Consider the following 57357-nt stretch of genomic DNA (forward strand, 5'->3'; position numbering starts at 1 on the left):
CACATCGAGTGGACTTGGGGGTCCGCGGGGGTGGGGGATTCGGTAGCGCCGACCACTGCACCCCTGCCGTCGATGTCAAGGGACACCGAACCATCGCAGGGTTGCGGTTGTTGCTGCTGCTGCGAGCACGATGACGACGAAGGGCGCTTTCCGCCACGCGAGGATTCCGGCTACGGCGACGCCTGCTGGTAGTGCGAATCCTGCGAAGTTCTTGTCGATGAGGAGGGTGGAGGTGGCGACGATGGCTACGAAGATGACGGCGACTGCTGTGGTTGTGAGTGTGTCGATGCGCGGGGAGAGGGTGACTCGGGTTCGCAGTGCCGGGCCGGCGATGCGGAGGGCGAAGGTGCCGATGACGAGTGCGATCAGGGGGACGGTGACGTTCATGCGGGTTCTTTCGGTGCGACGGTGGCGGTGGAGAGTACGGCCGGTATCACGGCGATCAGGGCCAGGAGTACGGGTAGCCCGCTGGGTAGGAACATCGATGCGATGAGGGCGATTGCTGCTCCGATGAATGCGGCGTTGCGGGTGGCTCGGTCGCGGAGCGCTGGCATGATCAGGCCCAGCAGGATGGCCGGGAATGCGGCGTCGAGGCCGAGTGCGGCGGTGTCGTTGATTGCGCCACCTCCGAGTGTGCCGACCAGGACGCCGATGTTCCAGGTGGCGAACAGTCCGATTCCGCAGAGCCAGAACGCTGTTCGACGGCTTTTGGTATCGGCTTCGGCGACGCTGAATGCGACGGCTTCGTCGGTGATCAGGTGGGTGCCGAGTAGACGCCGCAGCGGTGGCACGTTCTCGAACACTGTGCCGATGGAGAAGCCGAGCGGCACCAGTCGGGTGTTGGCGAGTAGTGCGCTCGCCACGGCGGCGATGGGATTGCCCCCGGCGGCCAGGATGCCGACGAAGATGAATTGTGACGAGCCGGCGAAGACCACCACCGACATCACCACCGGCAGCCACAGGGGCAGTCCCGCGGCCACCGAGATGGCTCCGAAGGAGGCCCCTACCAGTGCGTCGGCCAGGCAGACCAGCGCGATATCTCGTAAATTGACTCCCTGGAGAGTTCGCCATGTCGAACGCATGGTCGTTATATTGGACGATGTTATTCTGTTCGTCAAATCAAACGAACGTACCGATGGAGTGAACGAATGGCGGATGCCGGCCCCCCGATTGCGGCGATCGCCGCCGCCCTGCAGCAGGAAAGGCGACGCGTCGGCCTCTCGCTCGCCGAAGTGGCCCGTCGCGCAGGTATTGCGAAATCGACACTCTCGCAACTCGAATCGGGAACCGGAAACCCGAGTCTGGAAACCCTGTGGGCGCTCAGCGTCACCCTGGGCGTGCCGTTCTCCCGCCTGGTCGAGCCCGCAAAGCAGTCGGTCCGGCTGATCCGTGCGGGCGACGGGCCGAGATTCGCCTCGGACCGGGCGGACTACACAGCGACGCTGCTGGCCTCGTCGCCGCCGAACGCTCGACGGGACATCTACCTGATCAGCGCCGACGTCGGCGAGCCGAGGCGCTCGGACCCGCACTCACCAGGAGTTGTAGAACACGTGGTGCTCAGCGCCGGACGCGCCTTGGTGGGGCCGATGGGCGAGGCAGTCGAACTGGCCCCGGGCGACTACGTTGCCTACCCCGGCGATGCGCCGCACATCTTCGAGGCCCTCGAGCCGAACACCATGGCAGTGATGATCACCGAACACAGCTGAGGTGCGGGGAATAGCCGGGGCCGATGCCTCGTTGGACTCTGCTGACGGCGTCCGCTCGGCAAGCCCCGGGCCTCACCCCATTTGTCGCTACGAGCGACCACTCGCCGAGAGGCGTTTGCAGCGGGCGTCGTCCCTACTCTTGTCTTCGCAGTGAAGGGACGGATCCAGTGGCAGTAAAGACATGGTTCATCACCGGCACATCCAAGGGCTTCGGACGCGAATGGGCGATCGCGGCCTTGGAACGCGGAGATCGTGTGGCAGCGACAGCCCGCAACACCGATACCTTGAAAGACCTCGTCGAGCAGTACGGCGACGCGATTGTGCCGATCGAACTGGACGTGAACGATCGCGCAGCCGACTTCGCGGCCGTACAGCACGCTCACGAGAAGCTCGGCTCACTCGACATCGTCGTCAACAACGCCGGGTACGGCCAGTTCGGCATGATCGAGGAGCTCTCCGAGGAAGATGCTCGCGCGCAGATCGAGACCAACGTCTTCGGTGCGCTGTGGGTGACGCAGGCGGCGTTGCCGTTCATGCGCGCGCAGGGCAGTGGCCACATTCTGCAGGTCTCGTCCATCGGCGGTATTTCCGCGTTCCCGAATGTCGGTGCGTACCACGCATCCAAGTGGGCACTCGAGGGTTTCAGCCAGGCTCTCGCTCAGGAGGTGGCCGACTTCGGCATCCATGTGACGCTGATCGAGCCGGGTGGGTTCTCCACCGACTGGTCCGGTCCGTCGGCGAAGAAGTCCACCGAGATCGCTGCGTACGATCCGATTCGGGACAACGCGGCGAAGCTCAGGAGCTCGAGGCAGTCGACCCCCGGTGATCCGACTGCAACACGATCGGCACTTCTGAAGGTGGTGGACGCCGAAAAGCCACCGCTACGAGTCTTTTTCGGTGATGCTCCGCTGCAGATCGCCACGAAGGACTACCAGTCTCGACTGGAGAGCTGGCGCGAATGGCAGCCCGTGGCGGTCGAAGCGCACGGCGGCTGACCGCATCATCGGGTTCGGCCTAGAGCCATCCGTTCTCGCGTGCGGTGCGGATGGCCTCGAGGCGACTGTTGGAACCCAGTGTGGTGATGGCACTGGAGAGATAGTTGCGCACGGTGCCCGGGCTGAGAAACAGGCGTTCGGCGATGGACTTGGTCGACAGTCCCTCGTCGACCAAGCGCAGTACGTCGAGTTCGCGGTCGCGCAACGGATTCGGACCGGCGCGGAGCGCCTCTGCAGCCAGCGCCGGGTCGATGACGGTGTGCTTGGAGACGACGGCTTTGATGCCGTCGAGCAGATGCAGTGCATCGGTCGACTTGAGCAGATATCCGTTGGCCCCGGCGGCGAGCGCGTCGTGCACATGGCCGCTTCCGGGTAGTGCGGTCAGCAGCAGGACCGGGGTCGCGACGCCGGCCCGACGCAGGTCGGCGGTGGCCTCGATCCCTGTCATCCCTGGCATGTCGATGTCCATCAGGATGATGTCCGGACTCAGCTCGGTTGCGGCCGGACGTACCTCGTCGCCGCGCGCAACTCGGCCGACGACCTCGATATCCGGGTCGGTGGAGAGCAATACCTCGAAGGCTTCGGCGAGCAGCGCCACGTCCTCGGCCAGCAACAGCCTGATCGCCACTTACACTCCCTTGCTCAGCGGTATTCGAGCCAGCACCACGAATTCTCCGTCAGAGCTGTAGTCCGCGGTGAGGTGCCCCCCGAGTTGGGTCACCTGATCGGTCAGGTCCGTAATTCCCGTTCCCGACTCGACCGCTCCTCGATGGGTGATGCCGTCGTTCGTGAATTCAAGGACCTGTGCCTGTGACTCGAGAGCGACGCGCACCGAGCAACGACGCGGATGCGCATGCTTGAGCATGTTGGTCGACGCCTCCCGGACGATCGCCGCGAACACCCGGTCGATGTCCTCGTCCTCCGGCGGCTCGACTGCCGAGTGGCACACGATGTCCAGCCGTGCGCACATCGCCTCGACGGTGGCGAACTCGGCCGCGAAGTCGGCCAGGATCGGTCCGGTCGTCAAGCGTCGGAGATCCGCCTGCCCGGCGCTGAGCACCTGATGCACGTGGTCCAGTTGCTCGCGGGCACGATCCGGGTCGATGCTGAACAACTGGATCGCAGCTTGATTGCGGAGCAGGGCGGTGACGAGAGTCCGCCCGATGACGTCGTGCAGATCCCGCGATATTCGGTGACGCTCGGCGTCGACCTGCAATCTGGCCACCTCCTCCCGTGATGCATGTAGTGCAATGAGTGACCGAGCGAGTTCGGAGAAGGCAATCAGAACCACGGCCAGGCCTGCGGTCCCCAACAGGATCCCGAACGCCTCGACGCCGTCGTCCCGGTCCGCGTTGACGGTGGCTGCAATGACGAGCAGACATACGGCACCGATCGTGATGGGTGCGCGACTGCCCCGCACCAACGTCGCGGCGATTGCAATGGAAATGCAGCAGGTTTCCCAGGTTTCCGACAGCGGGATGTTGAGGATTCCGAGCGGAATCGCGACCCAACCGGCAATCCTCAACTTCGGTCCGATGTAGTTGTGAGCCAGTGCGTGCTGAGCCAACGCCAGGATGGTTCCGACGGACACGACGATTGCCGCAGCCATCACGGCGACCGGTATGCCGGTGTCGATTCGACGATCGAAGATGTTGGTGAGGCCGAGGAAAGAAATGAGTGCGACGACGAGCCACGTCGCAGCGAACGCGAGCGACTCGCTCGGGTATCTGTCGCGGGAACGGGTATTGCCGGTCGGCGCTGTCACTGAAACCGCTTTCTCGAGAATCGACTCACCTTATCCATCGATGGGTCGTCCCGCAGGCTCGATTCCTCGGTGATGCGAGGGCGTCGAGTGGCCGTATCAGCGCAGCAGGGCGGGTCGGTCAGAGACACCAACCGTTGACCGACACGGCACTCATGGCAGCGACGATGTCGATGGAGTCGGAGGTCTTGTCGATGGTGAGATCGTGCAGTTCGGCGATGTTCATGATCGGGTCCCTCGTTCGTGTGGATGTGACACCGGAAATATTGCCGAAGTGGGCCCCGTGATCGGCAGTACCTGCGATCACGTGTTCTGCGTGACGCTGTGGCTACCGAGAACATGACACCCGTCATGCCGAAAACCCGCAGCTCGACGCGAATGCGGTCACCGGATCCTGTGCCAGAGCGATCAGTGCCCCAGCGGCTCCGGTCGCGAGATCCGTTGTGTAACGGGCATTCTGGTCACCCTTGAAAGCGAGACTGCCATCGACGCTGCCGACGGACCAGCACAGCCGTCGGGTCAGCTCGGGCAGGTACGGATGCGCCCCGTCGGAGATCGCGTGTGCGGCGACGGCCAACCCGGCTCGGCCCTCGTACAACCCGCCGAATGCCACGATCGGTGTCGCTGCTGCGGCGGCGAGTCCGGCAACCGCGTCGGCGTCGAGTTCGATCCCGCACAGCTTCGCGGCCACTGCGAGGCCGCCGCTGCCGCGTCCGAGGTACGGCAGCAGCACCGTGTCCTGGCGGCCGTAGAGTCCATCGGACCGCCGCTCGCACGTCTGCAGGTCCCAGTCGAGTGCCGTGGTTGCGGCGGTCGAGGTATCGCCGCCCAGCAGCAGCCCGAGAGCATGTGCGGCGCAGGCGACTCCAGCGCCGCCGAACCCGATGCCGGGGATGTGGCCGACCGGGCGGGTGCGCGTTCTCGGCAGGGACTCGGTGAGGGCAAGCGCCCGGTCGCGGAGATCCTCTCGTCCGGTCGCACGAGCGATGTGGGCGTACGCGAGAGCGATTCCGGCGGTGCCGTTGCGCCACCAGGGCCCTGCTGGCTCGGGGCGACCGTCGTCCAGACGCTCCAGTACTTGCTCGGCCGACGCATGATCTCCGAGTGCGGCAAGCGCCCAGGCAATTCCATGCCCGCCGTCACCGAACCCGGACGGCAGTGGCGGCGCAGCGAGTGCTGCTTTCGCCAGCCACGTCGCTCCGGCGTCGAGCAGGGCTCGATCCGCACCGCAGCGGTGCAGTTCGACGAGCACACCTGCCGTGCCCCACAGCAACGACAATCCGGCACCCGGTACGTGAAATCGGCGGTGGTCCACCGGGAACAGGGAATCCGGCGCGTCGAATGTGGCTGTCCGTCGGATTCCGTCGACGATTGCGGTCCCTGTCGGTCCAGGGAGCCGATTCGAATGCGGAGCCAACTCGAGATCGGCCCTGGCACTCGCGAGCATGTCCGCGCGCACGGCCGCCGACACCGCGTTCGCTGCAGCCGGGTGCAGCAGGGCGTCGGCGATGTTGTCCACGGCTGCCAGGTCGCCCGCCGGCGTGGGAGGTCCACCGTTCGAGTAGCCGGCTGCCGCGATCCCGCGGGAACACGCGACGCCGTCGATCGAACACGACTCGAAATCGATCAGCGTCGCCGAACCGTGTTCTTGTATCACGACATTGGCCGGGTGAACGTCGCCGTGTGCAACACCTGCGGTGTGCATGACGGCCAAGGCGCGGCGGACCGCGTCGAGTACGTCGTCGATCCACCGGGCGTACCCCGAGGCCTGCACGTCGATGCCAGGGATGACGGCCGGATGACGGCGCGCTTGGTGATGAACCAGCGTGGCCACCCCGACGTCCTCCATGGCGAGGAAATCGCTGGGGCCGATGGTTCCGTACCAGATCGGCTGGGGTGCAACACCGAGTCCTGAGAGTCGTTGCAGCGCATCATGTTCGTGAGCCAGCCGGACCGGTGCCGCGATACGGTCGAGATCGAGCCCAGCTCGATGCCGAGCTTCCTTGACGATGACTGCGCGACCGTCCTCCCACGTCCCGCGGTAGACACCACCGGCGTTGGTGCGGTGGATCAGCCGCGCGTCTCGCAACGGGAGCGTGGCTGCGGTGAGGGTTCTGCGATAGTCGTCGACCACCGCATCGGCGTAGGGATGCGATCGGCAGTGGTCCCCGCTACCGCGTCGATCCTGCTCGAGCTCCCCATCGCACCGCATCGCGGGTACGACGCCGTCATCGGTCACCATCCACTCGCCCGAGAACGCGCCGTAGCGCAGGTAGACGGGCGAGGTCCCGATTCTGGGCTCACCGACGATATCCGGTCCTTCGATGCCGCTGAGTGCCTCGACCAGGCCGGAGCAGAGATCCTCCAGGGTGTCCGGCTCGGGATAACACACCACGACCTTGCCGCTGTGGGCCGTGGGAGCGAACTTCATCTGCAGCGCATGGGCCAGCCCCGACGAGCGCAGGTGTTTGAAGGCGACGCCGTGATCGACGCACACCCGTGCCGTGTGCTCGACCGCGCTGGCCGCGTGGTCGGGATGCGCCGAGATGTGAACCTTCCACCCGGAGGGCGACAGCGGGCTTGCCGGTCGATGCGACCGCCACGGCCCGCTGTCGCTCGAGATCCACCCGTCGGGGACTGCCGGATCGGAGAAAGGGCCCCTCAACCAGGGCGAACCCTCCGCCCAGGGCGGCGCGAAGTACTGCGCGTGGCCCAGTGCGAAGAATCCCCAATCGACCCCCATGCGGTCATCGTTACCCGTGCGGAAGAGTTTCGCAACAGCAACAGGGCCAGTTGGTCGGTATCAGGCAGCGGTGCGAACCTCGGCCCTGGCCAGTGCAAGGGCAGGCACCAGCGTCACGGCGGCAGCACCGACGAGCCACCAGCTGGTCTGCGCAAACGCGCCGGAGACCAGGCCGCCGTGCTCGGTCGCGGCGTGCGCGAGGACGAACGAGACGACAGCCGCTGCCAGCGCCCCGCCGATGCGTTGCAGCAGGTTGAGCTGAGCGGCCGCGTCGGCGATCGAGTCGGCCGGGCTCGACTGGTATGCCTTGGTCATCACCGCGACGACGGCGAGGCCGATCCCTGCTCCGCGAACGACGAGCAGCCCACACAGCAACGGATACGACGTGTCGTCGGACAGCGTGACGAGCGGGACGGTGGCGAGGAACGTAGCGACGATCCCGAGGATCATCGTGCGCCCGGCTCCCCAGCGACGCATCAGCCGCGGGCACAGAATTCCCGAGATCACCACGCCCAGTCCGGCGGTGGAGAGCAGGAGCCCCGTCGTGACGCTGGATTCGCCGCGCGCTGCCGAGAAATAGAGGGGGATGACGACCATCGGTGCGTAGAGCAGAAATCCGAGCAGGAAGACGTTGACCGAGGCACGCGCGAAGATGCGGTGTCGCATCAGACCGAGATCGAGCAGGGGGTGTTCGGTTCGATTTTCTCGCAGCACGAACAGTGTCAGGGCGAGCGCACTGATCAGTGCGAGTGCGAGGACCCGTACCCACCTGAGCGAATCGTTCTGCGACAGAGCGGAGATGGCCGACACGGCGCAGACTGTGGCCGTGGCACCGGTGAGCAATCCGAGGACGTCGAGCGGGCGAGGGTGTCCGGTGGGTTTCGGCCCCGCGATGAACGCTCCGGCGCACGCGATGGCGGCACACACGGGGACGTTGAGCCAGAACACTGCCGGCCATCCGCCTGCGTCGATGAGCAGTCCACCGACCGTCGGTCCCAGTAGCGGCCCGATGAGTTGAATGCTGCCGTTGAGCGCCTGCACTCGCGCGAATTGCTCGCGGGAGACATCTCGCGCAACCATGACGGTGGCCAGCGGAATGATGATTCCGGCGGCGGCGCCCGAGAGCGCACGCGAGGCGACCAGCAGCTCGAGAGACGGGCTGATCGCACACAGCGCAGATCCCGTCCCGAACAACGCGATGGCACCGATGTACGCCCGGCCTGCGCCGATGCGGGCAGCCAACCACCCGGCCAGCGGCATCGTCGCGACGAGTGCCAGCAAGTACCCGGTGACGATCCACTGCACCTTGTCGATGGTGCCGAACCGCTCGGTCACCGAGTGCAGCGCGACGTTGACGACGGTGGTGTCCAGCGTCGCCAGCAGGGTTCCGGCCAGTGCGCAGGCAATGGTCATCCGGGCACGGGGGGTGGGCTCGATCTCCGCCGGTGCGGTAGGCGAGTGGTCGATGTCGACGGTACGGGTGGTCATCGGATACTTCCTCGATCGGCGGGGCCGCCGCCCGGAAGGGCCGCGGCGTTCGCAGCTCCTCCGAGGGCGACCGAGGCGGAGTTCAGCAGATTCAGGCACAGTGCGGGGTCGTCGTCGCGTCGGCAGCCGAGGGTCAGCACGGTCGCCCGAGAGGTCGTGACGGCACTGACGAACATCGAGGCGTGCGGCACGACCATCGGCAGTGTGCTGATCGTCAGCGGCTCGAAGGACGCGGTGCTGAAACGCCTTTCGTCGATGACGCCATGATCGGAGATGATCGCGGTGACGGGATGTCCACCGTCGGAGTCGGTGCCGAGAGCAGAGTCGAGTGACCGGGCGAAGCCGTTGGACGCGCGGTAGTCGCTGCGGTAGGGATCGAGTTCTCGGCCGCGCATCAGGGCCATCAGCACGGCGCTCTGTGCCGACCGAGCGTCGGTGTCGCGGGTGATCGAGAGTGCGACGGGCGAGGAGAGGTTTGCCGTCGACCGGATGCCGGGCGAGTGTCTGCGCAGATCGACCGGAATCGACACGCTACCGGTGTCCGAGCGCAGCGACCCGGCTACTGCTGCAACGATATGTCCGACAACGGGTTCGGTGACGGGTGGCAGTTCTGCTCGATACCAGCACGCGGTCGTCTCGGTGCTGACTCCGCTGCGACGAAGCGGGGATGGCCTGGGTTCCGGCGTCGGCGTCGGCGCGCTCCGCTTGCCGAATTTCGGTGCCCGACGCGCGAGGTCGATGTCGGCGTCTTCCGAGGGGAAACCGTGGGCCTGCTCGCCTCGTAGCTCGCGGAACACATCGGCGAGCCAGGCGGTGAAACCGTGTCCATCGGTCACTGCGTGATCGACGACGGCGGCTATGCGGGTACGTGGGCGGGCCGCGTCGGCCGGATCGGAATGCCCGACGGCGAGGCGAACGACGGGGCCCTCGGTGACGTCTATCGGATCGTGAAACAACGCTGCATCGCAGTGCAATCGGTCGATGGGTAGGTGAGCGACCACCGGTGCGGGCCCACCCCCGTGCCAGGTCGCGCCGCGGCGTCGCACCGACAGTCCAGGCGCTGCCGAGGACGCCGCTGCGACGGCGGCGTCGAACGCTGCGGGCTCGATCGATCCCATGCCGTCGACCACCAGTCGAATCAGGGTGTTCGCGCCGAGCGTGCGTGCGTTGACATAGGTCCGCTCGACACGCGAGAGCTTGCGCCGGTACCGCCGGTCCACTGCTGCAGTTGCGGAGCTCACGCTGCCTCCTTCAGGACGTTCGAATCTTCGGCAGTGCTGTAGCGCAACGGCATCGGTTCGGTGGTGACGACGGCCACTGCACTTCCGTCGGGCTGCACCGCCGTGTGGACCCAGTAGCCGGCGTGTATGGGCCGCCATCCGGGTGCCGCGTCGGGCAGCCGCACTCCGTGGAATGTCTCCTTGGTCAGATGTGAGGCCTTGATGAGCGCCTCGCATTCGGCGAACTGGGCGATGGTGCACGGACCGGGTAGTGCGACCAGTTCCCCGAGCCACGCGAGCGCCAACGGGCGTGGGCGACAATCCTGCAGGTCGACTCCCACCGGGGCACTCGGGTGCAATGCGACGACGGCATCGGCAGCGCAATGCGCCACCGAGGCGTGCAGTCCGCGATCGGCTACGGTCCACCGACGCAAGGCGTCCGTGCGGATCGACCGCCGATCCGGTGCTACGCCGTCACGGCACTGCACCGCTGCCGCGATCAACCCTTTACCGTGCAAACGCACCGGATACCCGGCTCGATCTCGTGGAAGTGAGCGGCGTCGGGTGGAGATCAGGTCGATGGCGTCCGGCGTGCTCACGACAGCCTCCGAGCAACGGCTGCGGCGTAGCTGCCGCCGTATGCCTGCGCCGACACCAACACTCGGGACGGTCCCTCGCTCGCAGACAGGGCACTGACCAGACCGATTGCGGATGCGGAACCGAACGTCTCACCGGTGGTGTTCTTGAATCGGTGCTGCGTTGCCTCGGCCAGACCCGTCGCCGACAGGGCCGACCGTTCGGCGCGGTCGAGCAAGGCGCTACCGACTGCCGACGGAACCACGAGGTCGATATCGGTGGCCTCGATTCCGGCCTGCCGCAACGCGGTCGACATCGCCGCGCCCCACCGTGCTCCGTCGGGGTCGATGCGGCCGACTCCGCCGGTGTCGCCCGCCGCACCGAACCCTTCGAGCTCAGCCACCGGCCGAACCCCGCGCGCTGTCGCTGATTCCTCGGACTCGACCAGGAAGGCCGCGCATCCTTCGCTGAGCACCATGCCGTCACCACTGCCGGCTTCTTCGACGCCGCGATATCCGGGGAACCCGGCCACGGTGCGAGCGGCCATCTCGGGAAACTCGTCCGCGAGGACGACGAGAATGCGTCGTGCTGCGCCACGCTCGATGACTCGGTTGGCGAGGTGCAGTGCGGCGATTGCGCTTGTTCCCCCGGTCGAGATCGTGGCCGTGTAGCCGCGAAAACGGTTGAGCATGGCCAGGTGTCCGGCTGCGGCATTGACGACGGTGTTGGGGAACACGAGGGCGTTCGCCCCTGCTGCTCCGTGCTCGACGATGCCGCGGTGAAAGTCCGATACCGCTGTCGTCGGTCCGTACCCGGTCGCGAAGATCACCCCGGTCTCCTCGGCCTCGGCGCGAGTGAGTTTGCCGAACGTCTTCAGAAGCTCGTTGGTGGCGGCCGCGGCGAGGACACTCAGCGGGTCCATTCGGCGCAGTTTGGCCGGATTGATGCCCTTGGACAACCCGCGAATATTGGCCTTGCCGAACAACATCGACTTGCCGTCGGATTCCTGCGTCGGGTCGCACGGTCCACTCTCGCCCGAGCCGATGCGCTCGATGCCGAACAACGGCGTTCCCGACGCCACCGCGGTCACCGTCTCCTCGGTGGAGGTGGCGGTGCCCGCGATCGCGGACATCCCGGTGATGACGGCTCGTGCACCGACTCGCCGCGCCGCAACCGACTCGTCGCGTGCCTGTCCGGCGCGGGTGATGACGAGTGAGGCATTGTTGCCGCCGAAGGCGAACGAATTCGACAGCACCACATCGGTCTGTGCGCTGCGCCCGACGTCCGGGACGATGTCGAGTCCCGTTGCCGATTCGAGCCCGCGAGTGTTCACGGTCGGCGGCTGAAGGTCGGTGGCGATGGCCAGGATGCAGCACACCGCCTCGACGGCTCCGGCCGCGCCGAGGGTGTGCCCGATCATCGATTTCGTCGTGCTGGCAGGCGGGGCAGCCTTACCGAACACGGCCCGAATTGCCTTGGGCTCCACCACATCGTTGGTCGGTGTTCCGGTCCCGTGCAGATTGACGTAGTCGATATCGTCCGCGTGCAGTCCCGCCGTACGAAGCGCCTCGGTGATCGAGCGGGCCGCTCCCTCGCCGGTGGGGTCGGGTGCGGTCTGGTGATAGCCGTCGAGCGTCAGACCGTACCCGGCTACTTCGGCGATGACGCGGGCTCCGCGATCGGCCGCCTCCCCGGTGCGTTCGAGGATCATGAAGCCCGCACCCTCGCCGAGCGATATTCCCGTGGACGCAGCCATGGGTGAGCACGGCTGCGGATCGAGCGCACCGAGGCAGGTGAATCCGTGTGCCGACAGGGACGCGAGGGGGTCGACTCCACCGCAGAGCACGACGTCGACCTCGTCGTTCCACAGCAGCTCGGCGGCGTAGCCGACGGCGACGGCACTGGCGGCGCAGGCATTCGATGTCACGATGCGGGGTCCGGAGATGCCGAATTCGCCTGCGATCCAGTCGGCAACGCAGTGCAACTGCGAGTTGGCCACGGCCGTGTGGTCGAAACCGGAGGTCTCCACGAAACGGCGATGCTCGGCCTCGAGGGTCGGCATGGCCCCCAGGCTGCTGCCGACGACCACGGCGACGCGACGATCCGATCGCGCCGGGTCGAAGTCGGCACCGGCGAAGGCCTCGCGGATCGCGCGTTCGGCGAGGGCGTAGCACCGGTCCAGGTCCTGACGTAGCGGCGCTCGAACCATGCCGGCCCATTCGGTCCGCAGTTGGGAGGTGTCGAACAGGGTGTTGATTCGGATGCCGGACCGGCCGTTCGAGATGGCATCCCAGCATTCTTCGGTGGTGTCACCTGCGGCCGTGATGAGCCCGACGCCGGTGACGGCGATTTCCTGACGTGTCATGTCATCTCCTCGAGGTTCGGCGATCTCTCGGCGATCAGGCCGATGCGCCTGCGCTCGAGCGCGAGAGCACTCGGGGCAGGGTGACGGTGACGGCGGAGATCTCGTCGACCGAGACCTCGAGGGCCGGGACGACGAACGGGTCGTCGAGCAGTGCGAAGGCGAGTTCCTCGGTGGCATTGCCCGCCGCTGCGGTCCAGACGACGGTGCCGATGCGCTCGCCGTCTGCGTGCACCGGAGCGCCCGCGGTGACCGGGCTGCCGGGGGCGGTGACGATCGGGGTCAGCTTGGGCGAGGTGGCGGTGGGGCGGACGAGCTCGTCCGAGCCCAGAAATTCACCGATGCGTTCCCAGTCGACAATCCACGACAGATCTGCCTCGGCCACGGTCATTGCACCGAATCCGTGGTCGTAGTATGGCATTCCGGCCTCGGCCCGAACCCGAGCCAATCCCTCGCCGCTGACGATGCCGCCGTCGACGGCTGCGGCCAGTTCCTCGAAACGTGCCAGATCAGCCGGCCCGTCGGTGGTGAGCAGCAGGTAGCCGTACTCGCCTGTGGTTCCCACCCGAGCCAGTCGGCTGGCGCCGTCGGCGGAGTCGCACTCGACGTCGACCACAGAGTGCAGCAGCAGGTCCTCGATATCACCGTCGACGAAGTGCTCGGCGACGCGCGGTGCCAGCGGGCCCTCGACCGCGATCGCCGACCAGCCCTCGGGTGCGACCGAGACGGTGACGCCCGCAGGCACCTCCAGCTCGTCGACGTAGGCGCTGATCTCGGCGGCGGTGGTGGGGGTCCGCGGGATCAGCCAGGTGTCCTCATCGCCCTCGACCTGCAGTACCAAGGCGAACGGAGATCCGTCGCTGCGCAGCGCGAGTGCTTCGCGGGTGGTGTCCGGATCGGCGAAATCCGATGACTTGGACAGGAAGGTGTCTAGCAGCTCGAGCCGATCGTCGCCTTCGAGATGAATCAGCGGCGAGGTGATCGGGTAGACGGCTGCAGCTTCACGGATGATGCGGTAATCGTTGGTGTTCATGGTTGTTGGCCTTTCGTTACGGCGGTTGGATGGGTGAGACTTTTCTGGCCGGCGAGAGGATCTAGCCGGCGAGGGAGAGGGTCGACACGGTGTCGGTGCAGTCGAATTCCCACAGGGCGGGGAGATCGGCTGCGGCGGTGACGCATCCGACGAGAAGTCCGGACGAGGTTGCGCGAACGAGAATTTCCGGGTGATGACCGGTGATGTTGCTGATCCGCAGAGTGACACCCGCTGCGGTGGGGACCGAGAGCTCGTCGGTCCAGACTTCGAACCGGCGGTCGACGTCGAGCATGGTCTCGGGGCCGGCTCCGTCGCGGACTCCGATCCGAGCGCCGCGAGCGAGGGTCGGTGTGGACCAGACGACCACGTCGCCGTGGCCACCGCCCTCGACCTCGACGGCGAGGATTTCGTGAACGGAATCGGTGTGGTGACGTGCCGACCACCGAACGAGGCCGCCGTGGCCTTCGAGCCATTCGCTGTTCCGGGTCCAGCTTGTCGATTGCGCTGCGCCCCAGCCTATTCCATGATCACGATCGGCGCGACCCGGTTCGGGGGTCACCCACAGGCCACCTGATCGAGCAGGATTGGGGCCGATCGCCGATGTTCTCGGCCAGGGGGTGGACAACACGCGGTGGCCGTCCCGACGCCACCGCGCCAGGACACCGCGGTCCACGTCCAGCGCAAGTGCGGAGTTCGGAACCGTCTCGACCGGTTTCGCGGACTCGATGTGCTCCGAGATAGGTTGGCGCACAGTGTGGTGCGGCGTGAGATCGACAGTGACATCGACGGTCTGCGTGCCCGGTCCCACTCGATGTGCGAGCAGCGTGCCGGTCACCAGTCCGCCCGCCTGCATTCCGGAGCATCCCAGGCGAACTCCGCGCGAGGCGTCCTCCCAGATCAATCCGGTGGTCGAGTCGATCGGCACTGCCGCCGAGGGCATCTCGGAGCAATCACGCAGATCCACCCCGGATGCGGTCGAGACCGGTCCGTCACCGATATCGACGGTGCCGTGCCGAAGACCGACCGTGTCGTACAGCTCGCCCGTCCACTGGGGCGGACGATCACCGGCGACGTCGAGGGAGTACGTGCGCCGCACTCCACCGAGACCGATCTCGAACTCGGCACGCAGTGAGACGTCCTCGCTGTGTTCGATTACCACGATGGCATCTCCCACGGTGTGCACATCGAGTACGCGAGGTTGCGAGTCACGCCAACCCGAGAGTCGATCCTCGTGCAGATTCGGCAGGGTCGCGGTCAGCAGTGGGCCCACGACGTCGGCTCGGTCGTCGAACACTCGTAAGAGACCGTCACGGGTGTCGACCGTCGCCCTGATCGATCCGACAGCCAGTTCGACGAACTGGGGCCCGACCGGCTGCTGGTGCCCCCGAATCGGAAGGGCCAGTGCGTGATCGATGCCGTTCGGATCGGTAAGGACCGCCCGATCGACGACGTTGTGCAGGGGATCAACGACGGCCTCGACCGAGTACCCGCCGAACCGCAGTCGATATCGCACGACGGGCTTTCCGTCCTCGATCTCGAGGTCCTCGCTCAGGTCCGCACCGCGGGGAGCGGTCACCGAACCGAAGGACGTGATCGCTCGCAGCGCCGCCCGGGCGGTGTCGTCGAGGTGGGGCGCGACGGCACGCAGGACGAGTGGCACATGGTTGACGAGCTCGACGTTGCCGTCGGCCCCCGCGGTCGTGTGCCGCAGGCAGACGCTGCCGACGCGGCGGTAGAGCGAGAACGCCGTGGTGTTGGCAGGGTTCACGGTCAACCGCAGGACGTCGTAGCCGGCGTCGAACACCGCTTCGAGGGAGGCGGCGAAGAGCCGGCCGGTGGCCGTACCGCCGCGTCGCCCGGGTGCCAGGTAGAACATGTCGGCGATGACCTCGCGGGGCGCGGTGGTTCGTCGACCGGACGTGCGGAACAATCCGAGCGTGCCGTAGAGCTCGGGGACCTCGCCCGAGGTGTCCTCTGCCACGAAAAAAGCTACTGTGCGGCGTAATTGGAGTTCTCGAAGGACATCCTCGGCGGTGATACCACCGGTGACACGGTTGGGTGAGTCCGCACGGGCGGTGAGCAGGGTGGCCACCTGATCCGCATCACTCGGGGTGAACGGCCTGATGGTGGTGTGCGACCCGGTACTCATCTCACCCCCGCCCCTCGGTCACCACGAGTGAGCCCGCGGCCACCGCTTTCCCGTCCACGGAGGCCGTGACCTCCACCGAGCGCAGTCCGCCCAGCCGGGCACCGAGTCGTGCGCCCAGCTCGAGCATGTCGCCGGGCACGACGAGGCGGTTGAACTTCATGTTGCGGATCGAACCGAGATATCCGACGCCGTCGGCCGGGTTCTGTGCACCGGTGGTGGTCTCGAGGGCTTCCGCGACGTAGACGACGGCAACCAGCTGAGCCATGGCCTCGACGATCATCACGCCCGGCATGATCGAGTGCCCGGGGTAGTGGCCTGCGAAATAGGGCTCGTTCACCGACACGGCCTTGATGCCGCGGCCGGACTTGCCGGGCACGACGTCGAAGGCCCGGTCGATCATCAACATCGGCCACCGATGCGGCAGCATGCGCGAGATGTCGTCGATGCCGAAACTCAGTGTTCCGGTCTTGTGGATCGAGGGCTCGCTGGACGTGGAATCGATTGTGGGTGCACTCATCACTGCGTCCGATCGACGATGTGATCGACCATCGCGTTGATGGAACCGAAGGCCTTGGTGTCGTCGTCGGTGATGTCGACCTCGAACTCGGCGGCCACGGCCACGACGAGCTCGAGGGTGTCCAACGAGTCGAGTTCGATGCCGCGGCCGAAGAGGGGTTGGTTGTCCGACACCAGCTCCGGTGAGGTCTGCAGACCCAGGCGGTCGATGATGAGTTCCTTGAGTCGATTGTTCAGAGCGAGGCGTTCGGTGGCTGCGGCGCGAGTGGAGGTAGGGGTTGCGGTGGTCATGACGTTCCTTCCGGTTGTGTGTGGTGTTCGAGGGGATCTGTGGGGGTCTGGCTCAGGCGGCGATCATTCCGCCGTCCACGGTGAGGACCTTGCCGGTGATGTAGGACGAGGTGGGCATGCCGAGAAAGACGACTGCCTGTGCCACCTCTGCAGCAGTACCGAAGCGCTGCAGGGGAATTGCGTCGCGAGCGATCTCACGCATGGCCTTCGGGACCGCGCGGACCATATCGGTCTCGATGAACCCGGGGGCCACGACGTTGACGCGAATGCCTCGGTTGGCGACCTCGGCCGCGAGTGACTTGGCCATCGAGATGATGCCGCCCTTGCTGGCGGCGTAGTTGCCCTGCCCGGCCCTGCCTGCAACGCCACTGGTGGAGCTGATCATCACGATCGCTCCGCCGGTGGAGAACATCAGTTTCGTGGACTCGCGAGCCGTCAGGAATGTGCCGGTCAGGTTGGTGGCGATGACCGAGCTCCATTTGCGGGCGCTCATCGTCGCGAAGTGTCCGTCGGCGGTGATCCCGGAATTGAGTACCGCGACGTCGAGTCGGCCGAAGCGAGAGCGGATCTCGCGGAACATCGCCAGGACGGCCTCCTCGTCGGCGACGTCGGCAGCGATGATGGTGGCGTCGCGGCCGCGTTCGCGGACCGACTGGGCCACCTTCTCGGCGTCGACGGAACTGCTGCGGTAGTTGATGATCACGTCGCATCCGGCCTCGGCGAGTGCGATCGCCACGGCAGCTCCGATGCCGCGCGATCCTCCCGTCACGAGTGCGACGGGCGGACGATCGGCCACTGGGGTGTCGGTCATGAGCGTGCTCCTGTCGAGTCGATGATGGTTCCCGCCACGACGTGTTCGGGCGGGTCGAAGCCGGGGACTTCGGTTCCCAGGCCGAGGCTGCTCGACCTGTCGAGAACCAGCGCGGCGACGGCGAGGTCGAGAATGCCGAGGCCGAACGGAGAGAACACGACTCCCGCCGGGTCCGGCAGGTAGGTGCCGGCTCGCAGAATCGAGCCGAGGGTTCCCTGTACGAACGACAGATCGGGTTGCTGTCGTGCGGCCAACGAGATCGAGGTGTTCTCCCGATTGACGTGCTCGACGTCGTCGACGACGTTGCGTGCGGCCAGAATCGACGCCGTGGTGAGGTCTCGTAGCGAGACGTGCAGCAGCACCTGCCCTGCGGGTCTTCCGGACGAGGGCAGGGTCAGCCAGGGTGCCGGTGCGGTGGTGGTGACGGCGACGGTGTCCGCACCCTCGACCACCCGCTCGGCGCGGTCGACGATCGTCGGTGTCAGCTGGGGGAATTCGCGGGCGATGACGTCGCCGAACTGCCGTGCGCGCTGAGGGTCGTGGTCGAACAGCAGGGCCGTGCGCGACTCGGGGTGGGCGACCCGGAGGAATCGGACCTGCTCGAGCGCGATGGTCCCGCACCCGATCACTCCGATCACCGTGACGGGGTTGCCTGCTCGAAGGGTCATGCTGGCCAGTGCCGCCGAGGCCGCCGTGCGCCAGGCGTTGATCCTGCTGCCCTCCACGATTGCGCGCGGGTAGCCGGTATCGAGGCCCGACAGCAGCACCAGAGACGAGGCACGTTGGCGGCCGGTGTCGACGTTGTGCGGAAACGACGACACCCATTTGACGCCTGCGAGTGGGTGGTCGCCCCCGAGGTAGGCAGGCAACGCGATGAAGCGCGTGCTCGGTTGATCGATCGGCCGCACGAAGGCCGAGAACGGCAGATCGGACTGCCCCAGATCATGTGCGATGTAAGCGGATTGGACGGCGCGCAGCACGGCCACCTCGGAGTCGACCAGTGCCCGGTGCACATCGTCGGCGGTCAGCAGTTTCATCGTCGAAGCAACTCCTCGAGTCGGGTGGATGCGGCATGGACTGCCGGCAGTCCGATGTGGTTGTGGACCCACACGTCGTCGTAGATCGAATGCAGGTATCGGTCCCCGCCGTCGGGAAGGATCGTCACGACGGTGCTGCCGACGGGTACCTGAGGCAGATACGCAGCGATGGCTGCGATCACAGCACCCGAGGATCCGCCGGCGAGAATCGCTTCCCGCTCGGCGAGCAGACGGCACGCTGCCACGCACTCGGCGTCGGTCACGAACAGCGCGTCGTCGGCCAGATCGTCACGAAAGTGGCCGGGAACGATGGTGGACCCGTGCCCAGGCAGGGTGCGGCCGTAGTCCGGGGCGGGCGGTGCCATCGAGCCGAAAATGGCACTGCCACAGGCGTCGACGGCGACGATGCGGGTGTGAGCTCCGCTGCTGCGAAGATGATCGGCGATTCCGCGTAGCGAGCCACACGATCCCGCCGCGATGAACAGCAGGTCCGGTTCACCTGTGGCGTCGAGGATTTCGCGTGCCGTCCGCCGATGTGCGGCAGCACCACTGGGATTGCTGTACTGGTCGAGGCACAGCGCGCCGGGTATCGAGGCGAGCAATTCCTGGACGCGCCGTAGCCTGGTCGGTAAGAACTCGCCGGTGGCGGGATCACGGTCGGTGACGATGTCGACCTGCGCGCCGAGCGCCCGCATGATCGCCAGGTTGGTGTGCGAGGCCTTCGGATCGGTCACCACATGGAGACCGAGTCGGTGATACGCGCACACCAGCGCCAGCGCGACACCCAGGTTGCCCGAACTCGATTCGACGATGGTGGTGACGCCCGGAACCGCGCGGCCCTCGGCCAAGGCGGCTTCGACCATCTCACGTGCCGGTCGATCCTTGGTGCTGCCACCGGGATTGACTCGCTCGACCTTCGCGAGCACCGTCGAACCCGCGGTGCGGAACAGCCGGTCCAGTCGAACGATGGGGGTGGAGCCGATGGCGGCGACGATGCCGTCGTGCACAGGGCTGATCGGATGTCGGGTTGCGGTGCCGTCCAGAATTACGGTCATGATGGCTCTCCGATTCTCGGGGGAGATGTGGCCGGCAGCATCTGCAGGCGAATCTCGCTGACGTAACGGCGCCCGGCGGCATCGGCGAGCCATGAATTCCTCGGTTCGGGCAGGCACTCGGTGACGACGATCGGACCGAGCCGGTCCGGCTGTATCCGTCCCTGCGCTCGCCGAACCTGGTGGACGAACGCGGCGACGAGCGTCGGGCTGTCGAGGTCGAGATACAGCGGCTTGGTTTCACCTGGCACCTTCGCGTACACCCGATCGGGCAGGCGCAGGCTTTCTCGCCACCGAGTCACTGCCTGAAAGTCCTGCCAAGCAGCTGTTTTGGTGGGTAGGTCGAGTTCGGTGCAGGGGCTGCGCCAGGTCTGCCGAAACACCACGGTGTTGTCGACCTCGAGCCGAGGGGTGTGGGGACCGGCGAGGCCCGCTTTGAATCCGTCTGCTGCGACGATCGACAGCGGTACCGCGAAGGCTTCGGCGAGCGTGAAGCGGCGGCCGTCGGGCAGCACCGCGAACGTGCGGCCCTCGGTGCGCTCGAAACGAATGTCCGACGCTGCCACCACCGAGCGCGGTTCGCGGGCAGCAGCATTGGTGAAGCCGATCGACGTCTCCTCGTGACCGCACGTGGTGGGAACGAAGCGACCGGTGTTCCGCTCCCATGTCGAGGGCAGCAGCGGGACGAGCCTGCGGATCCCGGAGACGGCGTTGATGGTGTCCCTGAAGTCGTCGGCGTCGCCGAGGTTCCACGTGAACACAGGCACATCGAGTGAGACCAGGGCGGCGTGCATCTCGCCGAGAATTGCGGTCGACTCGCCGGCCGACAGCGCCTCGGCATTCGCCGCTACGAATTGCAGATCCGGGCTGTGCGGTAGGTCTACCGCGGTGCCGGTCAGATCCGAGAACCTCGCCCGTGATGCCAGTTCCGCTGAGTTGCGGTGTATGACAGCACCACCGCGCTCGTGTGGTTCGAGATCGATCACCTCCGACCAGCGATCGGCGAGGTCGCGGCGGGCTCGATCGACGCCGTTCCCGTCACCCCAGAACACCGTCATGGTGCGAGGCCAGACCTCGGCAAGAGTGATCGAGGAGAGGTCTCCGCGAGCCGCGCGGTCGATGATCGCGTCGATCTCGGCGACGACGTAGTGGGCGAGCCGGTCGGTGAACCACCGCGACGCGTCGGCGATCAGCGCCAGGGCGTCGGCATGTGGCGCCAGTGCAGCGCTGCCGATGGTCATGGTCACATCGCGCGAGGAGTCCTCGAAGCAGATGCTGCGGGCGGCATACGACTTGGCTTCGCCGCGTTGCGCTTTGACCTCGGTGATGCGCTCGAAGTCGGCCGACAGCGCAGTCAGGGCCGCATCGAGCGTACCCGGTGTCTCCGCCTCCGAGACTGCCCGCAGGCCACCGTCGATGTCCGCGAGATCACGGAGGCACCGGGCTGCCACGGAGGCGTCGGCGATGGGAAGTACGCGAGTGGCGAGAATGCGATGAGCGTCGGCGGTCGTCGGAATGCGGGCATCCCAGTTCAGCACTTTCCGGCGAACGAGTCTGGCTACGGTTGCTTCCACCGCCGACGCGTCGAGTGCCAGGGCCTGAGCGATCCGCTCGATGGTGTCGTGCCCGTCGCACCGAAGCACGATGCGCAGATCGTCCCCGGCCAGCCGAATGCGTCTCGACCCCGTCCTGGCCTGCGACCTGTTCGGGTCGACCGCGACATCCGGACGCAGATACGGCGGGAACCAGCGCCGGATCTGTTCGTCGCGGGACCAGGCGGCACCGATGGCCGCGGCGGCCCAGGCCTCGAGGAAGGTGCGGCGTTCACGGATCAGCTGCGGTCCGTGCCGAAAATCGCCGTGCGGCTCTTCGAGAAGTTCCACCCACGCTCCGGGACCGAAATAGCCGATGGTCTCGGCCTTTCCGCAATAGCGCTGCCAGTACAGGGCAATCGAGCGTAGGCGCTGGCGTCGCTTCGACGGCGATCCACAGAACGGGCTGGAGATCTGACGCCACGCGCCGCGGTTCTGCCAGACCAGTGCGGTGACGAAGTCCGTGCGTTCGACCAGGCCGGTGAGCCGCGCTTCCTCGTCCTCGCGTGAAGCGATGAACTCCGCTTCGGTGCTCGCGGACGGTCCACCGAACACCTCGAGGCCGTCGGCGGAGAACCCGGCGCTGCGCAGATTGGCGGTTCGCCACAGATTCCAATCGGTCGTACCGAGGGCGAGAGTTCGGCTGAAGGGCGGGTCGGCCAGCACGGCGGCTGCAGTGGCAGGCGGCAGCTCGGTGGCGGTCACGAGGCTGCCCTCGATACCTGCGGTGTGTTCGGCGTATCCGCTGCGGTGACGCCCGCCGCGAACCTGCTCACCGCGTCGACCACCGAGCCGTCCGGAACGTGGGAGAAGCTGAGGCGAATGCCGTCGGCGTGCTCGTTCGCGAGTGAGAAGTGAGTACCACCGACGACGCTGACGCCCTGTGCGGCTGCCTGTTCGACGACCGGCGTCGTCGACTGTCCGTCGCGCCGACGCAACCAGATGTAGAACCCACCGCGGGGGGATTGCCATTGCCATTCGCCGCGATCGAGACGGGCGGAGAGTTCGGTGTCCATCAGGGCGGCGCGGCGCGCGTAGGCGGTGCGGAAGGCGTCCACCAGATCGTGCCAGCCGTGCTTGGCGTAGTAACGACCGATGGCGGCCTGGGACAGAGGCGCGGGCGAGAGGGTGGTGATCTCGGCGACGGTGCGCAGCTCGTCGGCCAGTGCCGCTGGTGATTCGATCCAGCCGCAGCGCAGTCCGGGAGCGAGGATCTTCGAGAATGTCCCCAGGTGGATCACGCGTTCGGGTGCGAGACTGCGCAGTGTCGGAGCGGTGGCGGCATCGATCGTGACTCCCGGAAAGCTCAGCAGCGCATAGGGGTCGTCCTCGATGACGGTCAACCCGGCCGAGGCCGCCGCCTCGACGATCTCTCCGCGTCGAGTGGCCGACAACGATCGGCCGGTCGGGTTGTGAAACGTCGGGTTGGTGTAGAGCAGTACCGGAGTTCGACCCTGATCTCTCAGATCGGCGGCGGCGGCACGGATGGACTCGGGACTGGGTCCATCGCCGTCGGATTCGACTGCGGTGGTGTGCAATCCGGCAGTACGAAAGGCTGCGGCCGCGCCCGGATAGATGGGGGTCTCGCACAGCACTGTTGCACCGCCTCCGGCGAATGCCAGTGCAATGGTGAGCAATCCGTTCTGTGAACCACCGGTCGGGATGAGCTGCGCCGGGTCGGTCTGTGCTCCGCGGAACTCCATCGCACCCGCGATTGCTGCGGCCAGTGCGTCGGGTACTCGGTAGGTGGAGTACTGCAGCAGGGTTCGACCGCCGAGTCGCAGCATGCTGCGCATGGCATCGCTGAGGTCGCTGCTGGGAAACAGTTGTGGATCGGGAAGTCCACCTGCGAGATTGATGGTGTCTGCCACGGTGTCGAACAGTCGCGGTAGCGCCGAGTGGTTCGGCTGTGTCGGTGGCGGTGTAGTGGTGAGCATGGTGAATCCGTCCTCGAAGAGTCGGGTACGAAGCACGTCTGCAGCTACGCTGCTGCGAGGTTCGATACGGTGTCGAACAGGACGTCCGGGCTCAGTGCAGCTCCGGCGGTGAGGGATTGCTCGTCGAACTCGACTCCGAAGGCATCCTCGATCGCGACGAGAATGTTCACCACTCCGAGGGAGTCGATCGAGGACTGTGAGAACGGGCGGTCGGGCATCTCGACCGACTCGGGGGCGAGGGCGGCGAGAACGGAATCAAACTGCGAGCGCTGCATTGTGGTCTCCTGGAAGGATCGTCGGGGCGGTGTCGATCTCGGCGCGGAGTGCACGTCGATCGGGTTTTCCGTTGGCGGTGAGGGGAATTCGGGAGCGGTGAATCACGTCGCTGGGATGCCGAACCGGATCGAGCTCGGCTCGTAGTTGCCGGCGGACCCAGGTTGGATCGGCGGCCCCGGTGACCACCAGACGCAACGCACCGTCCTCGGCGAGAAAAGCAACGGCCTCGTCCACGGAGTCGAGAGATTCGGCGCAGGATTCGATTTCGAGCAGTGAGATGCGGACTCCGTTGCGTTTGACGACGTCGTCGTCGCGTCCCACGAAATAGAGACGCCCGCCGTCGTCGAGAAAGCCGCGGTCACCGGTGTGCAACTCCATACCTCGGGGACCGGCTCGAAACCTCTTCTGGGCGTTCATGGGAACGTTCCAGTACCCGGCCATGACCGTGGCACCGGACACGACTATTTCACCGGTCGTTCCCGCAGGCACGGGCCATCCAGCTGCCGAGACGATGCGGATGTCGTCGCCGGCGATGGGGTAGCCGACGGAATCGGGGTGATCGTCGAATTCCTCGGGCGGCAGTATCGAGATGCGTTTGCATTCGGTCATGCCGTACATGGAGGCGTAGCGCGATCCCGGGAACGATGTCAGCAGCGCCCGAGCGAGTTCGGGTGCCAGCCGGGCACCGGTGTTGGTGAACAGGCGGACGGTGGTGATCGTGGTGTTGCGACGGGCGACTATGCGCAGAATCTGAGCCAGGGCGGGCACCAGAGGAATGACGGTGACCGAGCGGCGTTCGACCAAGTCGAGTATCCGTAGATCCTGGATGCCTTCGGCAATCACCACCGAAGCACCGACCGCGAAGGTCAGAAACACCTGGTAAAGGCCATAATCGAACGACAGTGGAAGTCGGCACAACACGACGTCCTCGCGACGGTATGCCAGGCCGGCTCCGATGGCACCGACTGCGGCAGAGACTGCACCGTGTGGACACACCACACCCTTCGGATTGCCGGTGGTTCCCGAGGTGTAGATCAGCAGTGCGATGTCCTCGGCCCGAACTGCCGTGGTCGTGGGTGCGGCGGACCGGTAGTTGTCGATCGCGGAAGTGACGTCGTCGACGGCGACCACCTGCACCGGGCTGCCGGTGTGACGATCGGGATGGTCGGTGACGACGATCCGGCAGCCGCTGTCGCGAACGATATGGGCTGCCTGACTCGCCGTGAGTTCGTTGTTGATCGGTACGAACACCGCTCCTGCACAGACGGTTCCGAACAGCAGCTCGACGAATGCGGCACTGGACCGACCGTGGTGCACGACGCGGTCTCCGGGGCGGATGCCGTTGTCGACCAACCATGCCGTCACGCGGGCAACGCGCTCTCGTAGCGATCCGTACGTCAATTCGTTGTCGCCATCGATGACGGCCGGGTCCGATTCGCGGCCCTGAGAAAGGAGTTCAGGCAGCAGCATCGGACCGGCCGCCCTTCACCTTGATGGACAGCTTCGCGAACTCGCGCGGCGAACTGATGCGCACTACGGTGGCGGCCGGCAATGTACGGGAGGCGATTCCGGCCAGAACGTCGGCCGGCGGCAAGCAGATCGCGCTGGTGATGTCGGCAGCACGGAAAGCCCCCAGGCACAGATCCCATCGCACCGGTGCGGTGATCTGCGCGATCAGACGCTCACCCAGCTGCGTTGCGTCCCGCACGACAGTGCCGTCTGCGTTGGACACGATATCGATGCCGGCATCACGCATGGGGACGGTGGCGATGGCCTCGGCGAACGGGGCGGTGGCCGACCGCATGGCAGGGCTGTGGAAGGCCCCTGCCACCTGCAGGCGGCGTACTGCGGTTCCGGCGGGCGGTGCGGTGAGGAACGACTCGATCGCGTCGATCGGTCCGGCGGCAACCACTTGCCCCGGTCCGTTGTGATTGGCGACGGTCAGCCCCGCCGATTCTATTGCGGTAGTGACGAGTTCGGGATCGCCGCCGAGCACGGCCGTCATCGATCCGGAAGTGGCGGCACAGGCCGCGGCCATCGCCCGGCCTCGTACGGCGGCCAGGTACACCGCGTCGGCCGGATCGAGTGCGCCTGCCAGCGCCGCCGCGGCCAGTTCTCCGACCGAATGCCCTGCCACTGTGGAGCAGACCAGGCCGGCGTCGGCGAGGGCGTCGAGCACCGGAAGCCCGGCGAGGAGTGCGGCGGTGACGAGTAGCGGTTGGGCGTTCTCGGTTCGGGCGATCTCGTCCTTGCCCGCGGTGGTTCCGAGTCCGATCAGGTCGATGTCGGCACGCTCGGACCAGTTCTGTATCAGTCTGCGTCGGTCGGGGTCTTTGAGCCACGGTGTCAGAATCCGTGGGGTCTGTGCTCCTTGTCCGGGAGCGAGAAGGGTGATCATGGCGGTCCTCGTGCTCGTAGATTTCGGGCAGGTGTGTGCACGCGGCGGCCGTGGTGGCCGATGCGTTGGGTGCGTCGGGAGGAGGGAAAGTGCACGTGAGTCACTGTCGGCCGGTGGCCCCGGCGAATCGGCGGATGGCGGCGAACGAGAATCCGGCGAACCAGGCTGCGACGTTGATGAGCGCACCTGCGAGCGAGGCGTGGGACCCGTCGAGGTTGTAGCCGTCCGTCAGTGCATAGCGGGCCAACGTCGCCACCCCGTACAGGGGTGTGACCTGTGCGATTGCGAGCATTCCGCCCGAGAGTGGGATGAAGATGTTGCCCAGGAAGGCGAGCCCGGTCATCACTACGCCGGGAACGTGGGTGACCACCTCGGGTGGCAGCAGCATGCCCAAGACCAGGCCGAGGGCGGAGAAGATGGCCGATCCGATCCAGGCCACCAGGAGACCGGTGATCCAGACGATCGCGTCGGCGCGGGCCCCGGTGAGTGCTCCCAGAATGCCGACGACGATGACCGGGATCGCCGCATACACCTGGCACGCGATGATGCGTGAGGCGACGTAGCCGCCGGCACCCAAGGGAGACAATCGAATTGTCCGCAGCCAGCCGTTGGCTTTCTCGTTCGAGATGCCTGCCGCGCGGGAAATGGTGCCGATCGACGCGCCGTAGACGGCGATACCGATCATCATCCAGGCCTGAAAGTTGCCGTGCGGCAGATTCACTCCCGCGCTGGGCTCGACGACGTCGAACAGTGCGAGGTAGAGCACTGCGGGAAGAGCGACGGTGAAGATCAGGTTCTGTGGGGTGATCTGCCTGCGGACGTCGTGCAGTACGAAGGTGGGGTGCAGTCCGCGGCGCGGGCGCAGTGAGGTCGTGGTTGTCATCGGATGTCCTCAGTTCTGGTCGGTACGGTCGGTCAGCGCGGAGAATGCTTCGTCGAGTGAGGCCGAGACGACGGCGATATCGGTCGCGGAGCTCGTCGTGCTCAGCGCGCGCACTACGGTGTCGGTGTCGGTGCAGACGAAGCGGAACCGGCCACTGGCCAACTCTTGTAACCGCGAACCAGTCTGTGTAGCAACAGCTTCGGCTTCACTTCTCGGGAGGTTGGCGTCGACGGTCCGATTGGAGACGGTGGCCTTGATCTGGGCTACGGTGCCGTCTGCGACGAGAGCACCGTCGACGATGACAACGATGCGATCCGCGAAGTTCTGTGCCTCTTCGAGGTAGTGGGTTGCAAACATGACGGTGGTGCCGTTGGCCGCCTGGGCGCGCATTGCCTGCCAGAAGTGTTTGCGGGCAGTGACATCCATGCCTGCGGTCGGCTCGTCCAGCAGGAGGAGTTCAGGGTTGGACAGCAGTGCCAAGGCGAACCGCACCTTCTGCTGTTCGCCTCCCGAGCACTTCGATACGCGTCGATTCGTCAGATCGCCGAGTCCGGCGCGGGTGATGGCAGCGGCGGGGTCGGCTCCGATGTACAGCGAACCCATCATGTCCACGAGTGCGCCGACGGTGACGTCCGGTAGCAGTCCGCCGGACTGGAGTACCGCGGCGCTGCGTCCTGTCGAAGCTGCGGTCAGCGGATCGGTTCCGAGAACCTCGATGGTGCCGCCGTCCGGCTCGGTGAGCCCGAGGATCATGTCGATCGTGGTGCTCTTGCCTGCGCCGTTCGGTCCGAGGAACGCTACGACCTGCCCGCGCGGGATCGACAGATTCAGCTCGCGAACGGCGCGGAACTTCGACCCCGTGGAGTCGCTGAACGACTTGTGGACACCGGTGGCGTGCACCGCGAGTGCAGTCTCGGTACTCACCGCCTCGGTGCGAGTTGAACTCTGGGTGGTCATCTGCATTTCCCTTCGCTGTTTCGTCAGTGGTTCTTCGGCCGTGTTCCTTGGCGACACATCAGACTCTTCACCCAGGAGAAACCCCAGGTCAACGCGAAATGAGACGTCGTTTCCGACGTCATGACGAACTGCTGACAACTGTCATGTGCAACTACGGACCAGATGTCACGTAAGTGGGTCGATGCTGGGATCTATCGTGGCGGGATGGAGTTCGGATTCGAGGCGGGTTCGTACGCGGTCCGTGAGGTCGACGGTGGTGACAGCCCCGAGGACTTCCTGCCGGTGTTCAACAGCAACCCCGGGTTTCTCGACGCGAGTACGTTGCACACCGGAGTCACCGCCTTCACCGAGGAAGAGGTGGAGAAGTTCCTCTGGCACAACACGGCGATGGAGAATTCACACTGCTTGGTGATTCGCTCGGCCGAACGAGTGGTGGGTGTGATGGCGTTGTTGGTTCCGCATCCGCGCGAGGGGCAACCGTGGGTGGGGAGTCTGATCGTCGACGCCGAGGAAGGCCATGAGCGGGTGGCGAATCCGGTGCTGGCGGAACTCGAGCGCAGTCTTGCGGCACAGGGGTGGACTGATGTGTTCGTGGGTCCGATGGTGAGCATGGTCGAGAGCATCGGATGGTGGCGTTCCCGCGGTTACGAGTCCATTGAACGGCGTCTGGACAACGACAAGCGAGAGGTCGATGTTCACCGAAAAATGCTGCGTGGGTTCAGTTTCCCGGATCGAGCGCGGTGATATTCGCGGATGTCCGGGTATCGGTGTCGGCGGTCTCGTCGAAATAGCGACGGAAGAGCATCCGCATCGATTCGATGACCTCGATGTGCTGCTGAAGAATGACGTCCAGAGAGCGATCGGTGCCGGTGACGAGACGCCCGAACCGGGCCTGCAGGTCCTGTGCGGACTTCATGTCGCCCCAACTCTTCGTCTCGGTCAGTGCGCGTGCGTCAGCCTGCATTTTCGATAGGTGTGCCAGGTAGGTGACGCAGGCTGCGTCGCACCGCGCGGCGACGTCGGCGGGAATGGTGATGGTGCCGGCGTCGGCTCGAGCGTTGAGGTCTTGCCAATGTGTGATGAGGTTCGGCTGGGCGTCGGTCACGGTTCGGTATCTCTCGATCGGTGGGAACTAGCTGGGAAGTTCGGAATCAAGGGCGGCGACTACCGTGCTGAGTTCTGTACAAGGGTCATACGAAGGTTGTTGGACGAGTGCGCTCGTAATCAGGGTTGCCCTGATCAATTCGGGCCCGGCGGTGAACGCGACGCCGCAGTCGCGAGACGCGTCCGCAGACAGTTGCTGATAGCGAAGTGCATCGCGGGTCCCCACCCGTACAGGCTGGAGTCGATCGAAATAGCTGGGATCGTCGACGAAGTCGAGAGACTCGAATCCGACGAAAATTCGAAGGAAATATTCGTCGTCGGGCGGGCTGCTCTCCCAGCCGCAGATCTTGAATCCGTTCTGGTCGCGTCCGAAGATTCCCGACTCCTTGGTGCTGGCGTTCAATCCCGCTCGCTCGATGGCCTCGTCGGGGATGGTGCAGGGATCCCAGGGCGTTGTCGGGGCTGCGGCAGAAGTGGGAGTCGAGGTGTCATCGGCCAGTGCATCGCCGTCGACGGCCGTCGAGCATCCCAGCACCAGGAGTAGTCCACATCCGATTGGCACCCATCGGCCTGTACGACGCATCTGCTCGGTCCCATCTTCAGAGTTCACTGAAGGGTTGGACGCAGCGGCATGGTTGATGGTTCCACTGGACGGGCTCGAACTCGGGTGCTCACCGAGCGGTGCACGAATCCGGCATCGTTGATACCCCCGGGGGTACCGTGCTACGGTTCGGCCACCTACCCGATCTGTAAGGACACGATGTGAGTTACACCGATATTCGAACCGACGAGAGTTCGGCCGACAGTTCGCCGCCGGACATCACCGGCGGGCCGTTGGCGCGGTTCGGCGCGCGCATGGCCGGCAATTTCAAGTGGGTGGTGACCGCGTGGCTGGTGGTGATCATCGGACTGGGTGCGTTCGCGCCGTCGGTGTTCGGGTCTCTCGCCGGTGCTGGTTGGCAGGCCAACGGATCGGAGTCGGTCCAGGTCCGCGAGCTGGCTCAGGAGCATTTCGGCGGGAACTCCTCGGCGGCGATCCAGGTGGTCGTGCATTCGGACACCGAGCAGGTGTCGGATCCAGCCGTCCAGGCCGTCATTTCCGAGGTCACCGACATTCTGGCCGGCGACCCGCGGATCTCCGAGGTGATCGCCCCGCAGCCGGGAATGTCGATCAGTCCCGACGGGCGCACGGGAATCATCATCGGTGGGGCGAACGGGACCACCGACGAGATGGTCAAGGCGGTCGACGATCTCAAGGGCGAGCTGACCGACGCCTCCACGGACTCGATCGAGGTCTACCCGACCGGAGCGTCGGCGCTGTGGAGTGATTTCAACAAGGCCAACCACGACGCGATGATCAAGGCCGAAATCATCTCCTGGCCGGTCACATTGGCGATCATGGTGCTCGCTTTCGGTTCCCTCGTCGCCGCCGGACTACCGCTGCTGCTGACCCTGGCGGGCCTGGTCGCATCCGCGGGCGCTCTGGTGCTGCTGAACGAGGTCACACCGATCTCGGTGTGGGCGATGAACTTTGCGCTGATGTTCGCCCTGGCTCTGGGTATCGACTACGCACTGTTCCTCGTCGTGCGATTTCGCGAGGCCCTCCGTAAGACCATCGACGCCGGCCAGATGGATGCTCGGCGTGCGGTGGCCGAAACGATGGACACCGCAGGCAAAGCCGTTGCCCTGTCCGGTCTGACTGTGCTGATCAGCCTCTCTGCCGTGCTGCTGGTACCGGCCCCGGCGGTGCGCACGATGGCCGTGGGCATCATGCTCGCGGTGATCTTCGTTCTTGCTGCCACCCTCACGTTGCTGCCCGCGGTGCTGGGCAAGCTCGGCCCCAAGGTCAATGCTGCTTCCCTGCCTTTCGCGAAGCGGCAGGAGCATCGCTCGCCGAAGTTCGCCTCCTGGGGACAGGTGCTGCACAAGTATCCGTGGCCGTTCGCCATCGGCGCACTGCTGATTCTGGTGGCGCTGACGCTCCCGGTGTTCGGCCTCAAGGTCGCCATGCCGTCGATTTCGGTGGTGCCCGAGGACGCCCCGGTGCGGCAGGGCTACGAACTGGTGCAGGCGCAGATGGGTGAGGGTGCCCCGGGCATGCTGCAGATCATCGCTCCGGCTTCCGAAGCAGAGCAGACCGCGCAGATCGCCGCGAGCGTGGACGGCGTGTCGATGGTGACCCCGCCGATGCCCGCGATGGACGGATCCGATTACGTCATGCTGCAGGCCATTCCGGACGTCGACCCGTCCGACCCGGCACTCGCGACCACTCTCGACACACTGCGTGCCGAGCTGCCCGAGGGCGCGATCGTCGGCGGTGCACCCGCCGAGAACCTGGACCTGCAGACGGCGTTGAACGACTATCTGCCCATCGTGGTGTCGGTCATTCTGGTGCTCGGATTCCTGTTGCTGCTGATCGCGCTGCAGGCACCGCTGATCGCCCTGCTCGGCACTGTGGTGAGTTTGCTGTCGACCGGAGCGGCGTTCGGTGTCGCGAAGCTGATCTTCCAGGACGGGCATGGCGCGTCGCTGCTCGGTTTCACCCCGCAGGGCTTCCTGAACGGCTGGGGCCCGGTGTTCTTCTTCGCGATGATCTTCGCGATTGCGATGGACTACACGGTGTTTCTGCTGTCGAGCGTCAAGGAGCACTACGAGAACACCGATGATCCGCACGGGTCGCAGGTCGACGGGATGGCGCACTCGGGACGGGTGATCTTCGCGGCGGCAGCGGTGATGGTCGCGGTGTTCTTCTCGTTCGCGCTCGCCCAGCCGCTGCCTCCCAAGGAGATGGGAATCATTCTGGGTGTGGCCGTACTGTTGGACGCGATTTTGATCAGATTGGTCCTGCTGCCGGTACTCCTGCGCCTGACCGGTCACGCCGCGTGGTGGTCCCCCGCGTGGCTGCGTGCGGTGTTGCCGAAGATCGGCTTCTCGCACGGCTGAAACTCGGACAGCTGAGACTCGGACGGTGGTGGGCGAGCGCGGTGTGCTCGAGCCTTCACCGTCCGTTACCCCAGGGGGTAACCTGGGGTTACTCGAACGAAGGATTGATGGACATGACCGGTGATACCGAAAGCATCGCATTGGTATTGAACCGCCTACGGCGTGCGCAGGGCCAGCTGTCAGGCGTGATCGCCATGATCGAAAGTGGCCGTGACTGCAAGGACGTCGTCACCCAGCTGGCTGCGGTGTCGAAGGCGCTCGACCGGGCCGGGTTCAAGATCGTCGCCACAGGGCTCCGCGAGTGCATCACGGGAGCGGAAACAGGCGAGAAGATGAGTGAAGCGGAGCTCGAGAAGCTGTTTCTCGCCCTCGCCTGAGGTCGGCGCAGCAGTCGGCCGGAATCAGGTCAGCGGGGTCCGTGCGGGTGGGTGAACACCGCACGGGCCCATAGCGCTGTGGACAGCACGGCTGCCGCGGCACCCAGATACAGCCCTATCGACGGCCCCGTGTACGCCGCATCCGGAGCCAGTGATTGCCGCGACCAGATCGCGAGCACACCGAACACCATGGTGACGCCGTTGCCCGCTAGTGCCAAGCCGGCCCAGCGGAACCTTCGAACGGCGCGGGCAGTTGCCGCCACCGTCACGGTGAACGTCATGCTGAAGGCCACGAACAGGGTCGGGAGTGCTCCTGCGGATTCGTTCTCGGCACGTGAGGTCCTGAACAGCACGTCGTATCCGTGTGCAGAACCGGTGAGGGGCAAGAGGAACCCCAGAGATGCGATGGCAATCGCAGCGATGAGCACTGGTGTACTTCTGCCGAACTCGATCTCGGGCACCACGCGGCGTTCGATGGCGTCGAACACCGCGCGGTAGCGACCCAGTTCGTCGTCGTCGCTGTTCTTACGCACTTCGGTACCGTAGCGCGCCGCGATCGGCGTCGGGGATGCCCGTGGCCCCCCGGCTGCTACTTGCTCGAGAACATCCGTGAGAAGAACCCTGGTGACTTCGGTTCGCCGGCGTGCCCCGCGCATCTATCGGAGGCGGGCACGCCCCGCATCACCTGCTGCACGTGTTGACCGCAACCGGCCCACGTCGTCTTTCCACACTTCTTGCACTCGACCGCTCTGCACATGCCTTCTCCTTCGTCCTGACAACCTGACCCTCACTATACCCTAAGGGGTATCTGTGGAATCCGGTCGAATCGGGGCGAGGCCGTGCTGCGGGCTTTGTAGCTAGCTGGGGGAGTTCTCACCGTCGAGCGCCGCGATCGCCGCCTGCAGCAGCGCAGTGGCTTCATCGGCAACGTCGGCGAGACCCGGTGCCGCGGACAGTCCGACCATCAGCTGCGGGTTCATTGCTTCGACGATCGTGTCACTTCCGTCGGAGCGGACGACGACATTGCAGGGAAGGAGTAGGCCCACCTGGCGATCGGTGTCGATCGCGGCCTTGGCCAGCCGCGGATTGCAGGCACCGAGGATGACGTAGCGTTCGATGTCGGCATCGATCTTCGCCTTCAGAGTGGACTGCATGTCGATCTCGGTGAGTATGCCGAATCCCTGTTCGGACAGTGCCTTTCGAGTCGATTCGACGGTGTCCTCGAAAGTGGAGTTCACCCGTGTGCTGATTGCCAGTTCGGTCATGATGTTGTGCTCCTGCAGTTGTCGACAGTAGGCCCGGCCACGAACGCGATCGACTCGCCGGTGGTGGCCCCGTGCGTGAGGACCAGCATGTGAGGCCCTCAGGGAAGAGGATACCCGCATGGGTATCAGAGGCCATGGGGTGATGAGCATCGACAGAACGCAGCGGCCCGAATCGACACGGGACCGCTCTACGCCTGCGAACGCGCTGACAGACCTGCGACACTTTGGCATGGTGGAACGATGCAGCGGCGCGTGGGCGAGAGTTGGTCCGTAGGGCCGGTCTCAGGGGCAACCCCTGGGTGCATCACGAGAATCGATCACTGCGTCCGAAGCAGCTCTGCACGCTTCGCGTGCTCGACTGCTCCGAGGACGAAAGATTTCGGTCGCCCCGCGCCGCTGCATGTCACGCCGCACGTCATGGCGTTCCACCCCGCGCAGGTCCTGACATGACAGAGCGCGAGTTGACGCCGAGGGCGGCGGCAATTCTCGCGCGGCTGGCCGTCGATGCCGACTGGACCCGATCCGGTCTCGACGAGGCATTTGCGCGGCTGATTCCGGCGAAGGCGACGCGGCTGGCGGATCGCGTCATGAATTTGTATCCGAGTCCGCCGTTCGATGAAGCCTCGATTTTCGTTCTGTTGCGCGATCTTCCGTTCCTCGCCGAGCCCTCGATCTCCTCGGAAATACCGACGCATTTCGGTGGCAAACCCTGGCGATTCGAGGTACCGCGCTACGAAACGACCGGGGACCTTGCACGATCGCTCGACTTGACGATTTCCGAGATCGAATGGTTCGCCGACCTGCACGGCAGGCTCCGATCCGCGCCGTACCCGTTGCAGCACTACCGGTCCGCGCGACTCGACAAGCGCCAGGGTATTCGGCTGCTGGAGGTGCCGAAACCGCGGTTGCGTGAGATTCAGCGAAAGATACTGCGTCGCATTCTCGATCGAATCCCACCCCATCCGGCTGCTCATGGATTTCGGAAAGCGAGAAGTCCGCGTACGTTCGCGCTGCCACACTCCGGCCGCGCTGTGGTGGTCTCCATGGATCTTCGACGCTTCTTTCCGTCCATCGGGTTCGACCGCGTGGTTGCGATCTTCGAGGCAGTGGGCTACCCAGGGACGGTGGCGGCGCACCTCGCTGCGCTGTGCACGACGGTCACCCCGGCGGTCGAATTGATCGGGATGGACCGTCCCACCGCGTCGAGGCTTCGCGCGACCCACCTGCCGCAGGGCGCTCCCACCTCGCCCGCACTGGCCAATCTGGTTGCGCGGCAGCTCGATATCCGTGCATCGGGTTTGGCCCGGTCGGTCGGTGCCCACTACACCCGCTACGCCGACGATCTGGCATTTTCTGCCGCTGCGGATCTCGACGTCGACAGACTGTTGTGGGTGATGTCCCAGATCGCGTACGACGAAGGGTTCGCCGTTCATCCCGGCAAGACCCGGGTCGGACGCGCGCACCAGCGTCAGCAGCTGACCGGTCTCGTCGTCAACTCGTCGCCCGCAGCGCCCCGAGAGGAATACGACAATCTCAGGGCTCTGCTGAACAACTGCATCAGGGCCGGAGTATCGGGGCAGAACCGCCGCGGCGCGGATGACTTTCGCGCTCATGTCTACGGGCGAATTGCGAGGATCGGGGAGACGAACGAGGCGCGTCGAACGAAGCTGCTGAACATGGCAGCTCGGGTGGACTGGCCGACGCCGGTGTTCGAGCCACGGAATTCGGGTAGTAGAACAGCGCACACCCCAGCGACAGAGGAGGATCGATGAACGACCTGACGTTCACCATCGGACACGAGGAACTGGTGATTCGCCAGCGATGGGAAGTCGTCAGCATCATCAACGACATTCTCATCGCGGTGTGGTTCATCATCGGCAGCATCCTGTTCTTCCACGAGAGCACCACCATCGCCGGTACCTGGCTGTTCCTGCTCGGAAGTATCGAACTGCTCATCCGTCCGATGATCCGGCTCGCCCGACGCGTCCACCTGACCAGAATCAGACGCACGCCCACCGCCGCCGACAGCGACCAGGACTGCTGACCGATTACTGGACTCCGCTCAGAGCGTGGTCAGTCGTAGCAGCACTCCGGTCTGAGGGAACAGCACCGGGAGCGCGACGCCTGCCCGAGCCAACGCAGCGCCCGACAGCTCGAGAACCCCGCCGTCCGCGATCCACGGCGGCGGTGCGATTCCGTTGCCCGGATCACTCAGCGCATGAACGAACTCGACCCGATAGCGGGTGTTCGGATTCAGGCCCGGGAGCCGGACCCGATCCGTTCGATCCTCGGGAGAGGTATCCATCCGAACCACCGCGTAGGCGGCCTCGGATGCGTCTGCTGCGACGACGCCGTGAACCCATACGCTCGGGTCGGGATGGTCGGCCCGAACGAGATCGCCGGTATGCAACAAGCCGCGCAACTCCTTGTACAGCGCTGTCCAGGACGTCAGGTACTCGTGTTCCTCGGACGAGAGCTCGGTGACGTCCATTTCCAGGCCCGCGTGACCGAACAGTGCAGTCAGACAGCGGAATTGAAGTGTCGACCAGCGTCCGGAGGTATGTGCGATCCGAGGTCCGACGTGCGATCCGATCAGCTCCGGCGGAATCAGCTGCGTCGTCCACCGTTGCAGCCGTTGACGTTCGAGCGGATCGTTGGTGTCCGAGGCCCATACCCGGTCGGTGTGTTCGAGAACCTCCAGGTCGATGCGGGCACCCCCGGATGCGCAGGACTCGAACTCGACCTCTGGATGCCGCGACCGTAGCTCGTCGAGCAGCCGGTAGAACGCCGCGGTCTGATCGTGCACCGCGGCGTGTCCAGTGGAATCGACGGCGAGCATCAGGTCTCGGTTGTGATCCCACTTCACGTAGTCCGGTCGCTGCGTGCCGAGCACCTGATCGATGGACGACAGCAGGTAATCGAACACCTCGGTGCGGGTGAGGTCCAACACGTGCTGGTGACGCCACTCCAACGGAAGCCGATTAGGTGCCGCGAGCAGCCAATCAGGATGAGCCCGAGCGGTATCGGAGTCGAGGTTGATCATCTCGGGCTCGAACCACAGCCCGGGGCTCATGCCGAGATCACGGACGTGGTCGAACAGCGGGGCCAGACCGTCCGGCCATACCCCCTCGTCTACCTGCCAGTCGCCGAGGCCCGCCCGGTCGTCGCGTCGATGACGAAACCAACCGTCGTCGAGCACGAATCTCTCGACGCCCACACGAGCAGCGACGTCCGCGATACCGCGAAGCCGGGCGAGATCGTGATCGAAGTAGACGCCCTCCCACACGTTGAGGACCACGGGTCGAGCAGAGCTGGGGTGAGCTGGGCGAGATCGCATCCAACGGTGCAGGGATCGAGCGGAACCATCCAACCCGGCGGGGGAGTACACGAAATGCACCCAGGGGGTCGAATACGTCTGGTCGGTACCCAACGTGACCTCACCCGGCGCGAGAAGTTCCCCGCCTCCCAGGACGGCCGAGGCTTGACCGGCCCGTTCGGGCAGACGCTCGGCCAGGTGCAGGTGATCACCACTCCATGCGACGTGCGCGCCCCAGACCTCGCCGTCGCGGAAGCCGAATCCCTCGCTTCCTGCGGTGAGAACCAGAGTGGAATCGTGTCCGGTGCGGCCACGACGCGAGGCGCGCACCACCGCCCCCAGATCGAACCGTCGGCGCTGCGGGGTGCGTTCGCGGCAGTGACGACCGGTCAGATCGAGCAGTTCGGTTGCCGTGTCCGGCAACGGCATCAGGGTGACGACGCCGTCGACGGAGAGGGCGGAGTCTGCGGTGTTGCCGAGGTGTTGACGCACCCGCAGTGACCCACCGACCTCGAGTGACAGCTCGATCGACCATCGGATTCCCAACTCGGGATCAGCAGCGTCGATGGTGCACCCGAACTCGCTGCTGTCGATCGATGTGCCCGTCCATCGTGGATACTGCGCCGAACCGTCGCGATGTAGCGCGAGAGCTGGGGTGCCCTGCCAGGCGTCGTCGCCGCCGGGTGCGAGCGTGAACCACCGCGGTACGTCGACACTCGAGTGCGGAACCGCTGGTACGGCCGCGCGCCGGAGTTCGGCGAGATCGCGGTCGGAGAGTTCACCGAGATCGGAGCCCCAGTACAGCACGGCCGGAACAGCGGTGGAGGAGGACCCGAGAATCACCATGACGCCGTCGCGTCGCAGCACCACGAAGCTCACTTGTTGGCACCCATCGTCAGACCTGAGACGAAATGTCGCTGCAGCGCAACGAATACCAACACCGTCGGAAGGGCGACCAGTACCGAGCCCGCCGCCAGCAGGTTGGTGTCGGTGAAGAAGCTGCCCTGCAGATTCTGGAGTGCCGTCGTCACCGGAAGTTTGTCGCCGCTGACCATCAGGGCCAGAGCCCAGAAGAAGTCGTTGTAGATCCACGTCACCATGAGTGTGGCGAGGGCGGCGAGCGCGGGCCGACAGAGTGGCATGACGACCTGCCAGTACTGGCGAAACAATCCGGCTCCGTCGACGGTTGCTGCTTCGAGCAATTCGTGCGGCACGGTCTTCATGTAGTTGCTGAGGACGAACACGCAGAACCCCGTCTGGAATGCGACGTGCACGATGATCAGGCCCCAGTAGCTGTCGTACAACGAGCCCGAGGAACTCATCCAGTACGGAACCGGAATTGCGTTGTACAGCCGGAACAACGGGGTCAACAGCGTCTGCTGCGGCAGCAGGTTGCCGGCGATGAACACCGCCAGCATGAAGATGTTGAACTTCCAGCTGAATCGCGCCAGGATGAACGCCGCCATCGAGCCGAAGAACAGGATGAGCAGCACCGAGGGGACGGTGATGATCATCGAGTTGAGGAAGTAGTGCGGGATACCGCCGATCTGCCACGAGTCGATGTAGTTGTCGAATGTGAATCCGCCCACCGACAGGTAGCCGTTGAGCAGCACGAAATCGTAGCTGCGGAACGAGTTGTACACCGCCCACGCCAGGGGGAACAGCCAGGCCAACGCCATGACGGTCAGCAGCACGTAGATCGCGATCTGTGCGGTGCTCGCGCGTCGACGATTGGCGACGGCCGCGCGGTTGCGGGTCGACGGGTCGCGTTCGGGAGGCGCTGTGCGCGTGAGTGAAGTGGTCATCAGTCTTTGCTCCGAAGAACGATGGCGAGGTACAGGGCGATGAAGACGAGCGAGATGCCGAGCATGATGGTGGCCAGCGCAGAACCGAATCCGACTCGGCTCGCCTCACCGACCACGTTCGCCGTCACGAGGGCCGAGATCAGCTCGAGTCCGTTGCGGCCCTTGTTGATCACCCACACGAGGTCGAATGCGCGTAGCGCCTCGATGACGGTGATGACGATGATCAGTAGGTTGGTGTTCTTCATCAGCGGGAAGATGACGCTGAAGAACGTCCGAATCGGTCCGGCACCGTCCATCACCGCGGCCTCACGGACGGACGGGTCGATGGCCTTGAGGCCGGCCAAGTACAACAGCATGATGTAGCCGGTGTGCCGCCAACCTGCCGCGACCATGACGGCCCAGATGTTGATGTCGGGATCGCCGAGCCAGTCGACGTCCGTGCCGAGCAGGCTGTTGAGGACGCCGCCCTCGGTGGAGTAGATGAGCTGCCAGATGAACCCGATGAGGGCCATCGACAGCACCACGGGCACGTAGAAGATGCTCTGGTAGAGCCGAGATCCCTTGAGATTCTTGTCCAACAGGATCGCGAGCAGGATGCCGATGACGGTGGGGACGAGGAACAGGAAGACGAGCCAGAGCACGTTGTTCTGGAGTGCCTGCTGGAAGGGAGGATATGCCTGTACCGCGTCGGCGTAGTTCTGCGTACCGATCCACTCGATGCTCGAGGTGCCTCCGATTCCGTCCCAGCGCGCGAACGAGAGGATCACCGTGAAGACGGTGGGAATCCAGACGAGACCGACGACGATCATCGCGGGAACGCCGAGCATCAAGGCGATGGTCCACTTCTCGCGAACACTGCGCCGAATCTTCGGCGACTTGACCCGTTCCGGTGCGGTCATGGCATTACCTGATCTCGAAGTCGAGGGAATGATGGAGGTCGAATCACACTGCGCACAATCATGTTCCGAACACCGCCGACTTCTGACGCTCGATGCTGCGAACCAGGCCGTCGACATCGTTCGGGTTGCCGATGAACTGCTGCAGGGCCGGGATCATGACGATCGACGCGAAATCGGGTCGCGTGTCGCGGTCGAAGAACTGCGTGATGTCTTCGGCGTTCTGCACGAGGTTCGCCGATTTACGAACCAGTGCAGGGAAATTCGACAGGTCGGCGTCGCGGTGTGCGGGGATGGCCTGCGGATCCTGCATAGCATAGGCGACTGCGGGCTCGGGGCCGGTGAGGAAGGTCAGCAGCTGCTCGGCAGCGGGACGGTTGCGCGGATCGGCGCGCATCATGAAGCCGTCCATCGGCGCTTCGACCGTGGAACTGCCGATGGCGGAGTCGAGTTCGGGGAAAGGGAAGAAGTCGAGGTCCTCGCGTTCGGCCCCGGCGGGGAAGCTCTGTGCGACGAACATGCCGGCGACCAGAGACCCGACGCTCTTGTTGAGCAAGGCTGTTTGCGCATCGGCGATCTTGCGGCCGAGCGGTTGCGGTTGATGGAACGGCAGAAGCTCGCGCCAGGTATCGAACACCGTGCGGACGCGATTGTCGGTCCAACTCACATCACCGGCCAGCAGGGTGCGGTGGAAGTCGACACCGTTGAGGCGCAGGTTCAGGTAGTCGAACGTCCCCATCGGGGGCCATCCGTCGCGGGCTCCGAAGCCGATCGGGGTGATGCCGTCGGCCTGCATCTGCTTGTTCAGCGCAACCCACTGGTCGTAGGTCTTGGGTGGTTCGTAACCGCGCTCGGCCCACAGGCTCGGCCGATAGAACACTGCCCAGGGGTAGTAGAAGAACGGGATCAGGTATTGGTTGCCGTCGGATCCGGTCGAGTTCTTCCTGAAGCTCTCGCTGTAGCCGGCGCCGTTGCTCGCCCACACATTCGAGATGTCCTCCACCAGACCCTTGTCCGCGAAGTACTTCATTCGGTAGCCGCCCATCCACGTGAACACGTCGTCGGGTGTCCCCTGGAGGTAGTTGTTGACGTTCTCCTGGAACGACGTCGAATCGACGGTGTTGACGCGGATGTCGCCGCCGGTCTGTTGCCGATACATGGCGACGACGTCCTCGACTCCGACTTTGGAGTTCTTGTCCGACAGTCGCGAGCCGAGCGTGACCGTGTTGGGATCGAGACTGCTCGAGCACGCCGAGAGCATGCCGCCTGCGGTGACTGCCCCCGCGGCGACGAGCGCTGACCTGAGGAAGTCGCGTCGAGACGGCTGCCACGTGCGCGGCCACTCGTGTGGGTTCATGGGAGTCCTTCGACGGAAAATATCGATAACGATCAGAAATGAACATCCATGGTGTTCGTTGGGCGATCGATTCTGACCGTTCGGGGTGATGCAGGTTACAGAAGCATGACTCGAGCAGGACTGTCAAGCCCTTCGAGGGCTCTCCACCTGCGAGAGTATGAAAATGTTCATTTATGTTGACATCTGAGTGACGCTCGTTCATATTGTGAGCATGGACACAGCACGACGCAGCACCTGGCCGACCCGGGGAATCTCCTTCGGGGGCGATTACAACCCCGAACAGTGGTCCGAGGACGTATGGCATCGCGATGTCGAGCTGATGCACGAGGCGGGCGTCGACTTCGTCACCGTGGGTGTCTTCTCCTGGGCCCGGCTGCAGCCGACGGCCACGACCTGGGATTTCGAGTGGCTCGACCGCGTCATGGATCTGATGCACCAGGGCGAGATCCGCGTCGACCTGGCCACGGCCACCGCCTCGCCCCCGCCGTGGTTGGCCACCGCCTACCCGCAGATGCGTCCCGTGGACGAACGCGGGTACCGCTACGCCATCGGCAGCCGTCAGACCTGGAGCCCCAGTTCCTCTGTGTACCGAGAACATTCACTGACTCTCGTCGAGAAGATGGCGCACCGTTACGGGGGGCACCCGGCGTTGGCGATGTGGCATGTCTCCAACGAACTCGGCTGCCACAACGCCCTGTGCTATTCCGAAGACAGTGCCCGCGCATTCCGGAAATGGCTCAGCACCAAGTACATCGACCTCGAGGCCCTCAACACCGCGTGGGGCACCGACTTCTGGAGCCAGCGCTACAGCGACTGGGCCGAGATCGTTCCCCCCTCGGTGAGCACCACCTTCGGTAACCCCACCCACCAGCTCGACTGGCGACGCTTCTGCTCCGACGCACTGCTCGAGCAGTACCGCGCAGAGAAGGCCGTGCTGAACAGCATCACCCCCGCGATTCCCGTGACCACGAACTTCATGGTGGGTATGGGTCAGGGCCCCGCGCTCGCCGGCAACATGGACTACGCGTCCTGGGCTCCCGAGCAGGACATCGTCTCCACCGACCACTACCTCGTCGGACCCGAAACCGGCGACGCTGCAGCACATCACAAGCTCTCGTTCTCGGCCGACCTCACCCGCGGCGTGGCAGGCCGTCGGCCATGGTTGTTGATGGAGCACTCCACCAGTGCCGTCAACTGGCAGCACATCAACCGCGCCAAGGTTCCCGGTGAGATGATGCGTAACTCCCTGGCACACATGGCCCGCGGAGCAGACGGCATCGCCTACTTCCAGTTCCGGGCCTCCAAGGCGGGCGCAGAGAAGTTCCATTCGGCACTGGTCCCGCACGCAGGTGAGGACTCCGCCCGCTGGCGTGAGGTCGTCGAACTCGGCGCGGCTCTGCGTCGCATGGCGCCGGTAGCGGGCAGCACCGTCGATGCTCGGGTCGCCGTGCTCTTCGACTGGGCCTCCCAGTGGGCGTGCGAGCAGGAGGGCCATCCGTCGATGGTGATGCAGCCCATGGAGATTGCTCGACGCGCACATCGTGGATTCACCTCAGCAGGTGTGACGTGTGATGTGGTCCCGTCGTCCACGGACCTGGACGGCTACGACGCGATCGTCGTTCCGGCCCTGTACCTGTGCAGCGACGAGACAGCCACACGGATTGCCGATGCCGCCGAAGCAGGTGCGCAGGTGCTCGTCACTGCGTTCTCGGGAATCGCCGACGAGGACGATCACGTGCGACTCGGCGGCTACCCGGGTGCCTTCCGCGAGATGCTCGGGGTCCGAGTCGAGGAGTTCTTTCCGCTCGCCGACGGCGAATCCCTCACTCTCGACGACGAGACCCTCGGCGAGATATGGAGCGAATACCTCACCGCATCCGAGGACGTCGATGTACTGGCACGGCACACCCAGGGGCATCTGCGCGGCGTTCCCGCGCTGACCACACGCCCTGTCGGCTCAGGAGCCGCCTGGTACGTGGCCACCGTCCCCGACGCGGCCGGCTGGGACGGGCTGGCCGACAAGCTCTGCGCTGCAGCCGGTATCGACTCTCGCCGCGATCTCGGATCCGATGTGGAGATCGTGCGACGATCGGCAGGGGACAAGTCCTGGCTTTTCGTACTCAATCACGGGAGCGACAAGATCAGCGTGCCTGCCACAGGTACCGACCTGGTCGGCGGAGTACAGGTCGACGGTGAGCTGATCGTGGCCGCGGGCGGTAGCGCAGTGATTGCCGAGACCCGCTGATGCTCGCCCATCAGCGTCAACAGAAGATCCTCGACCAGGTGACGGCCTCGGGGGCAGTCAAGGTGGCAGACCTCGGTGCAGTGCTGTCGGTGTCGGACATGACCATCCGACGCGATATCAACGAACTCGTCGCTCGCGGCCTCGTCGAGCGAGTACACGGCGGCGTCACGCTCCCACGATCGGCCAGTGTGTTCGAGCCGGGCTTCTCCGCCAAATCGGAACTCGATCGCGACGCCAAGTCCGCAATCGCCAAAGCCGCGGCGCGTTTCGTTCGGCCGGGAACATCCATCGGTATTTCCGGAGGCACGACCACGCATGCGCTGGCTCAGGAACTGCTCGACGTCCCGGACATCACCGTCGTGACCAACTCGCTCCCCGTTGCCGAGGTCTTTCACACCGGCGGCAGGACGGATCAAACCGTGTTGCTCACCGGCGGGGAACGCACACCCTCCTACGCACTGGTCGGACCGCTCACGGTCAGCGCATTGCAGAGCATCCACCTGGACATGTTGTTCCTCGGAACGCACGGGGTGGACATCGAATCGGGGCTCACCTGCCCCAATCTCATGGAGGCACAAACCAATCAGGCACTGGTGGCGTCCTCCCGGCGCGTCATCGTGCTGGCCGATCACACCAAGTGGGGTGTTCGTGCGCTCGCGAACACCATTCCGCTCTCTCGCGTCGACGTGTTCGTCACCGATGCCGGCCTCGATCCTGGCGTTCAGGACGCGTTGTCCGAGGTTGTCGACGACGTGGTGATCGCCCGAGACCCTGTCGACACGAACGAGGAACGAGTATTCGATGACCGCGCGTGAAGCCACGACGCACCGATTGCGCAAGACGTCGACCACTCTGGCCGACGGCCGCGAACTGATCTACTACGACGACACCGAACCGTACGTCTGTGGCGACGCCACCCGCGAACTCGTCGACACACGGGCGCTTTCGCCGGCTCTGTCGCAATCGCAGATGCGGTTCGACGTCCTCACCGGTGAGTGGATCGTCATCGCCGCTCAGCGGATGGATCGGACGTTCCTCCCACCGGCCGATGCGTCGCCGCTGGCACCGAGCCGTCCCGGCCGTCCGGCTACCGAGATCCCGGCGGCGGACTACGACGTGGTGGTGTTCGAGAACAGATTCCCCTCGCTCGCTGAAAGTGCCGCGCAACAACGTCTTCCGGCCGAGGTGGACGGCGAGGCACTCTGGCCGATTGCACCTGGCACGGGCCGCTGCGAGGTGATTTGCTTCGCCAGTGATCCCGATGCGTCCTTCGTCTCGCTGGAGCTGTCCCGAGTACGCACCATCATCGATGTCTGGGCCGATCGCACCGCCGAACTCTCGGCGATGCCCGGGGTGCAGCAAGTGTTCTGCTTCGAGAATCGCGGCAAGGAGATCGGCGTCACACTGACCCATCCACACGGCCAGATCTACGCATACCCCTATCTCCCACCGCGCACGGACGCGTTGATACGTCAGTCTCGCAAGCACTTCGAGCGAACGGGGCGAGTGCTGTTGGCCGATGTACTCGCTGCCGAACTGCGTTCGGGGCGACGCATCGTCCTCGATACCGAGCACTGGGTGGCGTACGTCCCGGCGGCCTCTCGTTGGCCGGTCGAGGTTCATCTCGCCCCGCGCCGCGACGTCGCGGACCTCACCGAGTTGAACAATGCAGAACGTGACGAGTTGGCCGTGGTCTACCGAAAGTTGCTGCGCGGAGTCGACGCGTTCTTCGAAGGCGTCGACGAGGTGCCGTACATCTCCGCGTGGCACCAGGCTCCGGTGGCAGCGGACCGTGAGCTGGGCAGGCTTCATCTGCAACTGTTTTCGATGATGCGGTCACCGGGCCGGATGAAGTTCCTGGCCGGATCCGAATCGGCGATGGGCGCATGGGTCAACGACACCACGCCGGAGCGGATCGCCGATCGACTGCGCGAGGTACTCCGATGACCTGGCTCGATGTGGTCGCCGAGGACGATCTCGCAGACGGGGCGGCAGCGCTGTTTCGCAGCGCGTTCGGCGGTGAACCGGACGGCGTCTGGATTGCCCCGGGCCGAGTCAACCTGATCGGTGAACACATCGATTACGCAGGCGGACTCGTGTTGCCGTTCGCGTTGCCGTACGCCACTGCGGTCGCTGTACGTCGCCGCGAGGACACGGTGATGCGCGCCGTATCGACGCGCACCGACGAGTCGTGGACGGGTCAGCTCGAGGAGATCGGCCCGGGAACGCCCTCGGGATGGGCCGCATACGTGGCAGGCGTGGCCTGGGCACTGCAGGAGCACAGGATTGGCGGGGTCGATGTTGCGGTGCACTCCTCGGTGCCGGTGGGCTCGGGCCTGTCGAGTTCGGCGGCCCTGGAATGCTCGTTCGCGCTGGCGCTCAGCGACTTGTTCGGCCTGGCGGTCGATCGAAACGTACTGATCGACGCCAGCATTCGGGCAGAGAACGAGATTGCCGGGGCGTCGACCGGTGGCATGGACCAGAACATCGCGATGTCGGCGCGGGCCGGGCATGCGCTGCTACTGGACTGCCTCGACGGTTCGACGCGTCAGATCCCCATCGACCTCGCAGCTTCCGGAACCAGTCTGTTGGTGATCGATACCAACGCGCCGCATCGGCTCGTCGACGGCCAGTACGGTGCCCGTCGTGCGGCGCTCGATACCGCGTGCTCCGAACTGGGGGTAGCTACGCTGCGAGGCCTCCCTCTCGAGGAGGCGGTCTCGGGGCTCGTCGACGACACACTGATCGCGCGAGTTCGCCACGTCATCAGTGAGATTCGGAGGGTCGAGCTGGCGGTCGATCTGCTCGACGGTGGTGCCGCAGGTGCCGAACTGGGTGAGTTGATGACCGCGTCGCATCATTCGTTGCGGGACGACTACGAGGTCAGCTCGCCGGAACTGGACAGTGCCGTCGACGCGGCACTGCGCACAGGCGCGTACGGAGCCCGCATGACCGGCGGCGGATTCGGAGGCTCGGCGATCGCGTTGGTGCCCTCGGATCTCGTTCGGACGGTAGCCGACGAGATCACTTCCAGTGCAACGCGATCCGGATTGCCTGCGCCGACCTTTCTCATCGCCGAGCCCGCCGGCTCCGCGCACCGATTCTTCTAACTCTACAAAGGAGCACTCCCATGGCACAGGTCAGTTACGAAGGGGCCACCAAGCTCTACCCGGGTTCGGACGTCGCGGCGGTCGAATCACTGGATCTCGAAATCGAAGACGGTGAATTTCTCGTGCTCGTCGGGCCGTCCGGCTGCGGAAAGTCCACCTCGTTGCGCATGCTCGCCGGGTTGGAGGACGTCGACTACGGTGCCATCAAGATCGGCGACCGCGATGTCACCTCGCTGGCACCCAAGGAACGAGACATCGCCATGGTGTTCCAGAACTACGCGCTGTACCCGCACATGACCGTCGCCAAGAATATGGGCTTCGCTCTGCAGATCGCCGGTATGGACAAGTCCGAGGTGGGTCGACGCGTCGAGGAGGCGGCGAAGATTCTGGACCTGACCGAATACCTCGACCGTAAGCCCAAGGCGCTGTCCGGTGGGCAACGGCAGCGTGTCGCCATGGGTCGCGCGATCGTGCGAGACCCGCAGGTGTTCCTCATGGACGAACCGCTGTCGAACCTCGATGCGAAGCTGCGTGTCCAGACACGTGCGCAGATCTCGCAGCTGCAGCGCAGGCTCGGCACCACCACCGTGTACGTCACTCACGATCAGGTCGAGGCCATGACGATGGGGGATCGCGTGGCCATCATGAAAGCCGGCGTGCTGCAACAATGCGCCAGTCCGAAGGAACTCTACGAGCGTCCGGTCAATGCCTTCGTCGCCGGATTCATCGGTTCGCCCGCCATGAACCTGTTCGAGGTCGACGTGGTTGCAGGCGCTGCCAGAATCGGTTCGCTGTCGGTACCCATCGAGCGGTCGATTGCCGACCGGATCGATGGCAGCCGCGTGACCATGGGCGTGCGACCCGAAGCGTGGACGGTCTCCGATTCGGGTACCGACGTGCGTGTCGATGTGGTCGAGGAACTCGGCGCAGATTGCTACATATACGCCCGAATGGTCGAGGATGCCTCGACCAGCGGGACGGCCGGAGCGCAGATCGTCGCTCGAATCCCCGATATCGCGACTCCCTCGCACGGCGACGTCCTCCGCATCGCGCCGCGCGCCGACACCGTGCACTACTTCTCGACCTCGACAGGATCGAACCTGTGTTCGCAAGCCTGAATCGATAGATTCTCAACGGCTGTTGCGATAGTCTCCCCTCGGAAAAGGTGCGATTCGTCCGAATTGCACCGTCGAATTCTCGGGGGGGAGTTGAAGTTGAAGAATCAGTGGTTGCGTGCTGCCGTGTTGTCAGCGTTGACGATCGCGGTCTGTCCGATGGCGCCTGCATCGGCCGAGCCTGCGCCGAGTCCCGCACCGGCTACGGTCATGGGGTCCATCGACGACGGTCCCGGTAGCTTCAGCGTCTATCGCACCGTCGACAGCGGCCAACGCCCCACCGGGGCAGACAATGCCGCGTGCAACGAGTACTTCGGGTCACCACGCTCGCTGACCGTGGTCGAGCGCCTCGATGCGCGGATGTACACCTTCGCCAACAATCCCTCGACGGGCTTCCTCACCGATCCGACCGCGCAGAACGTCGGGCCGATCTACGTGTGCGACGGCCCGACGATCGACGGGCAGGCCTTCCTCGATCAGTGGGGCGTGCTCACTGCGCCGGGACTGGGCAGGCTCGCGATGAGCGGCCCCTGCGGGCTCGAGTTCATGATCGGCTCACCCGGACGCGCGGCCGTCGATTGCGTGCTTCGAGTGCAGCCCAATGGTTCCGGGGTCACCGACGGAGTGGCAACCAGCAACTCGGTCGCCAATCCCCTTCGTCTGCCGGACGGACGCACCGGTTCACTGTGGACTCTGTACACATTGGGCGAGGGAACTGCCCCGGTCGCTGATCCGGCGCCCGGAACTCCGCAGCCGACCGGTTCGGTGAAGTACAGCGTCGGACGCGAGGTCAACTCGGTCTCGAAGGGCGCAACCCCTGCGTGCCCAGGTGGAGTGCGCACGACCGAGATCCACGCAGTGTCGGTGGATCCGGCCACCGGCGCAGCCTCGACCGAGCCGTCCGAGGACATCGCCGCAACGGCGTCGATCTGCTACCAGAACCCGTCGTCCCCGGACTTCAGCGCGTCGATGAGCATCACGAGTTTCGGTGTCGCCCCGGCACTGACCGCGACCTCTATCGGGCAATGCCGTCGGACCGATCTGGCCGTAGGTCCGGGCACCGTCCAGCAGTCCTGCGGCTTCACCCTGCCGCCGCAGTTCGATCGGGGCTTGACCGGTGGCCAGGTGACGCTCAATGGACTCGTTCCGACGAACGATCCAGCAGGATCGGCCAATTCGGCAATCTGGACCACCTCGTTCCTCGGCTCCATCACTCCTCGATGATTCGGCGCGGCGCCGGGATCGTCCTTCTGGCGTCGACGGTGATCTGCCTCTCGGGCGCGGTGGTGACCGCGCCCGAGGTGGCCGCCGAACCACCGCCGACGAACGTTCCTCTCGAATACGGGCAGACCAGGGACATTGCCGTCGTTCCGCTGCCCGGTCAGCCGGAGGGAATGGCCGTCGATCCTGGCGACGGCAGCATCTGGTCGGGATCGAACCGGCCCAATTCATCGGCAGACGTGTGGCATTGGGATTCCGAGGGACGTCTACTCCAGACGTACACGCTGGAGAATCACGTACCTGCCGAACACGGTGTCAACGGAATCACACTCGACGGTGACGGCCGGGTGTACGCCCTCGACTACTCGGGTGCCAGGGCCGTGCGGATAGATCCATCGACCGGAGAGCAAACGGTGTACGCCACCTTCGCCGATCTCCCGGCATGTGCGGCTGCCGCGGGTGCGCCTTGCGAACCCTCGCCCGTCGATCGACCCGCGTGGCCGAACTGGGCGACGTTCGCCCCCGACGGAACCATGTACGTCAGCGATCTGAACCAGGCCACCATCTGGAAAGTGCCTGCCGGTGGTGGTGCAGCTGAAATCTGGTATCAGAATCAAGATTTCGCGTCTGTGTACAGCGTCAACGGAATGCAGTTCGACGCCGCGGGCCGGCTCAACTTCGTGGTGACCGTGTCGCTCTCACCGGACATCACCACCATCGGGAGAGGTGTCGTATACCGAATCGAGCTCGACTCCAACGGTTCACCTGGCCGACTGGAGCGCGTGGCTGTGGTCGCACAAGGAGACGGCCTGGCCATCGGAACGAGTGGGCGTATCTATCTGCCGATCTCGAACCCGATCATCAATTCGATCCAGGTGGTAGACCCGAACACGGGATCGATCGTGGGCGAGCTACCGACCCTGGTCGATCGAGTCAACCGTTCGATTCCGTACTCCACTCCCGCCTCGGTCGCGTTTAGCGGAACATCCCTGATCGTGTCCAACCACGGACTCCTGGCCATCGACCCGCACCAGTGGGCGATCCTGGAACTCGGCGTCGGTGAAACGGGATTGCCGCTGCACTATCCGGTGGGCCTCGAGTAAGGGACGGTGTGGTCGCGGCTGCGCGGCCAATAGAATCGGGTGCAGTCGACCGCGCTGAGCGCGGTCGACTGCACCCGATTTTCGTTCGCTTGACCCTCACACAGTGTGAGACGGAATTCTCGGAGGGGTCATGTTCAGTATCGGAGAGTTCGCATCCATCGGTCGAGTGTCGGTTCGGATGCTTCGGCATTACGACGAGATCGGACTGTTGACGCCGGCACGGGTGGATCGGTTCACCGGATACCGGTCGTACGAAGGCACGCAGTTCGAGGACCTGGGCCGCATTCTGATGTTCAAGGACCTCGGCTTCCGGCTCGACGAAGTGAAGGCGATCATCCACGCTCAGGTAGGTGAAGATCAGCTGCGTGAGATGCTCGCCGCCAAACGCGATGACCTCGCTCGTAGGCTCGATCTCGATGCCGCCCGCCTACGTCGACTCGATGCGCGACTCTCACACACCGAAGGGAATTTCATGATCACCGTGGACACCAAGTCGCTGCCGACCGATCGCATTGCTTTCGTCACCGAGACTGCCGCCGGTTTCGGACCAGAGAACATCGGGCCGGTCATCGGACCCATGTACGCGCGACTCGCCCAAGCCCTCGCCGGGCACGGCGTCGAGTTCGGCCCGTCGTCGATCGCCATGTACGAGGCCATCGACGACGGAGATGGCACCGGGGTCACCGTGCACGCCGCGTTCGAGGTAGGACCGAACGTGACCGCCGCCGAGGGATACGACGTCCGAGAACTGCCACCGGTCGACCTTGCGGCGACCACTGTTCACCACGGTTCGATGGCGACGATCGGTGAGACCTGGCAGCAGTTCATGGCCTGGATCGACAGCAGTGGTTACGAGCTCGCAGGGGTCTGCCGCGAGTACTACCTGGTATCCGAGCCGGAGCCGCAGGAGAACTGGGTCACCGAGCTGCAGCAGCCGGTGGTGCGGCGTCAGGAAGCCTGAGCCAGTTCCACGAGGGTGGTGCACTGGCAGCCTCCGGTGACCTCCTCGCATTCGAGGATCAGGAAGTGCCGTACGTACTCGAGGTCCACGCAGTCCGGCTCCGTGCACTCCGCACCGCCGACCGCGTGGATCACGAGTGTGCCGTGGCAAGTATCGAAGTCAGCGGACATGCGAAACCCTTTCTCTCGTCTTCTACATCCTTGATATCACCGGGCTCCGACAAGTTCGGGAGTAGACGGGCGTGTTCGACGCCTGAGCTGGCAAACAACGATGACCGTCACGGCGGGGATCCAAGCGTATCCCAGGGCGGTCCGTACGACGGACTGGTCACCCAGCCATGCGCCGACCGTCACCAGCGCAGCGGCCCAGACCCCGGCCGCGAGGAGACTGAGTACGGCATATTCACGCTGACGCAGCGAGGTGGACGCGAGCAGTCGAGGTGTGATGGTGCGGATACCACCGACAAGGTGTCCGGCCACCGCTACCGCGCGGGGCCGTCTCTCCACCGACGCTGTGACACCGAGGACCACCTGCATCATCGAGCGCCCGATCGCGGCCTCGACGCGGGCGGAACCGAGAATCGTGTTGGTGCGGCGGCCGCGCCACAGGGCCCACTGTGCCCCGATGCTCGACGCCACGGCGGCGGTGACGACGGCAGGCAGCCACGGTACGACGCCGATGGACGTCAACACCCCCAGTGCTATCGGCACGTTGTTTCCCGGGGTGAAAAGACCGAGCGGAGAGCCGGATTCGAACGCCAGCAGTACGGCAACACCGACGAAGACCACCCACACCGGTATGACGGACAGTCGATCGACGTCGAGAAGGTCGAGGTTCATGCCTGTCGAATCTTCCCGCTCGCCTCTTGAGAAGCACCACGACCGACCCACCGGTGAGCAGTATGGCTGGCCCTACCCTCGGGCGGTGGGTTCACAGTGGGGACACTGCGAGGACACCGCACTTAGGCTGATCCGCATGAACGAGGCACTACCGATTCCCCTGAATCCGCTCAGGGCGTGGATATCGCCGCACTGGTGGCTGGCCGTGGCGTCGTTGCTGGCGTCGATGCTGGCGGGGCTCGGTGGGTGGTTCATCCTGGGGCTGCTGGTACTGGCTGTGTGCGCACTTCCGTTCGCGCTCAGTGGGGTCCTGGTATTCGCGCTCACGATCGTGCTGCTTCGGTGGATGGATATGGCGGCCCGGGCGGGTATCGGCTTCACCAGCGGCATCGTCATCGCGGGCCCTACCGAGACTGTCTACCCCACCCGCTGGCGAACCTTCGTCTGGTGTGTTCGCGATGTAGGGCTGTGGAAATCGTTGTGTTACTGGATGGTTCGCATACCCTTCTCGGCGGTCCTTCTGTTCCTCCTACCTGCGCTGTTCCTGGCCCTTCCGGTTCTTGTCTCAGCACCGATAGCCTGGATCGTTCTCGATCCCGTCGGCAGCCAATTCGAGATCGGTGATCGAGTGGGATTTTTGCCCGTCTTGGCGGTCGGGATCGTAGCGCTGGTGATGCTTGTCGCCGGGCTTCCACCGCTGTTGACGGCAGTGGCAAAGCTCGACTGGTGGTGTGCTGCTGCGCTACTCGGGCAGTCCTCGTCCAGGATGCGGGTGGACGAGTTGACGGCGAGTCGGGCGCGGGTGGTCGACGCCGCGGATGCCGAGCGGCGCCGGATCGAACGTGACCTGCATGATGGGGCTCAACAGCGATTGGTCTCGGTGGCCATGTCCGTGGGTCAGGCGAAGTCGCGGATCTCGTCGAGCGACGACGCAGTGTTGAAGGGCCTGCTCGATGACGCCCACCGCGAGGCCAAGAACGCCATCGGCGAGATCCGAACTCTCACCCGCGGTTTGCATCCGCCGATTCTGACCGACCGCGGACTCGATGCCGCACTGTCCTCTGTCGCGGCGCTGTGCGCGGTCCCGGTGACCATCGAGATCGATCCGGCATCGACCGGAGAGCGACGCGCGAGCGCCACCGTCGAGTCGACCGTCTACTTCGTCGTCTCGGAGGCACTGACCAACGTGAGCAAACATGCGAAGGCCGGCCACGTCCGAGTCGCCGTCACCAGGGACGATTGCGCTGTTCGGGTGACGGTGGACGACGACGGATGCGGCGGTGCGCAGGTGCCTGCGCACGGAGGGCTGGCCGGTCTGCAAGACAGGCTCAGCGGAATCGACGGCACCCTGTCGGTTGATTCGCCGGTCGGCGGCCCGACGCGTCTCGAGGTGATCATCCCGTGCGAGTGATCATTGCCGATGATTCGGTTCTGTTGCGAGAGGGCGTTGCTCGACTGTTGGTCGACAGCGGAGCCGACGTGATCGACAAGGTGGGTGACGCATCGGAGCTACTCGCGTCGATGTCCGCCGCCGAGCCGGTCCCTGATGTGTGTGTCATCGACGTACGTATGCCGCCGACCTACCTGGACGAGGGCCTCCGCGCAGCGCTGGTCATACGGCAACGATGGCCCGAGGTAGGAGTTCTGGTGCTGTCCCAGTACGTGGAGGAGCGGTACGCGGCGGAGCTGATCCGGCAGAGCACGGACGGCGTCGGGTATCTGTTGAAGGATCGCGTGGCCGATGTGGACGAGTTCGCCGATGCGGTCCGCACGGTGGCAGACGGTGGAACCGTCATCGATCCCGAGGTGGTGCAACAGATTCTGGCCCGTGCACCACGATCGGATCCGCTCGATTCGTTGACTCCTCGGGAACGAGAGGTGTTGACGGCCATGGCCGAAGGCAAGTCCAATGCCGGAATCGCGGCGGCACTGGTGGTCGGTCAGGCTGCCGTCGAGAAGCACATCGGGAACATCTTCGCCAAGCTCGGCCTACTCGGAGACAGTGCCGACCACCGTCGTGTCATGGCCGTACTACGATATCTGGGAGCTATCCAGTGACAAAAGCATTGTGGCGCATCATTGTTGCGACTGTCGTTGCCGTAGTCGTCGTCGGCGTCGCCGGAGCTGCAACCACGGTGGCGATTGCATACGGCTTCACCACGCCGAAGGTGCAGTCCTTCCACTACGCTGCCGACAGGACTGTCGCAGCTGAAAATCTCTCGTTCTCAACGAGGTTCGCACAGTTGACGGTGTCGACGAGTCCCGACGCGGATCTGCATGTGCAGGCCGGTGGAGAGTATCGAGGGGACACTCCGACCGTCGAGATCAGCGACGATGGATCGACTATCGCAGTGGAATGTTCCGGCTCGAATCGAGGGTGGTGTGATCTCGATGTCGAGCTACGCATACCTGCCGGATCGACACTCGGCATCGACGGGTTAGCGGGGGAGGTCCTGCTCGCCGACGTCGATGCCGACACCACGGTGACGACCTCGACCGGGTCGGTGCTCGCTCGCGGGCTGAGCGGAACACTGAGTGTGACAACTCGGTTCGGCGACATCGACATCTCCGACGCTGCCTTGTCCGAGGTCGAGGTGAACACGATCTTCGGACAAGTTGTCGTGGACTCTCGCGTGCCGCCCGACTCGATGCGCATACAGAACACGAGGGGGGACAGCACGATCACGCTTCCCGGTGCCGAGTCCTACGACGTCGCGGCGGAGTCGGAGAAGGGGGACGTCGAGATCGAGGTGATCGACGATCCGCGTTCGCCGAGATCGGTGTCCGCCACCAGCGAAGAGGGGCGGATCTCGGTCGGACGCCGGTAGTGCTCGGTGACTGCGCGGACGGTGACTGCGCGGTCGGGGATGGACGGGGGCTGCGAGAGTTGTGGCGTTGGGGTCGTACTGCCGGGTCGCACCGAGCGGGAAGCGTGCGAGTCAGGGACGGGGCAGCCGTCGATGTAGCGGGTTGGAGGTTGTTCGGCTCGAGGATCGGCCGCTGTGCGGAATGGACGAGACCACGGTAGGTGCATCGGCGGTGGCTCGCGATGCATCGTGCGCCTTCATTGCGGCACTGTTCCCCCGGCCCAGGGCAGGGGAGGAGATTTTCCGTGCGGCTGCCCCTCCGCATTCGGGGCACGGCACCTCGGAGGGCACGTCGGACATGGGAAATATCTGGTCGACGGGTGCGCATCGCCCGGCGCAACGAAAGCTGTAGGTCGGCACGTGTTCGAGAGTAGCGCGATCAGCGGTGTTACGGCACAACGTCATACAAGATCAACCGTCATACAAGATTTACCTGCCAGAACCGACCGCTAGGACCACATCGGTGCAATGATCAAGACAGGAGAATTCAGCGCAACCGGAGGTGCCGCGTGCCAGAACTGCTGTTTCCGCTCGACTCGACCAAGAGTTTCACCGAACAGGACATCGTCGGCCACAACCGATGGCACCCTGACATCCCGGCGGCGGTCACGGTCAAACCTGGCACGTCCTTTCGAGCGCACTGTCGCGAATGGTTCGACGGGGCCATCCACAACGACGATTCCGCCGAGGACATTCTCAACGCGCCTCTGAACAACGTGCACACGTTGTCCGGGCCGTTCCACATCGAGGGGGCTGAGCCCGGCGACCTGCTGATCGTCGACATTCTCGACGTCGGTCCGATCCCGCAGGAGGACTCGGGCCCGCTGGCGGGTCAGGGCTGGGGCTACACGGGCATCTTCGCCAAGCAGAACGGCGGCGGATTCCTCACCGATCGATTCCCCGACGCGTACAAGGCGATCTGGGACTCTTCCGGGCAGACGACGACCTCTCGCCACGTACCGCATGTGAAGTACACCGGCATCACTCATCCCGGGCTCATGGGTACCGCGCCGTCGGCACAGTTGTTGGCGAAGTGGAACGCCCGCGAAGGTGCGCTGATTGCCACGGATCCGAATCGGGTTCCACCACTGGCGCTGGCCCCCGAACTCGACGGGGCAATTCTGGGGTCGCTGAGCGGTGACGAATTCTCTCGCGTCGCCGGCGAAGCCGCGCGGACGGCACCGCCCCGGGAGAACGGCGGCAACCAGGACATCAAGAACCTCACCAAAGGTACTCGCGTGTTCTATCCGGTGTTCGTGCCGGGCGCGAAGTTGTCGTTCGGCGATCTGCACTTCTCGCAAGGAGACGGTGAGATCACGTTCTGCGGGGCCATCGAAATGGGCGGCTTCATGGATCTGCACGTCGACCTGATCAAGGGCGGCATGGAGACGTACGGGGTGAGTGAAAACGCAATCTTCATGCCCGGCAACACCGCCCCGCAATACTCGGAATGGATTGCGTTCTCGGGTATCTCGGTAACTGTCGACGGCGAGCAGAAGTACCTGGACTCCGACCTGTCGTATCAGAATGCCTGCATGCACGCGATCGACTACCTCACCAAATTCGGATACAGCCCCGAGCAGGCATACCTGCTGCTAGGGTCTGCACCGATCGAAGGCCGCCTCTCCGGTGTGGTGGACATTCCCAATTCCTGTGCCACCGTATATATCCCGACGGCGATCTTCGACTTTCCGATAGCGCCGTCAGCCAGCGGACCGTTCCAGATCGATCCGGGAATGGGAGCTCCTCGGGCGCAGTTCTGATCGATTCGTCTTGATATGACGCAACAGCCTCGCTGGTCGAGACTTTCGGCCCGGGTGGCTAGTCTTTCGCGTCGTGGCCCGCGGTGATGATTTGTTCGACGCGGACCGGCTGGGACTCGACGTCGCTGAGCGCGAGAACGTCCGCGACAGTCTCCGTGCTACCACCGAGATAGGCACACGGGAAATCGAAGTGCTGGGCCACGCACCAGGTGTGGTCTGCAGGCCACCACAGGTTCGGCGACAGTCCCTCGAGCGTGTCGGTTGCACGAGAGACCTGCCCTCTCAGCAGGAAGTAGTTGTAGCCGGCAATGTTCGCGGTCGGTGCCTTGCCCCGAATGTCGTCGAGGGCGGTATTGCCCTCCCAGACAGCGAAATAGCAATCGCCCGGTGTTGTGGTCTTCCGGACGAGAATTTCGAGGATGGCCGATAGCTGATCAAGCCAAGGCACACTAGGTCTTTCGGGCACCGGGCGGTGTGTGTTGGGCCGAGCGGGATAGAGGATGCGGGCATAGGCGTCGAACACGGTGGGGACCAGCGAGCCCACAGTCGTCGTGGGAACGACGTCCAGGCCGTCCACCACCCAGCGTGCTGCCGAGACGTCCTGCTGCAGTTCGCAGTCCGACCATTGTTGTCGGTGCGTGCTCAATGGCTCTCCCAGGGTTGTGCTTCGCTGTGATCGTCCCAGGCGGTATCTACGCGAGGATCGCCGATGGTGGCGAAGTGGGGACCGACGTCGTTGGCGATGTGCCAGGCACGGCCTGCCTGCCAGACGAACGAAGGAACCTGCAGCGTCGTGTGGCCCGTACATTCGAGCCAGTCGGCGGGCGACGGATCACAGCACGGTCTCGTGGTCATGGCGTGTCCCTCGGTGTTGCAGTCATTGTCCGAAAGTCATCCGTAGTTTCTCGTTGATCAGTACGTTCAGCCGCCTACGGAAGTGCCGGATGGTCGACGCGTCCGGAAGTGGGTCTGCGGCGAACAACGTCCAGCGTAGGTCGGTTCCGTAGCCCCTGTCCGAGGGCAGATCGAAGCAAATCAAGACGTCAGGTCGTGTTGGCCACAATGAGGTCCAATGCACCAGGCGGGGTGCGTGCACGTCGCCGACGGTCGGCAGTTGCTCGTCGTTCAGCAACATCAGCCATGGTCGGACGGTCGGACGAGCCGGCTGGGAAAGCGACTCGAAAACAATATGTGGCGGCGCAGGCTGGTTCCTTTTCCTCGAGCCGATCTGGTGCATCGGTACGACGCTACCGACGTCCGGAGGGGGCGAGGCAACTCATCTTGGT

56 protein-coding genes are annotated in these 57357 nt (G+C 65.0%); 19 read left to right on the forward strand and 37 right to left on the reverse strand.

Annotation, left to right across the window (positions count from 1 at the left end; genetic code table 11):
- Positions 1-75 precede the first annotated feature (75 nt).
- Both J1M87_RS27215 and J1M87_RS27220 read right to left on the reverse strand, forming a co-directional pair.
- On the reverse strand, positions 76-387 hold the full coding sequence (locus tag J1M87_RS27215) for an AzlD domain-containing protein (protein WP_206492767.1): 312 nt from the start codon (positions 385-387) through the stop codon (positions 76-78).
- Positions 384-1082, reverse strand: a complete 699-nt coding sequence (locus tag J1M87_RS27220; RefSeq protein ID WP_206492768.1) for an AzlC family ABC transporter permease — start codon at positions 1080-1082, stop codon at positions 384-386. The genes J1M87_RS27215 and J1M87_RS27220 overlap by 4 nt, the downstream gene beginning before the upstream one ends.
- A gap of 66 nt (positions 1083-1148) precedes the next feature.
- Between J1M87_RS27220 and J1M87_RS27225 the strand changes: the two genes are divergently transcribed.
- Together J1M87_RS27225 and J1M87_RS27230 are read left to right on the forward strand one after the other, a co-directional pair.
- Complete coding sequence (locus J1M87_RS27225; protein WP_206492769.1) at positions 1149-1706, forward strand: helix-turn-helix domain-containing protein; 558 nt, start codon at positions 1149-1151, stop codon at positions 1704-1706.
- Positions 1707-1873: 167 nt separating this feature from the next.
- The gene (locus J1M87_RS27230) at positions 1874-2701 is read left to right on the forward strand and encodes an SDR family oxidoreductase (protein WP_206492770.1); all 828 of its coding nucleotides are present in this window, start codon (positions 1874-1876) and stop codon (positions 2699-2701) included.
- 19 nt (positions 2702-2720) lie between these two features.
- Here J1M87_RS27230 and J1M87_RS27235 read toward each other — a convergent pair whose 3' ends face one another.
- The 21 genes from J1M87_RS27235 to J1M87_RS27335 all read right to left on the reverse strand — a co-directional run bounded on the left by J1M87_RS27235 (position 2721) and on the right by J1M87_RS27335 (position 27784).
- Positions 2721-3329 (reverse strand): response regulator transcription factor, encoded by a 609-nt coding sequence (locus J1M87_RS27235; protein ID WP_206492771.1) that lies wholly within the window; start codon positions 3327-3329, stop codon positions 2721-2723.
- Entirely contained in the window at positions 3330-4466 is a 1137-nt protein-coding gene (locus tag J1M87_RS27240) for a sensor histidine kinase (RefSeq protein ID WP_206492772.1), read from the reverse strand.
- A 346-nt stretch (positions 4467-4812) separates the two neighbouring features.
- Complete coding sequence (locus J1M87_RS27245; RefSeq protein ID WP_206492773.1) at positions 4813-7206, reverse strand: phosphotransferase; 2394 nt, start codon at positions 7204-7206, stop codon at positions 4813-4815.
- A 60-nt stretch (positions 7207-7266) separates the two neighbouring features.
- Positions 7267-8694, reverse strand: coding sequence for a DHA2 family efflux MFS transporter permease subunit (locus tag J1M87_RS27250; RefSeq protein WP_206492774.1), 1428 nt, complete (start codon positions 8692-8694; stop codon positions 7267-7269).
- A complete protein-coding gene (locus J1M87_RS27255; protein WP_206492775.1) occupies positions 8691-9935 on the reverse strand; it encodes a hypothetical protein in 1245 nt (414 codons plus the stop codon). Before J1M87_RS27255 ends, J1M87_RS27250 begins: the two co-directional genes overlap by 4 nt.
- On the reverse strand, positions 9932-10513 hold the full coding sequence (locus tag J1M87_RS27260; protein WP_206492776.1) for a 4'-phosphopantetheinyl transferase superfamily protein: 582 nt from the start codon (positions 10511-10513) through the stop codon (positions 9932-9934). The genes J1M87_RS27255 and J1M87_RS27260 overlap by 4 nt, the downstream gene beginning before the upstream one ends.
- Positions 10510-12855: a beta-ketoacyl-[acyl-carrier-protein] synthase family protein gene (locus tag J1M87_RS27265; protein ID WP_206492777.1), complete on the reverse strand. Its 2346-nt coding sequence runs from the start codon at positions 12853-12855 to the stop codon at positions 10510-10512. The genes J1M87_RS27260 and J1M87_RS27265 overlap by 4 nt, the downstream gene beginning before the upstream one ends.
- Positions 12856-12889: 34 nt before the next feature.
- A complete protein-coding gene (locus J1M87_RS27270; RefSeq protein WP_206492778.1) occupies positions 12890-13885 on the reverse strand; it encodes an aminomethyltransferase family protein in 996 nt (331 codons plus the stop codon).
- A gap of 61 nt (positions 13886-13946) precedes the next feature.
- Complete coding sequence (locus tag J1M87_RS27275) at positions 13947-16034, reverse strand: GNAT family N-acetyltransferase (protein ID WP_206492779.1); 2088 nt, start codon at positions 16032-16034, stop codon at positions 13947-13949.
- Position 16035: 1 nt separating this feature from the next.
- On the reverse strand, positions 16036-16551 hold the full coding sequence (gene fabZ / locus J1M87_RS27280; RefSeq protein WP_206492780.1) for a 3-hydroxyacyl-ACP dehydratase FabZ: 516 nt from the start codon (positions 16549-16551) through the stop codon (positions 16036-16038).
- Positions 16551-16841, reverse strand: a complete 291-nt coding sequence (locus J1M87_RS27285; RefSeq protein ID WP_206492781.1) for an acyl carrier protein — start codon at positions 16839-16841, stop codon at positions 16551-16553. Before J1M87_RS27285 ends, fabZ begins: the two co-directional genes overlap by 1 nt.
- A 52-nt stretch (positions 16842-16893) precedes the next feature.
- Entirely contained in the window at positions 16894-17652 is a 759-nt protein-coding gene (gene fabG / locus J1M87_RS27290; protein ID WP_206492782.1) for a 3-oxoacyl-ACP reductase FabG, read from the reverse strand.
- Positions 17649-18689, reverse strand: a complete 1041-nt coding sequence (locus J1M87_RS27295; RefSeq protein WP_206492783.1) for a 2,3-diaminopropionate biosynthesis protein SbnB — start codon at positions 18687-18689, stop codon at positions 17649-17651. Before J1M87_RS27295 ends, fabG begins: the two co-directional genes overlap by 4 nt.
- Positions 18686-19744 carry a 2,3-diaminopropionate biosynthesis protein SbnA gene (gene sbnA, locus J1M87_RS27300; RefSeq protein ID WP_206492784.1) on the reverse strand — a complete coding sequence of 353 codons (1059 nt, stop codon included), beginning with the start codon at positions 19742-19744 and terminating at the stop codon, positions 18686-18688. The genes J1M87_RS27295 and sbnA overlap by 4 nt, the downstream gene beginning before the upstream one ends.
- The gene (locus J1M87_RS27305) at positions 19741-22038 is read right to left on the reverse strand and encodes a lantibiotic dehydratase (RefSeq protein ID WP_206492785.1); all 2298 of its coding nucleotides are present in this window, start codon (positions 22036-22038) and stop codon (positions 19741-19743) included. The genes sbnA and J1M87_RS27305 overlap by 4 nt, the downstream gene beginning before the upstream one ends.
- Positions 22035-23270, reverse strand: coding sequence for a PLP-dependent aminotransferase family protein (locus tag J1M87_RS27310; RefSeq protein WP_206492786.1), 1236 nt, complete (start codon positions 23268-23270; stop codon positions 22035-22037). Before J1M87_RS27310 ends, J1M87_RS27305 begins: the two co-directional genes overlap by 4 nt.
- A 44-nt stretch (positions 23271-23314) precedes the next feature.
- Positions 23315-23545 (reverse strand): phosphopantetheine-binding protein, encoded by a 231-nt coding sequence (locus tag J1M87_RS27315; RefSeq protein WP_206492787.1) that lies wholly within the window; start codon positions 23543-23545, stop codon positions 23315-23317.
- Positions 23526-25016: a class I adenylate-forming enzyme family protein gene (locus J1M87_RS27320; protein ID WP_206492788.1), complete on the reverse strand. Its 1491-nt coding sequence runs from the start codon at positions 25014-25016 to the stop codon at positions 23526-23528. The genes J1M87_RS27315 and J1M87_RS27320 overlap by 20 nt, the downstream gene beginning before the upstream one ends.
- The gene (locus tag J1M87_RS27325) at positions 25003-25944 is read right to left on the reverse strand and encodes an ACP S-malonyltransferase (protein ID WP_206492789.1); all 942 of its coding nucleotides are present in this window, start codon (positions 25942-25944) and stop codon (positions 25003-25005) included. The genes J1M87_RS27320 and J1M87_RS27325 overlap by 14 nt, the downstream gene beginning before the upstream one ends.
- A 100-nt stretch (positions 25945-26044) precedes the next feature.
- Positions 26045-26827, reverse strand: coding sequence for an ABC transporter permease (locus J1M87_RS27330; RefSeq protein ID WP_206492790.1), 783 nt, complete (start codon positions 26825-26827; stop codon positions 26045-26047).
- Positions 26828-26836: 9 nt separating this feature from the next.
- Positions 26837-27784 carry an ABC transporter ATP-binding protein gene (locus J1M87_RS27335; RefSeq protein WP_206492791.1) on the reverse strand — a complete coding sequence of 316 codons (948 nt, stop codon included), beginning with the start codon at positions 27782-27784 and terminating at the stop codon, positions 26837-26839.
- 204 nt (positions 27785-27988) lie between these two features.
- Here J1M87_RS27335 and J1M87_RS27340 point away from each other — a divergent pair, with 204 nt between their 5' ends.
- Complete coding sequence (locus tag J1M87_RS27340) at positions 27989-28528, forward strand: hypothetical protein (RefSeq protein WP_206492792.1); 540 nt, start codon at positions 27989-27991, stop codon at positions 28526-28528.
- Here J1M87_RS27340 and J1M87_RS27345 read toward each other — a convergent pair.
- Together J1M87_RS27345 and J1M87_RS27350 are read right to left on the reverse strand one after the other, a co-directional pair.
- Complete coding sequence (locus tag J1M87_RS27345; RefSeq protein WP_206492793.1) at positions 28503-28889, reverse strand: hypothetical protein; 387 nt, start codon at positions 28887-28889, stop codon at positions 28503-28505. The genes J1M87_RS27340 and J1M87_RS27345 overlap by 26 nt on opposite strands.
- Positions 28890-28916: 27 nt before the next feature.
- Positions 28917-29450, reverse strand: a complete 534-nt coding sequence (locus tag J1M87_RS27350) for a DUF3558 family protein (protein WP_307830934.1) — start codon at positions 29448-29450, stop codon at positions 28917-28919.
- Positions 29451-29650: 200 nt separating this feature from the next.
- Between J1M87_RS27350 and J1M87_RS27355 the strand changes: the two genes are divergently transcribed.
- Both J1M87_RS27355 and J1M87_RS27360 read left to right on the forward strand, forming a co-directional pair.
- Positions 29651-31831, forward strand: coding sequence for an MMPL family transporter (locus J1M87_RS27355; RefSeq protein ID WP_206492795.1), 2181 nt, complete (start codon positions 29651-29653; stop codon positions 31829-31831).
- Between the two features lie 113 nt (positions 31832-31944).
- Positions 31945-32208 (forward strand): metal-sensitive transcriptional regulator, encoded by a 264-nt coding sequence (locus tag J1M87_RS27360; protein WP_042938034.1) that lies wholly within the window; start codon positions 31945-31947, stop codon positions 32206-32208.
- 29 nt (positions 32209-32237) lie between these two features.
- Here the strand turns inward: J1M87_RS27360 and J1M87_RS27365 are convergent, their stop codons facing one another.
- Both J1M87_RS27365 and J1M87_RS27370 read right to left on the reverse strand, forming a co-directional pair.
- Positions 32238-32741 carry a hypothetical protein gene (locus tag J1M87_RS27365; protein WP_206492796.1) on the reverse strand — a complete coding sequence of 168 codons (504 nt, stop codon included), beginning with the start codon at positions 32739-32741 and terminating at the stop codon, positions 32238-32240.
- A 324-nt stretch (positions 32742-33065) separates the two neighbouring features.
- Positions 33066-33473, reverse strand: a complete 408-nt coding sequence (locus tag J1M87_RS27370) for a DUF302 domain-containing protein (RefSeq protein WP_206492797.1) — start codon at positions 33471-33473, stop codon at positions 33066-33068.
- Positions 33474-33919: 446 nt separating this feature from the next.
- Here J1M87_RS27370 and J1M87_RS27375 point away from each other — a divergent pair, with 446 nt between their 5' ends.
- Positions 33920-35245 carry a reverse transcriptase family protein gene (locus J1M87_RS27375; protein ID WP_206492798.1) on the forward strand — a complete coding sequence of 442 codons (1326 nt, stop codon included), beginning with the start codon at positions 33920-33922 and terminating at the stop codon, positions 35243-35245.
- Positions 35242-35517 carry a YrhK family protein gene (locus J1M87_RS27380; RefSeq protein ID WP_206492799.1) on the forward strand — a complete coding sequence of 92 codons (276 nt, stop codon included), beginning with the start codon at positions 35242-35244 and terminating at the stop codon, positions 35515-35517. The genes J1M87_RS27375 and J1M87_RS27380 overlap by 4 nt, the downstream gene beginning before the upstream one ends.
- A gap of 18 nt (positions 35518-35535) precedes the next feature.
- Here J1M87_RS27380 and J1M87_RS27385 read toward each other — a convergent pair whose 3' ends face one another.
- From J1M87_RS27385 to J1M87_RS27400, 4 genes are read right to left on the reverse strand one after another with little or no spacing between them, the layout of a single operon-like run.
- On the reverse strand, positions 35536-37668 hold the full coding sequence (locus tag J1M87_RS27385; protein ID WP_307830935.1) for an alpha-galactosidase: 2133 nt from the start codon (positions 37666-37668) through the stop codon (positions 35536-35538).
- A complete protein-coding gene (locus J1M87_RS27390; protein ID WP_206492800.1) occupies positions 37665-38594 on the reverse strand; it encodes a carbohydrate ABC transporter permease in 930 nt (309 codons plus the stop codon). The genes J1M87_RS27385 and J1M87_RS27390 overlap by 4 nt, the downstream gene beginning before the upstream one ends.
- Entirely contained in the window at positions 38594-39493 is a 900-nt protein-coding gene (locus J1M87_RS27395; RefSeq protein ID WP_241257516.1) for a carbohydrate ABC transporter permease, read from the reverse strand. Before J1M87_RS27395 ends, J1M87_RS27390 begins: the two co-directional genes overlap by 1 nt.
- A 58-nt stretch (positions 39494-39551) precedes the next feature.
- Entirely contained in the window at positions 39552-40847 is a 1296-nt protein-coding gene (locus tag J1M87_RS27400) for an ABC transporter substrate-binding protein (RefSeq protein WP_206492802.1), read from the reverse strand.
- A gap of 211 nt (positions 40848-41058) precedes the next feature.
- Between J1M87_RS27400 and J1M87_RS27405 the strand changes: the two genes are divergently transcribed.
- From J1M87_RS27405 to J1M87_RS27440, 8 genes are all read left to right on the forward strand, one after another.
- Positions 41059-43092, forward strand: coding sequence for a beta-galactosidase (locus J1M87_RS27405; RefSeq protein WP_206492803.1), 2034 nt, complete (start codon positions 41059-41061; stop codon positions 43090-43092).
- Positions 43092-43907, forward strand: a complete 816-nt coding sequence (locus tag J1M87_RS27410; RefSeq protein ID WP_206492804.1) for a DeoR/GlpR family DNA-binding transcription regulator — start codon at positions 43092-43094, stop codon at positions 43905-43907. The genes J1M87_RS27405 and J1M87_RS27410 overlap by 1 nt, the downstream gene beginning before the upstream one ends.
- Complete coding sequence (gene galT / locus J1M87_RS27415; protein WP_206492805.1) at positions 43894-45039, forward strand: galactose-1-phosphate uridylyltransferase; 1146 nt, start codon at positions 43894-43896, stop codon at positions 45037-45039. The genes J1M87_RS27410 and galT overlap by 14 nt, the downstream gene beginning before the upstream one ends.
- Entirely contained in the window at positions 45036-46202 is a 1167-nt protein-coding gene (gene galK / locus J1M87_RS27420; protein ID WP_206492806.1) for a galactokinase, read from the forward strand. The genes galT and galK overlap by 4 nt, the downstream gene beginning before the upstream one ends.
- A 20-nt stretch (positions 46203-46222) precedes the next feature.
- Positions 46223-47320 carry an ABC transporter ATP-binding protein gene (locus J1M87_RS27425; protein WP_206492807.1) on the forward strand — a complete coding sequence of 366 codons (1098 nt, stop codon included), beginning with the start codon at positions 46223-46225 and terminating at the stop codon, positions 47318-47320.
- 207 nt (positions 47321-47527) lie between these two features.
- Positions 47528-48541 (forward strand): hypothetical protein, encoded by a 1014-nt coding sequence (locus J1M87_RS27430; protein WP_206492808.1) that lies wholly within the window; start codon positions 47528-47530, stop codon positions 48539-48541.
- Entirely contained in the window at positions 48538-49641 is a 1104-nt protein-coding gene (locus tag J1M87_RS27435; RefSeq protein WP_206492809.1) for an SMP-30/gluconolactonase/LRE family protein, read from the forward strand. Before J1M87_RS27430 ends, J1M87_RS27435 begins: the two co-directional genes overlap by 4 nt.
- A 130-nt stretch (positions 49642-49771) precedes the next feature.
- Complete coding sequence (locus J1M87_RS27440; RefSeq protein WP_206492810.1) at positions 49772-50602, forward strand: MerR family transcriptional regulator; 831 nt, start codon at positions 49772-49774, stop codon at positions 50600-50602.
- Here the strand turns inward: J1M87_RS27440 and J1M87_RS27445 are convergent.
- Positions 50590-50772 (reverse strand): hypothetical protein, encoded by a 183-nt coding sequence (locus tag J1M87_RS27445; RefSeq protein ID WP_206492811.1) that lies wholly within the window; start codon positions 50770-50772, stop codon positions 50590-50592. The two genes, J1M87_RS27440 and J1M87_RS27445, sit on opposite strands and share 13 nt — an antisense overlap.
- 36 nt (positions 50773-50808) lie before the next feature.
- A complete protein-coding gene (locus J1M87_RS27450) occupies positions 50809-51441 on the reverse strand; it encodes a DedA family protein (RefSeq protein WP_206492812.1) in 633 nt (210 codons plus the stop codon).
- A gap of 136 nt (positions 51442-51577) precedes the next feature.
- On the opposite strand from J1M87_RS27450, the gene J1M87_RS27455 reads away from it, so the two are divergent.
- The 3 genes from J1M87_RS27455 to J1M87_RS27465 are packed head-to-tail and all read left to right on the forward strand — an operon-like array spanning position 51578 to position 54269.
- Positions 51578-52852 (forward strand): sensor histidine kinase, encoded by a 1275-nt coding sequence (locus J1M87_RS27455; protein WP_206492813.1) that lies wholly within the window; start codon positions 51578-51580, stop codon positions 52850-52852.
- A complete protein-coding gene (locus J1M87_RS27460) occupies positions 52843-53499 on the forward strand; it encodes a response regulator transcription factor (protein ID WP_206492814.1) in 657 nt (218 codons plus the stop codon). Before J1M87_RS27455 ends, J1M87_RS27460 begins: the two co-directional genes overlap by 10 nt.
- On the forward strand, positions 53496-54269 hold the full coding sequence (locus tag J1M87_RS27465) for a DUF4097 family beta strand repeat-containing protein (RefSeq protein WP_206492815.1): 774 nt from the start codon (positions 53496-53498) through the stop codon (positions 54267-54269). Before J1M87_RS27460 ends, J1M87_RS27465 begins: the two co-directional genes overlap by 4 nt.
- Before the next feature lie 111 nt (positions 54270-54380).
- On the opposite strand, the gene J1M87_RS27470 is transcribed toward J1M87_RS27465, so the two are convergent.
- Positions 54381-54713, reverse strand: a complete 333-nt coding sequence (locus J1M87_RS27470) for an FmdB family zinc ribbon protein (RefSeq protein ID WP_241257517.1) — start codon at positions 54711-54713, stop codon at positions 54381-54383.
- 104 nt (positions 54714-54817) lie between these two features.
- On the opposite strand from J1M87_RS27470, the gene fmdA reads away from it, so the two are divergent.
- A complete protein-coding gene (fmdA, locus tag J1M87_RS27475; RefSeq protein ID WP_206492817.1) occupies positions 54818-56071 on the forward strand; it encodes a formamidase in 1254 nt (417 codons plus the stop codon).
- A 58-nt stretch (positions 56072-56129) separates the two neighbouring features.
- On the opposite strand, the gene J1M87_RS27480 is transcribed toward fmdA, so the two are convergent.
- From J1M87_RS27480 to J1M87_RS27490, 3 genes are read right to left on the reverse strand one after another with little or no spacing between them, the layout of a single operon-like run.
- Positions 56130-56717, reverse strand: coding sequence for a hypothetical protein (locus tag J1M87_RS27480; protein ID WP_206492818.1), 588 nt, complete (start codon positions 56715-56717; stop codon positions 56130-56132).
- A complete protein-coding gene (locus J1M87_RS27485; RefSeq protein ID WP_206492819.1) occupies positions 56714-56926 on the reverse strand; it encodes a hypothetical protein in 213 nt (70 codons plus the stop codon). The genes J1M87_RS27480 and J1M87_RS27485 overlap by 4 nt, the downstream gene beginning before the upstream one ends.
- 22 nt (positions 56927-56948) lie before the next feature.
- Positions 56949-57206, reverse strand: a complete 258-nt coding sequence (locus J1M87_RS27490; protein WP_241257518.1) for a transposase — start codon at positions 57204-57206, stop codon at positions 56949-56951.
- Positions 57207-57357 lie beyond the last annotated feature (151 nt).

Source organism: Rhodococcus sp. KRD162 (assembly GCF_017168335.1).
Taxonomy (GTDB): Bacteria; Actinomycetota; Actinomycetes; order Mycobacteriales; family Mycobacteriaceae; genus Rhodococcoides.

Coding starts and splice junctions, on each gene's coding strand:
- J1M87_RS27215 (WP_206492767.1), bottom strand. CDS start 387: ATGAACGTCACCGTCCCCCTGATCGCACTCGTCATCGGCACCTTCGCC.
- J1M87_RS27220 (WP_206492768.1), bottom strand. CDS start 1,082: ATGCGTTCGACATGGCGAACTCTCCAGGGAGTCAATTTACGAGATATC.
- J1M87_RS27225 (WP_206492769.1), top strand. CDS start 1,149: ATGGCGGATGCCGGCCCCCCGATTGCGGCGATCGCCGCCGCCCTGCAG.
- J1M87_RS27245 (WP_206492773.1), bottom strand. CDS start 7,206: ATGGGGGTCGATTGGGGATTCTTCGCACTGGGCCACGCGCAGTACTTC.
- J1M87_RS27250 (WP_206492774.1), bottom strand. CDS start 8,694: ATGACCACCCGTACCGTCGACATCGACCACTCGCCTACCGCACCGGCG.
- J1M87_RS27265 (WP_206492777.1), bottom strand. CDS start 12,855: ATGACACGTCAGGAAATCGCCGTCACCGGCGTCGGGCTCATCACGGCC.
- J1M87_RS27270 (WP_206492778.1), bottom strand. CDS start 13,885: ATGAACACCAACGATTACCGCATCATCCGTGAAGCTGCAGCCGTCTAC.
- J1M87_RS27275 (WP_206492779.1), bottom strand. CDS start 16,034: ATGAGTACCGGGTCGCACACCACCATCAGGCCGTTCACCCCGAGTGAT.
- fabZ (WP_206492780.1), bottom strand. CDS start 16,551: ATGAGTGCACCCACAATCGATTCCACGTCCAGCGAGCCCTCGATCCAC.
- J1M87_RS27285 (WP_206492781.1), bottom strand. CDS start 16,841: ATGACCACCGCAACCCCTACCTCCACTCGCGCCGCAGCCACCGAACGC.
- fabG (WP_206492782.1), bottom strand. CDS start 17,652: ATGACCGACACCCCAGTGGCCGATCGTCCGCCCGTCGCACTCGTGACG.
- J1M87_RS27295 (WP_206492783.1), bottom strand. CDS start 18,689: ATGAAACTGCTGACCGCCGACGATGTGCACCGGGCACTGGTCGACTCC.
- sbnA (WP_206492784.1), bottom strand. CDS start 19,744: ATGACCGTAATTCTGGACGGCACCGCAACCCGACATCCGATCAGCCCT.
- J1M87_RS27310 (WP_206492786.1), bottom strand. CDS start 23,270: ATGCTCACCACTACACCGCCACCGACACAGCCGAACCACTCGGCGCTA.
- J1M87_RS27315 (WP_206492787.1), bottom strand. CDS start 23,545: ATGCAGCGCTCGCAGTTTGATTCCGTTCTCGCCGCCCTCGCCCCCGAG.
- J1M87_RS27320 (WP_206492788.1), bottom strand. CDS start 25,016: ATGCTGCTGCCTGAACTCCTTTCTCAGGGCCGCGAATCGGACCCGGCC.
- J1M87_RS27325 (WP_206492789.1), bottom strand. CDS start 25,944: ATGATCACCCTTCTCGCTCCCGGACAAGGAGCACAGACCCCACGGATT.
- J1M87_RS27330 (WP_206492790.1), bottom strand. CDS start 26,827: ATGACAACCACGACCTCACTGCGCCCGCGCCGCGGACTGCACCCCACC.
- J1M87_RS27335 (WP_206492791.1), bottom strand. CDS start 27,784: ATGACCACCCAGAGTTCAACTCGCACCGAGGCGGTGAGTACCGAGACT.
- J1M87_RS27340 (WP_206492792.1), top strand. CDS start 27,989: ATGGAGTTCGGATTCGAGGCGGGTTCGTACGCGGTCCGTGAGGTCGAC.
- J1M87_RS27360 (WP_042938034.1), top strand. CDS start 31,945: ATGACCGGTGATACCGAAAGCATCGCATTGGTATTGAACCGCCTACGG.
- J1M87_RS27370 (WP_206492797.1), bottom strand. CDS start 33,473: ATGACCGAACTGGCAATCAGCACACGGGTGAACTCCACTTTCGAGGAC.
- J1M87_RS27375 (WP_206492798.1), top strand. CDS start 33,920: ATGACAGAGCGCGAGTTGACGCCGAGGGCGGCGGCAATTCTCGCGCGG.
- J1M87_RS27380 (WP_206492799.1), top strand. CDS start 35,242: ATGAACGACCTGACGTTCACCATCGGACACGAGGAACTGGTGATTCGC.
- J1M87_RS27390 (WP_206492800.1), bottom strand. CDS start 38,594: ATGACCACTTCACTCACGCGCACAGCGCCTCCCGAACGCGACCCGTCG.
- J1M87_RS27395 (WP_241257516.1), bottom strand. CDS start 39,493: ATGACCGCACCGGAACGGGTCAAGTCGCCGAAGATTCGGCGCAGTGTT.
- J1M87_RS27400 (WP_206492802.1), bottom strand. CDS start 40,847: ATGAACCCACACGAGTGGCCGCGCACGTGGCAGCCGTCTCGACGCGAC.
- J1M87_RS27405 (WP_206492803.1), top strand. CDS start 41,059: ATGGACACAGCACGACGCAGCACCTGGCCGACCCGGGGAATCTCCTTC.
- J1M87_RS27410 (WP_206492804.1), top strand. CDS start 43,092: ATGCTCGCCCATCAGCGTCAACAGAAGATCCTCGACCAGGTGACGGCC.
- galT (WP_206492805.1), top strand. CDS start 43,894: ATGACCGCGCGTGAAGCCACGACGCACCGATTGCGCAAGACGTCGACC.
- galK (WP_206492806.1), top strand. CDS start 45,036: ATGACCTGGCTCGATGTGGTCGCCGAGGACGATCTCGCAGACGGGGCG.
- J1M87_RS27425 (WP_206492807.1), top strand. CDS start 46,223: ATGGCACAGGTCAGTTACGAAGGGGCCACCAAGCTCTACCCGGGTTCG.
- J1M87_RS27430 (WP_206492808.1), top strand. CDS start 47,528: ATGGGGTCCATCGACGACGGTCCCGGTAGCTTCAGCGTCTATCGCACC.
- J1M87_RS27435 (WP_206492809.1), top strand. CDS start 48,538: ATGATTCGGCGCGGCGCCGGGATCGTCCTTCTGGCGTCGACGGTGATC.
- J1M87_RS27440 (WP_206492810.1), top strand. CDS start 49,772: ATGTTCAGTATCGGAGAGTTCGCATCCATCGGTCGAGTGTCGGTTCGG.
- J1M87_RS27445 (WP_206492811.1), bottom strand. CDS start 50,772: ATGTCCGCTGACTTCGATACTTGCCACGGCACACTCGTGATCCACGCG.
- J1M87_RS27450 (WP_206492812.1), bottom strand. CDS start 51,441: ATGAACCTCGACCTTCTCGACGTCGATCGACTGTCCGTCATACCGGTG.
- J1M87_RS27455 (WP_206492813.1), top strand. CDS start 51,578: ATGAACGAGGCACTACCGATTCCCCTGAATCCGCTCAGGGCGTGGATA.
- J1M87_RS27470 (WP_241257517.1), bottom strand. CDS start 54,713: ATGACGTTGTGCCGTAACACCGCTGATCGCGCTACTCTCGAACACGTG.
- J1M87_RS27485 (WP_206492819.1), bottom strand. CDS start 56,926: ATGACCACGAGACCGTGCTGTGATCCGTCGCCCGCCGACTGGCTCGAA.
- J1M87_RS27490 (WP_241257518.1), bottom strand. CDS start 57,206: ATGTTGCTGAACGACGAGCAACTGCCGACCGTCGGCGACGTGCACGCA.